53 protein-coding genes and 1 pseudogene (2 of these 54 only partly in view) are annotated in these 57,671 nt (G+C 53.7%); 21 read left to right on the top strand and 33 right to left on the bottom strand.

Annotated features, from left to right (window positions below; translation table 11 throughout):
* On the top strand, window positions 1–379 hold the 3' portion of the coding sequence (gene ttcA, locus INF77_RS13625; RefSeq protein ID WP_028013348.1) for a tRNA 2-thiocytidine(32) synthetase TtcA. It extends 557 nt beyond the left edge of the window; 379 of the gene's 936 nt are visible here — the last part of the coding sequence; its start codon lies off the left edge, out of view; it ends in the stop codon at window positions 377–379.
* Between the two features lie 42 nt (window positions 380–421).
* On the opposite strand, the gene dbpA is transcribed toward ttcA, so the two are convergent.
* From dbpA to INF77_RS13610, 4 genes are all read right to left on the bottom strand, one after another.
* A complete protein-coding gene (gene dbpA, locus INF77_RS13620) occupies window positions 422–1,795 on the bottom strand; it encodes an ATP-dependent RNA helicase DbpA (protein ID WP_193532926.1) in 1,374 nt (457 codons plus the stop codon).
* Between the two features lie 27 nt (window positions 1,796–1,822).
* Window positions 1,823–1,987, bottom strand: coding sequence for a hypothetical protein (locus INF77_RS23250; protein ID WP_305143948.1), 165 nt, complete (start codon window positions 1,985–1,987; stop codon window positions 1,823–1,825).
* Window positions 1,988–2,278: 291 nt separating this feature from the next.
* Complete coding sequence (zntB, locus tag INF77_RS13615; protein WP_028013350.1) at window positions 2,279–3,262, bottom strand: zinc transporter ZntB; 984 nt, start codon at window positions 3,260–3,262, stop codon at window positions 2,279–2,281.
* Window positions 3,263–3,416: 154 nt separating this feature from the next.
* Complete coding sequence (locus INF77_RS13610; protein WP_063437906.1) at window positions 3,417–4,559, bottom strand: methyl-accepting chemotaxis protein; 1,143 nt, start codon at window positions 4,557–4,559, stop codon at window positions 3,417–3,419.
* Between the two features lie 444 nt (window positions 4,560–5,003).
* On the opposite strand from INF77_RS13610, the gene INF77_RS13605 reads away from it, so the two are divergent.
* The 3 genes from INF77_RS13605 to INF77_RS13595 all read left to right on the top strand — a co-directional run bounded on the left by INF77_RS13605 (window position 5,004) and on the right by INF77_RS13595 (window position 8,673).
* A complete protein-coding gene (locus tag INF77_RS13605) occupies window positions 5,004–7,133 on the top strand; it encodes a bifunctional diguanylate cyclase/phosphodiesterase (RefSeq protein WP_088205545.1) in 2,130 nt (709 codons plus the stop codon).
* 92 nt (window positions 7,134–7,225) lie between these two features.
* Window positions 7,226–8,458, top strand: a complete 1,233-nt coding sequence (locus INF77_RS13600; protein WP_126818148.1) for a sensor domain-containing diguanylate cyclase — start codon at window positions 7,226–7,228, stop codon at window positions 8,456–8,458.
* Window positions 8,459–8,532: 74 nt separating this feature from the next.
* Window positions 8,533–8,673, top strand: coding sequence for an Ecr family regulatory small membrane protein (locus INF77_RS13595; protein ID WP_032644880.1), 141 nt, complete (start codon window positions 8,533–8,535; stop codon window positions 8,671–8,673).
* Between the two features lie 190 nt (window positions 8,674–8,863).
* Here INF77_RS13595 and INF77_RS13590 read toward each other — a convergent pair whose 3' ends face one another.
* Window positions 8,864–9,763 carry a LysR family transcriptional regulator gene (locus INF77_RS13590; protein WP_193532927.1) on the bottom strand — a complete coding sequence of 300 codons (900 nt, stop codon included), beginning with the start codon at window positions 9,761–9,763 and terminating at the stop codon, window positions 8,864–8,866.
* A gap of 142 nt (window positions 9,764–9,905) precedes the next feature.
* On the opposite strand from INF77_RS13590, the gene INF77_RS13585 reads away from it, so the two are divergent.
* The gene (locus tag INF77_RS13585) at window positions 9,906–10,769 is read left to right on the top strand and encodes an aromatic alcohol reductase (protein WP_193532928.1); all 864 of its coding nucleotides are present in this window, start codon (window positions 9,906–9,908) and stop codon (window positions 10,767–10,769) included.
* Here the strand turns inward: INF77_RS13585 and tssK are convergent.
* From tssK to INF77_RS13550, 7 genes and pseudogenes are all read right to left on the bottom strand, one after another.
* A pseudogene (tssK, locus tag INF77_RS13580) lies at window positions 10,690–11,685 on the bottom strand (type VI secretion system baseplate subunit TssK); the annotation flags it as partial. The gene INF77_RS13585 and the pseudogene tssK overlap by 80 nt on opposite strands.
* Before the next feature lie 13 nt (window positions 11,686–11,698).
* A complete protein-coding gene (gene tssC / locus INF77_RS13575; protein WP_088205608.1) occupies window positions 11,699–13,234 on the bottom strand; it encodes a type VI secretion system contractile sheath large subunit in 1,536 nt (511 codons plus the stop codon).
* 40 nt (window positions 13,235–13,274) lie between these two features.
* The gene (gene tssB / locus INF77_RS13570) at window positions 13,275–13,766 is read right to left on the bottom strand and encodes a type VI secretion system contractile sheath small subunit (RefSeq protein ID WP_088205570.1); all 492 of its coding nucleotides are present in this window, start codon (window positions 13,764–13,766) and stop codon (window positions 13,275–13,277) included.
* Between the two features lie 452 nt (window positions 13,767–14,218).
* A complete protein-coding gene (locus INF77_RS13565; protein WP_047368677.1) occupies window positions 14,219–14,455 on the bottom strand; it encodes a hypothetical protein in 237 nt (78 codons plus the stop codon).
* Window positions 14,456–15,144: 689 nt separating this feature from the next.
* Window positions 15,145–15,414 carry an AlpA family transcriptional regulator gene (locus INF77_RS13560; protein ID WP_047368678.1) on the bottom strand — a complete coding sequence of 90 codons (270 nt, stop codon included), beginning with the start codon at window positions 15,412–15,414 and terminating at the stop codon, window positions 15,145–15,147.
* Window positions 15,415–15,513: 99 nt separating this feature from the next.
* The gene (locus INF77_RS13555; RefSeq protein ID WP_159087781.1) at window positions 15,514–15,963 is read right to left on the bottom strand and encodes a site-specific integrase; all 450 of its coding nucleotides are present in this window, start codon (window positions 15,961–15,963) and stop codon (window positions 15,514–15,516) included.
* 382 nt (window positions 15,964–16,345) lie between these two features.
* A complete protein-coding gene (locus INF77_RS13550; RefSeq protein ID WP_047368679.1) occupies window positions 16,346–17,962 on the bottom strand; it encodes an ABC transporter substrate-binding protein in 1,617 nt (538 codons plus the stop codon).
* Window positions 17,963–18,147: 185 nt separating this feature from the next.
* Here INF77_RS13550 and mpaA point away from each other — a divergent pair, with 185 nt between their 5' ends.
* Complete coding sequence (gene mpaA / locus INF77_RS13545; RefSeq protein ID WP_028013357.1) at window positions 18,148–18,861, top strand: murein tripeptide amidase MpaA; 714 nt, start codon at window positions 18,148–18,150, stop codon at window positions 18,859–18,861.
* On the opposite strand, the gene ycjG is transcribed toward mpaA, so the two are convergent.
* Window positions 18,852–19,817, bottom strand: a complete 966-nt coding sequence (gene ycjG, locus INF77_RS13540; RefSeq protein ID WP_193532746.1) for an L-Ala-D/L-Glu epimerase — start codon at window positions 19,815–19,817, stop codon at window positions 18,852–18,854. The two genes, mpaA and ycjG, sit on opposite strands and share 10 nt — an antisense overlap.
* 108 nt (window positions 19,818–19,925) lie before the next feature.
* On the opposite strand from ycjG, the gene tpx reads away from it, so the two are divergent.
* Together tpx and INF77_RS13530 are read left to right on the top strand one after the other, a co-directional pair.
* Complete coding sequence (gene tpx / locus INF77_RS13535; protein ID WP_193532747.1) at window positions 19,926–20,432, top strand: thiol peroxidase; 507 nt, start codon at window positions 19,926–19,928, stop codon at window positions 20,430–20,432.
* Window positions 20,433–20,707: 275 nt separating this feature from the next.
* Window positions 20,708–21,916 (top strand): aldose 1-epimerase family protein, encoded by a 1,209-nt coding sequence (locus INF77_RS13530; protein WP_048959060.1) that lies wholly within the window; start codon window positions 20,708–20,710, stop codon window positions 21,914–21,916.
* A 33-nt stretch (window positions 21,917–21,949) separates the two neighbouring features.
* Here the strand turns inward: INF77_RS13530 and tyrR are convergent, their stop codons facing one another.
* The 3 genes from tyrR to INF77_RS13515 form a co-directional block, all read right to left on the bottom strand.
* Window positions 21,950–23,491, bottom strand: a complete 1,542-nt coding sequence (tyrR, locus tag INF77_RS13525; RefSeq protein ID WP_028013361.1) for a transcriptional regulator TyrR — start codon at window positions 23,489–23,491, stop codon at window positions 21,950–21,952.
* Window positions 23,492–23,603: 112 nt separating this feature from the next.
* Window positions 23,604–24,656, bottom strand: a complete 1,053-nt coding sequence (locus tag INF77_RS13520; RefSeq protein ID WP_193067232.1) for a YcjF family protein — start codon at window positions 24,654–24,656, stop codon at window positions 23,604–23,606.
* On the bottom strand, window positions 24,653–26,050 hold the full coding sequence (locus INF77_RS13515; RefSeq protein WP_063437898.1) for a YcjX family protein: 1,398 nt from the start codon (window positions 26,048–26,050) through the stop codon (window positions 24,653–24,655). The genes INF77_RS13520 and INF77_RS13515 overlap by 4 nt, the downstream gene beginning before the upstream one ends.
* Window positions 26,051–26,205: 155 nt before the next feature.
* Between INF77_RS13515 and INF77_RS13510 the strand changes: the two genes are divergently transcribed.
* Window positions 26,206–27,216, top strand: coding sequence for a LacI family DNA-binding transcriptional regulator (locus tag INF77_RS13510; RefSeq protein ID WP_041909694.1), 1,011 nt, complete (start codon window positions 26,206–26,208; stop codon window positions 27,214–27,216).
* A gap of 33 nt (window positions 27,217–27,249) precedes the next feature.
* Here the strand turns inward: INF77_RS13510 and INF77_RS13505 are convergent, their stop codons facing one another.
* The 15 genes from INF77_RS13505 to pspA all read right to left on the bottom strand — a co-directional run bounded on the left by INF77_RS13505 (window position 27,250) and on the right by pspA (window position 41,676).
* Window positions 27,250–28,164 carry an OmpG family monomeric porin gene (locus INF77_RS13505; protein ID WP_028013365.1) on the bottom strand — a complete coding sequence of 305 codons (915 nt, stop codon included), beginning with the start codon at window positions 28,162–28,164 and terminating at the stop codon, window positions 27,250–27,252.
* A gap of 66 nt (window positions 28,165–28,230) precedes the next feature.
* Window positions 28,231–29,313 carry an ABC transporter ATP-binding protein gene (locus INF77_RS13500; RefSeq protein ID WP_041909689.1) on the bottom strand — a complete coding sequence of 361 codons (1,083 nt, stop codon included), beginning with the start codon at window positions 29,311–29,313 and terminating at the stop codon, window positions 28,231–28,233.
* A 13-nt stretch (window positions 29,314–29,326) separates the two neighbouring features.
* On the bottom strand, window positions 29,327–29,992 hold the full coding sequence (pgmB, locus tag INF77_RS13495; RefSeq protein ID WP_045260648.1) for a beta-phosphoglucomutase: 666 nt from the start codon (window positions 29,990–29,992) through the stop codon (window positions 29,327–29,329).
* Complete coding sequence (locus INF77_RS13490) at window positions 29,982–32,261, bottom strand: glycoside hydrolase family 65 protein (protein ID WP_193532748.1); 2,280 nt, start codon at window positions 32,259–32,261, stop codon at window positions 29,982–29,984. The genes pgmB and INF77_RS13490 overlap by 11 nt, the downstream gene beginning before the upstream one ends.
* The gene (locus tag INF77_RS13485) at window positions 32,255–33,313 is read right to left on the bottom strand and encodes a Gfo/Idh/MocA family protein (RefSeq protein WP_193532749.1); all 1,059 of its coding nucleotides are present in this window, start codon (window positions 33,311–33,313) and stop codon (window positions 32,255–32,257) included. Before INF77_RS13485 ends, INF77_RS13490 begins: the two co-directional genes overlap by 7 nt.
* An 11-nt stretch (window positions 33,314–33,324) precedes the next feature.
* Window positions 33,325–34,113, bottom strand: a complete 789-nt coding sequence (locus INF77_RS13480) for a sugar phosphate isomerase/epimerase (protein WP_063437894.1) — start codon at window positions 34,111–34,113, stop codon at window positions 33,325–33,327.
* Window positions 34,114–34,130: 17 nt separating this feature from the next.
* Window positions 34,131–35,183: a zinc-binding alcohol dehydrogenase gene (locus INF77_RS13475; protein ID WP_193532750.1), complete on the bottom strand. Its 1,053-nt coding sequence runs from the start codon at window positions 35,181–35,183 to the stop codon at window positions 34,131–34,133.
* Between the two features lie 29 nt (window positions 35,184–35,212).
* Window positions 35,213–36,055, bottom strand: a complete 843-nt coding sequence (locus tag INF77_RS13470; protein ID WP_028013372.1) for a carbohydrate ABC transporter permease — start codon at window positions 36,053–36,055, stop codon at window positions 35,213–35,215.
* On the bottom strand, window positions 36,042–36,923 hold the full coding sequence (locus INF77_RS13465; protein WP_028013373.1) for a carbohydrate ABC transporter permease: 882 nt from the start codon (window positions 36,921–36,923) through the stop codon (window positions 36,042–36,044). The genes INF77_RS13470 and INF77_RS13465 overlap by 14 nt, the downstream gene beginning before the upstream one ends.
* 22 nt (window positions 36,924–36,945) lie before the next feature.
* Window positions 36,946–38,238 (bottom strand): ABC transporter substrate-binding protein, encoded by a 1,293-nt coding sequence (locus tag INF77_RS13460; RefSeq protein ID WP_047368688.1) that lies wholly within the window; start codon window positions 38,236–38,238, stop codon window positions 36,946–36,948.
* Window positions 38,239–38,251: 13 nt separating this feature from the next.
* Window positions 38,252–39,949: a sugar phosphorylase gene (locus INF77_RS13455; protein ID WP_028013375.1), complete on the bottom strand. Its 1,698-nt coding sequence runs from the start codon at window positions 39,947–39,949 to the stop codon at window positions 38,252–38,254.
* A gap of 184 nt (window positions 39,950–40,133) precedes the next feature.
* Window positions 40,134–40,358: a phage shock protein PspD gene (pspD, locus tag INF77_RS13450; protein ID WP_028013376.1), complete on the bottom strand. Its 225-nt coding sequence runs from the start codon at window positions 40,356–40,358 to the stop codon at window positions 40,134–40,136.
* Window positions 40,359–40,370: 12 nt separating this feature from the next.
* Window positions 40,371–40,730 carry an envelope stress response membrane protein PspC gene (pspC, locus tag INF77_RS13445; RefSeq protein WP_028013377.1) on the bottom strand — a complete coding sequence of 120 codons (360 nt, stop codon included), beginning with the start codon at window positions 40,728–40,730 and terminating at the stop codon, window positions 40,371–40,373.
* Window positions 40,730–40,954: an envelope stress response membrane protein PspB gene (gene pspB / locus INF77_RS13440; RefSeq protein WP_028013378.1), complete on the bottom strand. Its 225-nt coding sequence runs from the start codon at window positions 40,952–40,954 to the stop codon at window positions 40,730–40,732. The genes pspC and pspB overlap by 1 nt, the downstream gene beginning before the upstream one ends.
* A 53-nt stretch (window positions 40,955–41,007) precedes the next feature.
* On the bottom strand, window positions 41,008–41,676 hold the full coding sequence (gene pspA, locus INF77_RS13435) for a phage shock protein PspA (protein WP_028013379.1): 669 nt from the start codon (window positions 41,674–41,676) through the stop codon (window positions 41,008–41,010).
* Between the two features lie 152 nt (window positions 41,677–41,828).
* On the opposite strand from pspA, the gene pspF reads away from it, so the two are divergent.
* The 7 genes from pspF (at window position 41,829) to INF77_RS13400 (ending at window position 49,264) form a co-directional block, all read left to right on the top strand.
* Complete coding sequence (gene pspF, locus INF77_RS13430; protein ID WP_162269366.1) at window positions 41,829–42,821, top strand: phage shock protein operon transcriptional activator; 993 nt, start codon at window positions 41,829–41,831, stop codon at window positions 42,819–42,821.
* 88 nt (window positions 42,822–42,909) lie between these two features.
* On the top strand, window positions 42,910–44,550 hold the full coding sequence (gene sapA / locus INF77_RS13425) for an ABC transporter substrate-binding protein SapA (RefSeq protein ID WP_049138259.1): 1,641 nt from the start codon (window positions 42,910–42,912) through the stop codon (window positions 44,548–44,550).
* Entirely contained in the window at window positions 44,547–45,512 is a 966-nt protein-coding gene (gene sapB / locus INF77_RS13420) for a putrescine export ABC transporter permease SapB (RefSeq protein ID WP_041909670.1), read from the top strand. The genes sapA and sapB overlap by 4 nt, the downstream gene beginning before the upstream one ends.
* Window positions 45,499–46,389 (top strand): putrescine export ABC transporter permease SapC, encoded by an 891-nt coding sequence (gene sapC, locus INF77_RS13415; RefSeq protein WP_028013383.1) that lies wholly within the window; start codon window positions 45,499–45,501, stop codon window positions 46,387–46,389. Before sapB ends, sapC begins: the two co-directional genes overlap by 14 nt.
* A complete protein-coding gene (gene sapD, locus INF77_RS13410) occupies window positions 46,389–47,381 on the top strand; it encodes a putrescine export ABC transporter ATP-binding protein SapD (protein WP_028013384.1) in 993 nt (330 codons plus the stop codon). The genes sapC and sapD overlap by 1 nt, the downstream gene beginning before the upstream one ends.
* A gap of 1 nt (window position 47,382) precedes the next feature.
* Window positions 47,383–48,189, top strand: coding sequence for a putrescine export ABC transporter ATP-binding protein SapF (gene sapF / locus INF77_RS13405; protein WP_028013385.1), 807 nt, complete (start codon window positions 47,383–47,385; stop codon window positions 48,187–48,189).
* A gap of 160 nt (window positions 48,190–48,349) precedes the next feature.
* Window positions 48,350–49,264, top strand: a complete 915-nt coding sequence (locus tag INF77_RS13400; protein WP_063154353.1) for an ATP-grasp fold amidoligase family protein — start codon at window positions 48,350–48,352, stop codon at window positions 49,262–49,264.
* A gap of 14 nt (window positions 49,265–49,278) precedes the next feature.
* Here the strand turns inward: INF77_RS13400 and INF77_RS13395 are convergent, their stop codons facing one another.
* Both INF77_RS13395 and INF77_RS13390 read right to left on the bottom strand, forming a co-directional pair.
* Window positions 49,279–50,343, bottom strand: coding sequence for an ATP-binding protein (locus tag INF77_RS13395; protein ID WP_048956161.1), 1,065 nt, complete (start codon window positions 50,341–50,343; stop codon window positions 49,279–49,281).
* Window positions 50,340–51,044: a response regulator gene (locus INF77_RS13390; protein WP_028013388.1), complete on the bottom strand. Its 705-nt coding sequence runs from the start codon at window positions 51,042–51,044 to the stop codon at window positions 50,340–50,342. The genes INF77_RS13395 and INF77_RS13390 overlap by 4 nt, the downstream gene beginning before the upstream one ends.
* Before the next feature lie 271 nt (window positions 51,045–51,315).
* Here INF77_RS13390 and INF77_RS13385 point away from each other — a divergent pair, with 271 nt between their 5' ends.
* From INF77_RS13385 to INF77_RS13365, 5 genes are all read left to right on the top strand, one after another.
* Entirely contained in the window at window positions 51,316–51,702 is a 387-nt protein-coding gene (locus tag INF77_RS13385; protein ID WP_049001146.1) for a hypothetical protein, read from the top strand.
* Between the two features lie 136 nt (window positions 51,703–51,838).
* Window positions 51,839–54,934, top strand: coding sequence for a multidrug efflux RND transporter permease subunit (locus INF77_RS13380; protein ID WP_193532751.1), 3,096 nt, complete (start codon window positions 51,839–51,841; stop codon window positions 54,932–54,934).
* 270 nt (window positions 54,935–55,204) lie between these two features.
* Window positions 55,205–55,993: an enoyl-ACP reductase FabI gene (gene fabI / locus INF77_RS13375; protein ID WP_003856831.1), complete on the top strand. Its 789-nt coding sequence runs from the start codon at window positions 55,205–55,207 to the stop codon at window positions 55,991–55,993.
* Between the two features lie 154 nt (window positions 55,994–56,147).
* Window positions 56,148–57,134, top strand: a complete 987-nt coding sequence (locus tag INF77_RS13370; RefSeq protein ID WP_193532752.1) for a CMD domain-containing protein — start codon at window positions 56,148–56,150, stop codon at window positions 57,132–57,134.
* Window positions 57,135–57,222: 88 nt separating this feature from the next.
* A protein-coding gene (locus INF77_RS13365; RefSeq protein WP_045260657.1) for an exoribonuclease II crosses the window boundary here: on the top strand, window positions 57,223–57,671 show its start. Its footprint extends 1,486 nt past the window's final position; the window shows 449 of its 1,935 coding nt (coding positions 1–449); the start codon lies at window positions 57,223–57,225; the stop codon falls past the right edge of the window.

The raw sequence follows: 57,671 nt of genomic DNA, 5'->3' as shown, positions 1-57,671 counted from the left end.
CCCTCTTGCCTACTGCCGGGAAAAAGACATTGAGCGTTTTTCTCAGGCGAAAGGGTTCCCGATCATTCCATGCAATCTGTGCGGCTCACAGCCGAACCTGCAGCGTCAGGTGATCGGCGACATGCTGCGCGACTGGGACAAACGTTATCCGGGCCGTATTGAGACCATGTTCAGCGCGATGCAGAACGTGGTTCCTTCCCACCTCGCTGACGTAGAGCTGTTCGACTTCAAAGGTATCAACCACGGCTCGGAGGTGGTGAATGGTGGCGATTTGGCGTTTGACCGGGAAGAGATCCCAATGCAGCCTGCGGGCTGGCAGCCGGAAGACGAGGACAATCAGTTCGAAGAGTTGCGTCTGAACGTGCTTGAAGTGAAATAAGCGATGGGCGTCTCAGAAGGACCTTCTGAGACGCTTTATGCCTTATTTCAGCAGATGTACGCGGCAGGTTTTGCCTTTAATCTTGCCGTTTTGCAGCTGCTTCCACGCCTTATGCGCAACCGCCTGGCGAACCGCCACGTACACGTGTGCCGGATGAACCGCAATTTTCCCGATATCCGCCCCTTCCAGCCCCACATCTCCGGTCAGTGCGCCCAGCACATCCCCCGGTCGCATCTTGGCCTTTTTGCCGCCATCAATGCACAGCGTCGCCATTTCGGCCTCCAGCGGCACGAGCCTGACGTTCCCCGGCGCGTTCACCCAGTTCAGTTTGATCTGCAACATTTCAGAGAGAATATTGGCGCGCTGCGCCTCTTCCGGCGCGCAGAAACTGATGGCCAGCCCGCTGTTTCCGGCGCGAGCAGTGCGACCAATACGGTGGACGTGCACTTCAGGATCCCATGCCAGCTCATAGTTCACCACCAGTTCAAGGGATTTGATATCCAGGCCGCGTGCTGCCACGTCGGTCGCCACCAGCACGCGCGCGCTGCCGTTAGCAAAGCGCACCAGCGTCCGATCGCGATCGCGCTGTTCCAGGTCGCCGTGCAGCGACAGCGCGCTCTGCCCCGCCGCATTCAGGGCATCACAAACCGACTGGCAGTCTTTTTTGGTATTACAGAACACCACGCATGACGCAGGCTGGTGCTGGCTCAGCAGTTTCTGCAGGAGAGGGATTTTTCCCTGCTGCGAGGTTTCAAAGAACTGCTGTTCGATGGCCGGCAGAGCATCGACGCTGTCGATCTCAATGGTGAGCGGATTATTCTGCACGCGACCGCTGATCGCGGCGATGGCTTCAGGCCAGGTCGCAGAGAACAGCAGCGTCTGACGATCGGCCGGCGCGAAGCGGATCACTTCATCAATGGCATCGCTGAAGCCCATATCCAGCATCCTGTCCGCCTCGTCCATCACCAGCGTGCTTAAGGCATCGAGCGAAACGGTGCCTTTTTGCAGGTGATCAAGCAGGCGGCCGGGCGTCGCGACAATAATGTGCGGCGCGTGCTGGAGCGAATCGCGCTGTGCGCCAAACGGCTGCCCACCGCAGAGGGTTAAGATCTTGGTATTGGGCAGGAAACGCGCCAGGCGACGCAGTTCACCCGCGACCTGGTCTGCCAGCTCGCGGGTCGGGCACAGCACCAGTGACTGGGTCTGAAACAGCGACGCGTCAATATGCTGCAGCAGACCAAGACCGAAAGCGGCCGTTTTCCCACTGCCCGTTTTCGCCTGCACGCGCACGTCCCGGCCTTCAAGGATAGCGGGTAGCGCGGCCGCCTGAACAGGCGTCATCGTGAGGTATCCCAACTCGTTGAGGTTGTCGAGTTGGGCGGCAGGCAGAACATTCAGGGTAGAAAAAGCGGTCACAATAATCTCTCGTGGTCATCTTTACGGTCAGATGGCGCGTATCCTCGCAGATCTCGGGGTTCGATGCGACAATTTAATCGGTTCTTCGTCCGGCGGCGGGTCTGGCATCGGCTGCGGACGCGGAATGGGATCGGGCATCGGCACGGGATCGGTGGGAACAGGATCGGACTGACGCGCGTGTTGCAGTAGCAGAGCGAGTAAAATGCTCATCTTTCCCTCCAGGATTTGCTGTCGTCCCTTTTAGGGTAGACGCTGAGAAACAGGAGGCAAAAAAAAGCCGACTATAAAGTCGGCGTCGTACGAATCAATTGTGCTATGCAGTAATTCAAAAAAGGAAGTAAGACAATATGGAGCGCAACGCCCATCGCTTGACGTTGCATTCACCTGCGGGAGTAATATTGCACCTTACGGGGGTGATGTTTATTGACTTCGCTCAATTAAAAGAGCGTTTTAATCCTCGAAAAAGGTGAAAAAATCGTAAATTTACAGCCATTTACTACGATGCAACCACCATGCAACACCACCAATCAAAACAACTAACATGACGCAAAACGCGGTGAAGCCGTACCGATATTCGCCGCCGGGTATACCGCCCAGATTGACGCCAAAAAGCCCTGTCAGAAATGTGCTGGGTAAAAAGACCATCGCCATCAGGGACATCGTGTAGGTTCTTCTCGCCAGCGACTCCTGCATCACCTGCGCGATTTCATCCGCCATCACCGCCGTTCGGGCAATACAAGAATCGATCTCATCCAGACCGCGGCCCAGCCTGTCAGCAATGTCCTGCATCCGGCGGCGCTGATCGTCATTCATCCAGTTGAGTCTTTCACTGGCCAGACGGGCATATACATCCCGTTGTGGTGTCATATACCGACGCATCACGATCAGCTGCTTGCGCAATAGCGCCAGAAAGCCGCGCGGCGGGATCTGCTGATCGAGCAGATTATCTTCCAGGTCGATGATTTTATCGTGCAGCTCTTCAATAAATTCGCTCGCATGATCGGTCAGGGCGTCACAGACGTCCACCAGCCAGCTGCCGCAGTCAACCGGTCCGGTCCCCTCTTTGAGGTCGTTCACGATGTCATCCAGCGCCAGAACCTTACGCTGACGTGTGGAAACAATCAGCCCATCGTCCATATAAACGCGCATCGCAACCAGCTGATCGGGACGTTCATCCGTGCTGCCGTTTATACAGCGCAGGGTGATAAGCGTCCCGTCACCCATCCTGCTTACGCGAGGCCGCAGGCTTTCCCCCGCCAGCGCATCGCGTACGTTGTTAGGCAGCAGCGGAGTCGAGGCCAGCCAGTCAGCGCTGTCCGGGTGGGTATAGTTCAGATGTAGCCAGCAGGGATGCTCTTTATCAATGACATCATCATCTTCCAGCGGTCGGGCGCCGCCGCGACCGTCCAGCACCCACGCAAAAACTGCGTCAGGAACGTTAAGTTCGGATCCTTTAATGCTCTCCACAGCGCCTCCCCTGTTTGGCTCTTTCGATGTCAGTCTAGCTTCCATCAGGGGTTAAGCAACAACTATGTTTCGCATCGCGCTGAAATCGCTCAGGAATTGTACACGCTATATTTTGAGAATAAAAAAGCCTGGCATGCCAGGCTTCAGGAAGCTGTCAATGAGAGTGCTCGGGGAGCTGATGGTACGAAACAGGGCTGGCTACTGGTGACGGGGGGTGCCCCTGGTCCAGCCTGAAATTTCGGGTCCGCGTCTGCAGTTCGATCACCTGATTACGCAGCACATCAGAGGAACCGTTGAGCTCCTCCGCCATCGCTACGTTGCTTTGCGTGACCCGCTCCAGTTCGGACAGCGCCAGCGTGATCTGGGAAATGCCCTTCTCCTGCTCTGCGGTTGAGGTAGAAATTTCGTCCATTAACCGGCTGACGTTGCCGGAGCCGGTCACGATGTCACGCATATTCTTCTCCGCTTCCGACACAACGCTGGCACCCTGGGTGACATTACTGCTGGTAACGTCAATCAGCGTTTTGATGTTTTTCGCCGCCTCAGCGCTGCGGTGAGCCAGGTTTCGGACTTCCTCTGCGACCACGGAGAACCCTTTCCCGTGATCGCCCGCCCGCGCGGCCTCGACGGCCGCGTTAAGCGCCAGAATATTCGTCTGGAATGCAATCCCGTCGATCAGGGAGATAATTTCCGTCATCTGCTGCGCGCACTCGGTAATGGATTGCATATTGCTGGCAACCTGTTCCATCAGATCTCCGCCCTTGCGCGCCTGCAACGTCGCGGCATTCGCCTGCTCGCTCGCCAGCCGGGTATTATCGGCATTGTTTCGGGTACTTGCCGCCATCTGCTCCATGCTTGCCGCAGTTTGCACCAGAGACGCAGACTGCTGCTCTGTTTTCACCGAGAGTTGGGCACTGCGGGAAGAGAGCTGATCCGACAAGGCCATGGCGTTTTGTGATGATGCCCTGATCTCACGCACCAGCGTAGCGATGTTGCTGGAAAGAGTATTAATCCCGGGAATTAATCGCCCCGCGCAGTTATTGCCAAACTCGGGGATAGAGACGCCTAAGTTGCCTGCGGTCACTTCTTCAATACTTTTTTTCACAGTATTGATCGGCGTCACAAGAAACTTCGTCATATAACTCCAGAGCAAAAATAATCCAACGAAATTGACCAGATTAATCGAAACGAAAAGAGGAAGATTGCTGGAAAATAGAGCAACGATACCTGCATTCACTAAAAACAGGCACAGCAGGAACCAGGCAATGAAGGTCCTGACACTAATATTTCTTAGCATGATTTTACCCACAACTTATATTTTGGTCGGCATTTAGATTTATAGCATTCACTTTTGCGTTTGTCCTCACATAATACGCTGGTTTCTCGTTTCGCCGTTACCCACCCTGTATTTAACTTAAGTCAGATAAAAAAGGGGTTTTAGTAGAAATGTCATGCCCTATATACTGTATTGCTGGTCCAAAGCCCCCTGAAGCGATACCATTATCTGCGGTGCATGCACACATATTTAAGACGCTTTGCTACAATCTATCGACTATGTTTAGCAGTACTTAATGCATTAACATAAAGAATATATTTTATATTTCGGGTAAGTTTGACCTTTTATATAAGTGGCTATTTTCCACGATAAATAACTAATATGGTTTGAATGCGCATGTTCGTTGCCAGATAAAGACGTGCCGGCCGGCAAAATCGGTAACCCTCTCAGGCGTGGGATTGCATAATGCTCAATATATCGTGGGACCCTGTGTTGATCGCTGTCTCTTATCTGGTGGCGTTTATCGCCTCCTTTGTGGCCCTGGACAGCGCCGGGAAAATTCCCCTTTCCAGCCGTAAAGCGGCTCTGTTCTGGCGCATTGCCGGCGGGAGCACGCTGGGCATCGGGATCTGGTCAATGCACTTCATCGGTATGCTGTCGATGCAAATGCCGATGATGATGAGCTATGACCTATGGCTAACCCTTGCGTCTCTCGGCGTGGCGATCGTTGCCTCCACGATAGCAATAAATATTGCCGTTACGGGCAAACACCTCTCTCCCTTTCGGCTGTTCTTCGCCACGGTTATCCTCAGCGCTGGCGTGGTCGCTATGCACTATATCGGCATGGCCGCGTTGATGCTGGAAGGAAGCATCCTCTGGGATCGGCGCATTGTGGGTGTGTCCGTGATGATTGCCGTGGTCGCCTCCGGCGTGGCGCTGTGGCTGGCTTTTCGCCTTAGAGATAAGCACAAAGGGGTCTTTGTGACTCGCATTCTCGCCGCGTTAGTCATGGGCGCCGCCATTTGCGCGATGCACTATACGGGCATGAGCGCCGCGCATTTCCATGAGATGGCGCATACGCTCCCCGGCGGGGTCAGCGAGCTGGGGTTATCCATCTGGGTTTCCGTCACCACGCTCGCCCTGCTCGGCATGATGTTAATTATTTCGCTTATCGATTCGCACTGGCGGACCAGCCGGCTGACGGACAATCTGCGCCAACTCAACCGTCAGCTTGAGCTACAGGTTCGCTTTGACGCTCTCACCGGCCTCGCAAACCGTCAGCAGATGGATATCCGAATGCAGGATTGTCTGCACAGCGCCTTGTTGAGTAACAAACAATTTGCCGTGATTTTTCTGAATGTCGATCGCTTCAGACGCGTGAATGATACCTGGGGTCACAGCGTCGGTGATGAGTTATTAATTACCATTGCCCAACGCATCACCTCCCTACTTACCCGTGAGATGACGCTGGCCAGGCTGGGTGGGGATGCCTTTATCCTGCTGGTTCCCGAATGCGACGAAGAAAAGCTCACTACCCTGCTCACGACGCTGCTCGCGGATATGCGCCGTCCGCTATCCCTTTGCGGACATACGCTGAGTACCACCCTCAGCGCGGGTGTAAGCCTTTATCCTCAGGATGGCGAAACGCTGCATGAACTGAAGTTTAAGGCGGATGCCGCCTTACACCACGTTAAGCAAGAAGGTCGTAACGGCTGGGCGTTTTACCGCCCTGAGATGTCAACGGCGGTTCCGGCGCAGCCGGGTTTTCTGCAGGAACTTTATCAGGCGCTGGAAAGCGATCGGTTTGAACTGTGGTATCAGCCAACCTGGCATGCTAAAGATAAGACGATCCACGGTTTTGAGGCTCTTCTGCGCTGGCGGCATCCGGAGCAAGGCGTTTTGCTGCCAGGTCTGTTTTTACCCACTCTGGAACAAACGGGTTTGATTATTCCGGTTGGCAACTGGGCTATTGAAGCCGCGTGTCGGCAGCTTCATTTCTGGACTGAACAAGGTTTCAGCCAGTGGACGTTATCGCTCAATTTATCCCCTATTCAGTTCGAACAGCCGGATATCTTTCACATCGTGTCGTCCATGCTGGATAAATATAATCTGTCGCCCTCAAGGCTGATCCTGGAGGTCACGGAGAGTACCGCGCTAAAAAATCTCGACCGCAGCATCGAGCTGCTCAACGCCTTTAACCATGCGGGGATCACCGTCTCTATTGATGATTTTGGCACGGGCTATTCCAACCTGCTGATGCTGAGCGTTCTTCCGGCAAAAGAGCTTAAAATCGACAAGAGCTTTGTGTCCTCTATGCTGGGAAATGAAAAAAGCCGCAAGCTGGTGGAAACCATTATTAATATTGCCCGCACCATGGAGATGACTGTCGTTGCCGAGGGGATTGAAACGGACGAACAGCAGGCAATACTGACCAGCCTCGGCTGTGACTATCTCCAGGGCTACCTTTTCTCCCGCCCCTTGCCCGCTGAACAAGTTCCGTGGCTGCTGCTACAAAAAAACTCAGACAAACAAATTATACCCATAAGTAAAATTCAAACGGACCCCGAATTTATTTCACAAAAAAATCATGCCTGACGGGATTGACTAGAGTATGTTTCAAGGGAGTACATGCGGGTCAGTTCTGCCATGATTTCCAGGCGTATCGTGCCGATGAACAGGAAAATACTATGTCGCAAAATAGTTTTGATGCGCTTAATGCAATTAAAACGCCCGTGTGGCTCATTTCTCCTGTTTCGGAACAGATTATTTTTGCAAATGTGGCCGCAATACAGCTAACGGGTAATAAAACGCTGAATGACCTGCGTAAAGGTTCCTGTTCTGCAAGTGCGCAAACCGTACTGTCGATGTATGTTCCCGAACTGAAGAACGATCACGATATTGTCGAGATCTGGACAGTTAGCCGGGGCGGGCAGGACGTACCGATAAGCTGTCGCCTCTCCCTCACCCACGTCACGCCGGATGGTGATGTTATCGTTTTCGAAGGAATCTCTTCGCACACCCCCTCAGGCCTGAAGGCCAGCCGTTCCGCAACCTATCAACGCAAAAAACAGGGGTTTTACGCCCGCTTTTTCCTGACCAACAGCGCACCAATGTTGCTAATCGATCCTGCCCGTGACGGGCAAATTGTCGATGCAAACCTGGCCGCGCTCAGCTTTTACGGTTATTCACATGATGAGATGTGCCGGAAGCACACCTGGGAAATTAACACGCTTGGCAGAGGCGTCATGCCCATCATGACGGAGATCGCCGCGCTGCCCGGCGGACATAAGCCGCTTAATTTTATTCACCGCCTTGCCGATGGCACCACCCGCCACGTCCAGACCTACGCGGGGCCCATTGAGATCTACGGCGACAAACTGATGCTGTGCATAATCCATGATATTACTGAGCAAAAGAGGCTTGAGCAGGAGTTGGAAAATGCTGCATTACGTGACTCGATGACGGGGTTACTCAACCGACGTCAGTTTTATAACGTTATCGACCAAACCAACCTGAGCCACCTCTCCGCCCAGCAGCAATTTAGCCTGCTGCTGGTGGATACCGATCATTTTAAAAACATCAATGACCTCTTTGGTCACCTGAAGGGTGATGAGGTGCTCATCGCGCTCTCCCGAACGCTGGAAGCCTGCAGCAGACAAGATGACCTGGTGTTTCGCTGGGGCGGTGAAGAGTTTGTCATCCTGTTGCCGCGTACGTCTCTCGAAACGGCGCTGAAGATTGCCGAATCCGTCCGTGCGGCGGTCGCCCATATTACCCTCCCAGGCTTACCACGCTTTACCGTCAGTATTGGCGTGGCTCGGCATGACCCGGAAGAGAGTATTGACGCGCTGTTTAAACGTGTCGACGATGCGCTCTATCGCGCCAAAAACGATGGGCGTAATAAAGTCCTTGCGGCATGAAACTGGAGTATCGTGAAAAGCCCCGCTACAATGCCCAGCTTAAGTAAATTAACGACGGGTGGGTTGTGGCAACAATGGGAAAGACAGAAATAATACTCACCTTAATTATTTTATTGCTTATTATATTTGGCTTATGGTTTATTTTCAGCGGTGAGATTTGGTTTTTCGTTGAATATCTGGAAAACAGTCTCTACCCCACTTTTGACGCACTGTAGTGCACGTTTAATTTATTGTTTCACCTACCGAATTTGTCAGGTATCTGCATTGCCCTCAGCCACGTAAGATACGCGGCGTTATCCTCCAACAATGTTGATAACGAATCACTAAATCATTTGCTTATTTCGCCCGTTCTCTGACGGGCTTTTTTTATTTCCGGCTATTAAGCAAAATCAGGGTTTTCGCCCGTCAGTCACCATGTTGGTGTAGCACCGCTCTGCTCCAGTCATAAAAGGCGCGTACCGAAGGCGGGAGAAAGCGGTTTTGTGGATAGACAAGCGAAAGCGGTAAATCGAAAGAGAGGTCCTCCATACAGCGAACCAACGCCCCGCTCTTCAGATACGGCTCAGCCAGATAGCTGGCCACGCGAATTAATCCGAGCCCTTGAATTCCAGCCTGGATATAGGCGTCGGTGTCATCGACGATCAGCGTCTCTTTCATGCGGATTGCACAATCGCCGTCATCACGCGTAAAAAACCAGTCAATGGTACGCCCGGTGCGGTGGTTCAGGTAGCCGACTGCGTAATGCTTTTCCAGTTGGTCGAGATTTTCCGGTTTACCACAGGCGGCTATATAGCCCGGAGAAGCCAGAACAACCCATCTGAAGTTCGCCAGAGGGCGCGCGACCAGCGTCGTTGAATCTTCTATCCTCCCGGTGCGGATCACGCAATCATACCCTTCCTGAATAATGTCCTCCACGTTATCGCTGGAACAGAGTATCAGCTCCAGCTCGGGATACTGGTGGAGAAATTCAGGGAGACTGGGAAGAATGCAATGTCGGGCGAGAGACTGCGGCATCCCGACTTTAAAACGGCCTCTTGGCTGCGCGGATCTGCCGGGAAAGGAAGACTCCATTGTCGCAATATCCGTCAGCAGCCGTTTGCTCTCGTCATAGTAACGTCGGCCTTCTGCGGTCACGCTGAGTTTCCGGGTGGTGCGCTGTAAAAGCTGAATGCCCAGGTATGTCTCCAGCTCCTTAACGACCCGCGATACGGTTGAACGCGGTAGCCCCAGCACTTCTGCCGCCCTGGCGAAGCTATGGGTTTCGACCACACAAACATATACCCGCATTGATTCCAGTTTATCCATATTCCCACCGCGCCTGAAAAGATCGATTATCCCATTTTTACGAACAGTCTAACTTATGCTTGTCGTCTTATCGAATGCAGCCATCTGACATAACCTTGCTCAAGTTGAAGTAATCAAACGATTAAACAAAGAGAGGCTCAGTATGAAAGTACGTGATATAACGACAGGCGAAAAAGTATTAGTGCTTGGTGCAGGACAATTGGGCGCTGCCGTGCTGGAGTATCTGGTTCCGGCAGTCACGCAGCGCGACGGCGCTGTCTCCGTTATCGTATCGCCCGGCTCCAGGGACAGCCGGGGTAAGCTTCAGTCCGAAACGCATCAAAAACTGGCTGATGCAGGGGCCAAATTTATCTCTGTCGATGTCGCTGCCAGCACGATTGACGTGTTAAAAAACCACTTCGCGGATTTTGATACTGTTATCAACTGCATGGGGTTTGTCGCTGGCGCGGGAACACAGATAAAGATTACTCGCGCGGTACTGGAGGCTGGCGTTAAACGCTATTTTCCCTGGCAGTTTGGCGTGAATTACGATGTGGTAGGCAAAGGGAGCGGTCAGCCCGTCTGGGACGAGCAGTATGATGTCAGGACGCTTTTGCGGGAACAGAACGCGACGGAATGGGTGATTGTTTCAACCGGCATGTTTACCAGTTTTCTCTTCGAACCGGCATTTGATGTGGTGAATTTATCCGAAAAAACCATTAATGCGCTCGGGGGATGGGAAACACAGGTTACCGTGACATCACCTGCGGATATTGGCCGACTCACCACCGAAATTTATTTGCATCAGCCGCGGATCGTAAATGAAGTGATATTTGTCGCAGGTGAAACAACCTCATACGGAAAACTGGCAGAAACCGTTGAACGTGTGACCGGCCAAACGTTCACTAAAGACGTATTACCCCTCTCTGCGTTACTGGGTGACCGTGTTTCCATGTCTGATCGTCCGGTCGAAGCATGTCCAGCGCGATCACGCGGGACGGCAGACTGGCTTCCAGTAAGCCGGTGATCAGTTCAAACAGTGGCGGAAACGTTTTTTCTGGTTCGGCATGGTTATAGCCGGGAATAGCGTCCAGATCGCTGTCGAGAGAAAATGTCAGCATGCTGCCCGCCAGTCGTGCGAGTTCCGCCCACACCTGCTCCGGATGGCGGGCGGGAAAACGTTCAAATTCCGTCAGCACCCGCGCATGAGAGTTCAGTGCATTGAGTAGCCAGAAAAGAGAGACGTCTGCCACCGCGAAATCGGCCAGACGCTCATTACTCTCGCGGCGCATGGACATCAGACGCTGGCGACGTGAGCGAAGCTGACGGTTCAGTAACACCAGTCTTTCCCGCATCGCCGGGCTTGCAGAGAACAAGGCCATGGGAGGGATAAATGCCGGATCCTGACGCCATTCCTGTCCGTCACGGATCAAACGCGCAACCGGGCAGCACTGCCACGACGCGTTATCCTCGTGTTCAAAACGAATCGCGAGGTTAAAGCGGGCGACCGCGACGGATTCCTCCTCGCTGCCAAACGCATCCTGGACATTCACCCACTCTTCACGGTAGCGGAGCGGCCGGTCGGCTATAGCTGATTCCTGCTGCACGTTATTCAGCCCGGACTGCATGAGCGGCAGGGCAATCACTACCGTAACTGCGTCTGAATGTTGCGCCAGCCCCAGCTCGCGCGGTTCTGGCGGCAGATCGCTGACTGCCGTATCCACCAGCGAGCCATCAGGCAGCCAGAGCCGCAGTTGTGTAATCTGAATCAGGCCCGAACCCAGTAGCCTTTCATCAAATTCAGCCTGCTCAACGCCCCACGCAAACGGCGAGGCGAGAGCCGCAACGCCTGTACTGCGAAAAGATTCCCATTCTGACTGTTGCTGGAACTGCTGAGGAGACAACAGTGCCCCCTCATTCCACAGCGGACGATAAATTTTCATCCCTGCCCCCGCCTTACGCTTTCGCTTTCGGCATCTGGCTGACCAGAGACAGGTTCACGTCCATGCCTTCCACCTGGAAGTGCGGCACCGCAAACAGCTTCACGCGGAAGAAGCCCGGGTTATCTTCGATGTCTTCCACCACGACCTTCGCATCACGCAGCGGGTGGGAAGCCTGCAGCTCGTCGCCCGGATCGGTCATTTCAGTGACCAGACCACGCACCCAGGTGTTGAGTCCCAGCTCCAGCAGACGGCGGTCCTTGGTGGTACCGATATTTTCACGCTGGATCAGCTTCAGGTAGTGCGCAATGCGCGACAGCAGGAATATGTACGGCAGGCGTGCGTTGATGCGGCTGTTGGCGGTGGCATCGGCGGTGTCATACAGGGCCGGTTTCTGGGCGGAGTTCGCCGAGAAGAAGCAGGCGTAGTCGCGGTTTTTGTAGTAAGACAGCGGAATAAAGCCCAGGCTGGCGAATTCAAATTCGCGGGTTTCCGGGATCATCACCTCAGACGGGATTTTCACCTGGTTGCCGGTACCGAGATCGTACAGGTGGATCGGCAGGTCTTTCACCGCCCCGCCCGCCTGCGGGCCACGGATCTGCACGCACCAGCCGTTATTGATGAAGCTTTTCACCATGTTGGAGGCGAAGGAGAACGACGCGCTGGTCCACAGGTATTTCTCGTGGTCCGGCCCTTTCACCTGCTCAACGTAGTTGAAGCTGCGCACCGGCACGGTGTCCGGACCATACGGCAGACGGCCCAGCACGCGCGGCATCACCAGCCCGATATAGCGCGAGTCGTCCGTGTCGCGGAACGATTTCCACTTGATGTACTCGGCGCGGTCGAAGTAGTTACCGATATCTTTAATCGCAGCAACCTCTTCCATAGAGTCTTTCAGGAAGAACGCCGGGCCAACGGAGCCGATAAACGGCATATGCGCGGCGGCGGACACTTTCGAGATATTGCGCAGCAACGCCACGTCCTGCGGGCTGGCGTCAAATTCGTAAGAAGAAATCACCGAGCCAATCGGCTCGCCGCCCGGGGTGTCGTATTCGGCGGTATAGGTGTGCCAGTAGAGGCCGCTCTGGATAAGTTCCGGTGCATCCTCAAAGTCCTGGCGCAGGTCGTCCTTGGAGACATCCAGAATTTCGGTTTTCACGTTCTGGCGGTAGTCGGTGCTGTCCACCAGCTGCTTCAGGCCACGCCAGAGAGATTCAACTTTCTGGAACGCTTCGTGGTGCATTACCGCATCCAGCTGACGGCTAATCTGGAAATCCAGCTCCGCGATATGGTGGTCAATCAGCGTCTTGTCGAGCTTCTCCACGGGCTTGCCGGATTTTCGGATGCAGTCCATAAACACCTGCATCGCTGCCGTCAGGCGCTCGCCTGCCGGGGCATCAGAGAGCGCCGCATCATCCAGAAACGCGTTAATATCACCCAGACTGGAGGCCGGGGTCAGGTTGATTTTTTCAAACAGGGAGGCGTAAACGCCCTCTTTTTCCAGTACGGTGGTCTGCCCCTGAGTGGAGGCGGTTTCGGTATTTACAGACATCAGCATATTCCCGGTTAATCCATTAAATAACGCACGCCGCTTATTTCGGGGCCAGTGCATTCATTTCGTCGCGTAATTCCCGGGACAGCGCCGGGTCTTTAAGAATTTTCTCGAGTTCTTTTCTGAAAGTGGCGTTATCAAGGAGATTAGATTTGAGATCGCGTAATAAATTACGCATCGCCAGCATGGCGCGGAGCTGAGGGATCTGGCGGGCAACTTGCTCAGGTTCGAAGTCTTTAATATCGGAGAAGCTCAGTTTCACATTTTCTTCGAAACCATCCCCCGCGAGGGTATTCTCAACATTCAGATTTACTTCCGGGTTAAATTCCGAAAGTACACTGTTGAAGTTGTTTTTATTGACGTTAATTTTTTTTCTTTCAGATAATGGGCGGGTCTCTTTGCCATTACTGAAATCACCGACGGTGAGGAGTTTAAGCGGCAGTTCGACTTTCTTCTGCGAGCCTCCTGTATGCAGGCTTAATTTAAGGTTTATGCGTGCCTTAGGCACCTCGTTCTGGAACGTATCGGCCATAGCGGTCCCTTCCCCTGAGGAGTGTTTGCTGGAAATAACGGCGTTTCTTTACAAAGCCGATGATAGAATAAAACACCACTTAAGATCAATAAATTAGTGTAAATATCCTATATCGGATTTTTTTAAGCATTTTTAACCAAAACAAGACAACAAACGACACTACACACCAACCAATAACACGACACACTAACTATTTATTTACAAAAATGCGGAATAAATATCTACCGCTGCTGAAAACAGCAGTTTTATATCTGAATGCATTCATTTTATTGATATATATTAATACGTGACCACAGGGGTAGAAAGTCTTACATTAATATCTTTACCATTCATGTCATGAATTTTCTCATCAGACGCAGGCTAATCCGAATAATCATCGCACATCAAGGACCCCGTGAGTAATAGCTCACCCAGAGTCAAAGTTTTCGGAACAGGGATACAGGCTTGCACAGTTAATGTACTGAGCTATTGCCTTCTTTTACTGGTGGGTTCCCTGCACCATTTTTCCTCAAGCCGACAACCAGCGTCAGTTCATTTATATCTATATCCATCAGATTACTACCTTTGTGTTCCATCAATATCGCCATCGAAAAAGCTAACGCTAGCATGTATTCTTCTTCGGTAAGCCCAACATCCTCAGCGATTTTTTCTATTGTATTGACCATACCCTCAACAACATGAGTTCTCATTTTCTATACCTTGAATAATTATTTAATGTAATGGAAATAAGTTCGTAATCCCTGCTAAAGGTACCGTAACAAAGAGACCCGCGATACATCAAGCTGATCGACACTGACAGTACTAGTTTTTAGGATTTATTCATGAAAATTATTTTTTCACACTATAATAAATTTCCGTTGTATATATAAGATTATTTGTGCAATCGTGAATAAGCTTTGTTTTCATTTGAGGCACTGTTGTGAAGATAAACTATCCAGTTAGATAGTCGACAGAAAAAGGATAGTAAGTTCTCCCGAACTTAATTGCTGGATACCATTCATCAGTTTCCTGCAGGTTCGCTTACGGGGTATTGGTACTATGATCGGCATCGCTCAGTCCAGTTGGTGATTTGTGATGTTTGGCGATTGATCGGACGCAAAAATCGGACTGAGTTACCTTAAAGTGATCTACTATTCGACGCAGCTATTTAGTGCAACTTCGCACCACTGTGGCCGCACTTTTCAATCAATGAGCTATCTCATCCGACTCATCTTAACCCAACATGTAAAAACATTCACACATCACCAACAATGCCAATATTTGCTCATAAAGCAAACGGGATAGAGCGCCAGTTTTGCTCCTCCCGTGCTAACATTTCGTATCGTCTTATCTAATCAATAGGCTGATCCGTCAGGCGTAAACATCACTGCACGTTGATTTAAACAGTACGTTTTGCTGCAAACTTTTGCCTGTGTATCTCCCATGTTTTTTCCAGACCTTTCATCATACCCTCATCACGTGCAATTAAGTCGGGGTTCTGCTGACGCGCGTCCAGCCAGGCTTCCACCTCATCCCGGTTCCAGGCTACAACCCGTGGCGTCAGTGAGAAACGTTTAGGGAAATCGCCTTCTTTTTCCAGCTTATCAATGGCATAAAAAGACAGAGGCACTAACTTTATCAATTCTTCTTTTCTGAGTGCTGCACGCATGATTATCTCCAGAAGTTGGTTATCTGTTGCCAAATTCTGTTAGATCAGGCTCACTGTTTTAAGCAACAATAAGCTTTTACCGGCGGTCGGATTCCTGACTCATTTAAATTTCTCAATATACCTGTCGACCATATCCGCCCAGTCCTGCAACATTGATGCTCGTTGTTCTGCGTATTCCGCCTTGTTATACACCGCCCGAACGCCTCGCTTCTCATGCGCCAGACATTTTTCGATCCAGTCATAGTTATACCCTGCTTCGTGCAAAAGCGTGCTGGCTGTCCGGCGCAAGTCATGGACAGAGAAGGACTCAAACTCCACGCCTTCTTCCGCTAATTGCTTTAACCCCGAACGAATAGCGGCATTAAGCGCAGCGTCGTAAAGTGGGAGTTTTGGGCTAAAACGGCCTGGATGAAGGTACTCAGAATGCGCATACACACTATTCAGCGCAACCAGAATGTCCTTTGCCTGCCGGGAGAGATAAATCCAATGTGGTCGCGACATTTTCATGACAGAGGGCGGGAGCGTAAGCGTCCGCTCCTCCCAGTCCACCAACTACCAACGAGCCAGACGAAACTCCCGCTTTCGCAGTAACGTCAAAAGGTCAAATTTAACTGACATCTGAATCGTCTGCGCAACTCCGGTACGGGCCAGCGCGTTAAAGAACACGCCGATCTCCCGTTCGCTTAATGCCCGTTCCTTTGGTTTAAACGTGGCAATCGACTTTGCCTTTACCGTCGATAAAACACCTGGCTGACGGTATTATGCGGAATTTACCGCAACCGTTTTTCGTTGAATACGTCAGCAATACCGTCAGAAAAGTCATGCTTTCTGCTGTGGCGGGAGATGGTCAGAAGGATAAACTGGCGCTGTAAGCCGCGCCAGCTCGGGGTTTAGCGATGGTTGCCTGGCGTTAGCAGGAGGTCAGTACGCATCAGTGCTTTTCAATATATATCGTCCGGCTATATGCCACGTCTTCCGGGTTATTGATGGGGTAGCCCTTCACCCAGGGCTTAATCAGGCGACCGTTAGTGTACTGATAAATTGGCGCGATGGGCGCCTTCTCCATAAGGATTTTCTCCGCCATGTTGTAGTCCGCATTGCGCGCCTTCGCGGTGGTTTCCAGCGTCGCCTGCTGGACGATCTTATCGTAGGCAGGGTCATTAAAGCGGGAGATGTTGCCGCTGTGAGTGGAGGTCAACAATGACAGGAACGTTGATGGCTCGTTGTAATCGCCCACCCATGAGGCGCGGATCACATCAAAGTTACCGGTGTTACGGCTATCAATGTAGGTTTTCCACTCCTGGTTTTGCAGTTTGACATCCACACCAAGATTTTTCTTCCACATGGAGGCCACCGCAATCGCGATTTTCTGGTGGTTTTCCGAAGTGTTATACAGCAGGTTCAGCTTCAGCGGGCGCTGAGGACCGTATCCTGCAGCCTGCAGCAAGGTTTTGGCCTGGGCGTTCAGCTCCTGCTGCGACATCTGCTCAAACGGCGAGGCGTCCGGAGTGAACCCTGCCGTCACGTCTGGGGTGAAGTGCCAGGCGGGCTTTTCCCCCGTCCCTAACACCTTTTCTGCCATGATACGACGGTCGATGCTCATACTCAGCGCCAGACGAACCCGTGCATCCGCCGTCGGGCCTTTTTGGGTGTTAAAGGCATAGTAATACGTTCCCAACTGAGGCGGCGTATAAACCTGCCCCGGAATGTCCTTCATGAGCTTCTGATACATGTTTTTTGGGAACGATTCGGTAATATCAATATCCCCTGCCAGGTAGCGTTTGGTCGCCGACGATTCCTGATTAATCGGCACGAAGGTCACCTTCTGCAGTACCGTTTTGGCATTGTCCCAGTAGTGCGTATTGGGCACCACAACCAGTTTTTCATTCACCACGCGGTCCTTCAGAACGTAAGCCCCGTTCCCCACCAGCGCGCCCGGTCGCGTCCACTCTTTACCGCTTTCGACGTTAGCTTTTTGTACTGGATAAAAAGCAAAGTTTGCCGTCAGGTTGCTGAACCACGGCAGCGGTTTGTCCAGCTGAACGCGTAACGTTCTGGCGTCCACCGCCGTCACACCCAGCGTATCGGGCGCGGCTTTGCCGTCAATAATGGCCTGCGCGTTATTAATTCCCGCCAGCGCGGCAAACCAGGCAAACGGAGAGGTGGTTTTCGGGTCAACCAGACGCTGCCAGCTGTAGACAAAATCCTGGGCGGTGACAGGGGAGCCGTCGGACCATTTCGCGTCATCGCGTAAGGTAAACATCCAGACGCGGTTATCGTTGCTCTGCCAGCGTGTCGCCACGCCCGGCGTCAGCTCCCCTTTCTCATTCTGATTAACCAGGCCTTCAAAGAGATCTCGAATCACCTGAATCTCTGGCAACCCCACGGCTTTCGCCGGGTCCAGCGAAGCCGGCTCGTCTTTAATATGCCTGACCAGCTCCTGCTTTTGCGCCAGCGCAGTGCCCTGCGGCACGTCAGCTGCGAAAGAAAGTGAAGAGAGCCCGCACAGGCACAGTGCGGCAAAAAGACGCGAAACAGGATGCTTCATAAGATCCCCTTTAATGAATTCAGGTATTAAGCAGATGCGTAATTATTTGTTTCGACAAAGAGAAATGCAAATAACTTACGCCTGAATAGTGATTTAAGGCAATTCTTAGCCATTACGGAAACTATTTGATTAACAGCGGGTTTTGCACAACACTGCCAGTAGTGACTTCTTTATCAGGATTTCGTATGGCAACCACCCGACCGAGAGCGGAACGCGGCGCCTTTCCGCCGGGCGCTGAGCAATATGGCCGCTCCTTTTTAGGCGCATCGCTGATCTGGTTCCCCGCCCCCGACGCAGACCGCGAAAGCGGCTTGATTCTTGCCGGCACGCACGGGGATGAAAACTCCTCCATCGTGACGCTTTCATGTGCGCTGCGGACGCTGACGCCGTCATTACGGCGTCATCACGTGATTCTGGCGGTTAACCCGGACGGCTGCCAGCTGGGTCTTCGCGCCAATGCGCGAGGCGTTGACTTAAACCGTAATTTTCCATCAGCAAACTGGCGCGCCGGGGAAACGGTGTATCGCTGGAACAGCTCCGCCGAGGAGCGTGATGTGGTTCTGCTAACGGGTGATAAGCCGGGCTCAGAGCCGGAAACCCAGGCGCTGTGCCAGCTTATCCATAAGATCCATCCCGCGTGGGTGGTCTCCTTCCACGATCCGCTGGCCTGTATTGAAGATCCGCGTCACTCCGAGCTTGGCGCGTGGCTGGCAGACGCTTTCGCCCTGCCGCTCGTGACCAGCGTGGGCTATGAAACGCCAGGCTCGTTCGGTAGCTGGTGCGCCGATTTGAGCCTGCCCTGCATAACCGCTGAATTCCCGCCGATCTCCTCCGACGAGGCCAGCGAAAAATACTTAAAAGCCATGGTGGATCTTTTACGCTGGCAGCCTCAGAGATGAAGCACGCCGCTGGTAAAATGGAGCGCGGGAGAGACGTCAACCGCCAGCCACGTCGGGCCGTCCAGATCGGCGAAACAGACCTGATTGACAAGCGGTAGCGCCGCGCCGATTGCCCGGGATGTACAGAGCATACAGCCCAGCATCAGTGAAAAACCTTGCGCCCGGGCTTCTGCCGCCAGGGCCAGCGCCTCTGTCAGCCCGCCGGTCTTGTCGAGCTTAATATTAATCATCTCGTAGCGGCCCTGCAGCTCGCTCAAGCTCGCGCGGGTATGACAGCTTTCATCCGCACAAACGGGCAACGGATGGATAAAGTTCTTCAGCGCCGCGTCATCTTTTGCTGGCAGAGGCTGCTCCAGCATGGCCACCCCCAGGTCGGCCAGCAGCTGACAGCGGGCGGCCAGCCCTTCTGGATGCCATGATTCATTGGCATCAACAATCAGCGTGGCTGAGGGTACCGCCGCGCGAATGGCGACCATCCGCTCGCTAATCAGACGATCGTCGAGCTTCACCTTCAGCAGCCGGGCCCCGGCGTCATAAAGCGCTTTGGCGCTGGCGGCCATCTGTTCCGGCTCGCCAATCACTACCGTTTGCGCGGTAGCGACCGACTCCGGCAGCGCCACGCCCAGCAATGCTGTCAGGGGTTGCTGCTGTTTCGCCGCCTCGAGACTCCAGAGCGCACTATCAATGGCGTTACGTGCGGCCCCGGCGGGCAAACGATGCTGTAATGCCTCGCGCGTGAGTCCGGTTTGCAGGTCTGGCACCAGCGTCATGATATGCGCCATCACTGACGCGAGGCTTTCACCATAGCGCGGGTAAGGCGTACACTCCCCTACGCCTTTAAAACCGTCCTCTTCGATTTCAACGACCACCACGCTGGCTTCGCTTCGGCTGCCGCGGGAGATCACAAACGGGGTATGCAATGGCCAGGCTTCTTCATAGACCTTAACGCTTCTCATCACTGACTCCTTGCAGCCCGGAAAGGCGAAAAAATTTGGTTTGCCGTGTTATCCGCGGATGGCATACACTAGCCCCGACGTTAACTATATGTAAACAGGAAGATATCTATGTCACAACTCGTTCATTTCCAGGGCAACCCGGTTGCTGTTGCAGGTTCCATTCCGCAGGCTGGCAGCAAAGCGCAGGCTTTTACTCTGGTGGCTAAAGATCTGTCTGACGTCACACTGGCTCAGTTTGCGGGCAACCGCAAAGTGCTGAACATTTTCCCGAGCATTGATACCGGTGTTTGCGCCGCATCCGTGCGTAAGTTCAACCAGCTGGCAACTGAAATGGACAACACCGTTGTGCTGTGCATTTCTGCTGACCTGCCGTTCGCCCAGTCTCGCTTCTGCGGCGCTGAAGGCCTGAGCAACGTTATCACCCTCTCCACCCTGCGCAGCCCGGATTTCCTCGAAAACTACGGCGTCAGCATCGCCGAAGGCCCTCTGAAAGGCCTGGCAGCACGCGCGGTACTGGTTCTTGATGAAAACGACACTGTCGTCTTCAGCGAACTGGTTAATGAAATCACTACCGAGCCGGATTACACCGCCGCGCTGGAAAAGCTGAAAGCATAATCATTACTTAGCATTCTATACCGCTTTTTCAAAACCTCGCTATGGCGGGGTTTTTTATTAACTACTCGCTGAATCGTTAAAGCAACAATGAGCTTGCGTCACAAAATTAACGCAATTAAGTTTCTGGAATTCAGCAAAATAGCGATCACACCCGCATATTGATCGTTAAACAACCCTGAATTTACCCTCAGTGAGGCGCATCACATTTCCCTTATCGCCAAAACATTAGATTTGCTTACGAAGTTAAATAATCGTTTCAGCAAAAAGGGATAAATATGAAAATAAAACTGGCTTTAACGCTCCTTTCGGTACTGGTTTCGGGCCATGCCGCAGCAAAAACCTGGGTGCTGACAAGCGCTGAAAGCAGCGTGGAAAAAGGAAACTGGAAGATATCCAGCGATGAGCTGAAAATCAACGATCGAACGTTCAGCATTGAGCAAAAAGTGTTGCACGGCGGCAAGCAGGAAGGTAGTAAAGTGATCGTTATTAGCAGTAAAAACGGCCTGACCATCACCTTAAGCCCGACGCGCGGGATGAACCTTCTGCACGTGGAGGGCTTTGGCACCAGGCTGGGCTGGAACTCCCCCGTTAAAGAGGTCGTTAACCCGGCGTATATTAATCTGGAAAGCCGAAACGGACTTGGCTGGCTGGAAGGTTTCAACGAGATGATGGTCCGCTGTGGCTACGAATGGACGGGGCACCCGGTCACCGCTGACGGCCAGATTTACACCCTGCATGGCAAGGCGGGGAATACACCGGCATCCCAGGTGGAGGTAGAAATTGCGGATGCTGCCCCGCATGAAATTCGTATTCGCGGTCTCATCAAAGAAAGCACCTTTAAAAAAGCGGATCTGCAAACCATGACCGAACTGCGTTACGTTCCAGGAACCAACCAGTTCAGCCTGCATGACGTTCTGACGAACCATGCCGATTACCCTCATGACTATCAGATTATCTACCACAGCAACTTCGGGGCGCCTGTCCTCGAAGAAGGCGCGCGCTTCCTTGCCCCGGCGGCAAGCGTGAGCCCGTTCAATGATTACGCGAAAGCGGGCGTTAACGACTGGCAAACCTACGCCGGGCCGACAAAAGGCTTTGATGAGATGGTCTTTAACATCAAACCGCTTGCGGACAGCAACCATGAAACCCTCGCGGCGGTGGTGAATAAAGCCGGTGACAAAGGCGCGTCAATTCAGTTTGATACCCGCCAGCTGCCCGTGCTGACCCTGTGGAAAAATACCGATACGCCAAAACAGGGCTATGTCACGGGGATTGAGCCAGGCACCAGCTACGCCTACCCCGTCACCATTGAACGCGAGCAGAAGCGGGTTAAGCAACTGCAACCAGGCGCCAGCGCTCAATTTGACCTGACCTATACCCTGCTACACAGCGCGCAGCAGGTGAAGGACGTCGAAAGCAGGATTGCGTCGATTCAGGGCGAGACAAAAACAGAGATCGTGACCACGCCGCTGGCGAAGGAATAAGCATTAAAAAAGCCTCTTTACAGAGGCTTTTTGTTATTCGTCACCTTTCTTATGATTCAATCCATACTCACGTAGCTTATTCGCAATCGCGGTATGCGAGACGCCAAGCCGTTTTGCCAGTTTGCGGGTGCTGGGGTAGCTGCGGTACAGCTGCGTCAGCACGGAGCGCTCGAAGCGGCTGGTGATATCATCCAGCGAGCCTTCCATCGCTTCTTCGCCTACCGATACCGTCCCGGCGTCGTAATCCGGCAACAGAATGTCCTGAGGGCGCAGTTCATACCCTTCCAGCTGGGTCAGCGCGCGATAAACGGCGTTTTTAAGCTGACGAATGTTGCCCGGCCAGCCGTAGCGCATTAACACCGTGCCGAGATCTGCAGACAGTTTCGGACGTGGAACACCCTGCTCGTCGGCAAAGCGGGCCACAAACAGTTCCGTTAGCGGCATGATGTCCTGCGGACAATCGCGCAGCGGTGGAATGTTCAGCGTCAGGACGTTGAGGCGGTAATAGAGATCTTCGCGGAAAATCCCCTTTTGCACCAGTTCCACCAGGTTCTTCTGGGTGGCGCAAATGACGCGCACGTCCACATGCACTTCGTGATCCTCACCGACGCGGCGGAAGGTGCCGTCGTTCAGGAAACGCAGCAGTTTAGCCTGCATACGCGGCGACATTTCGCCGATCTCGTCCAGCAGCACGGAGCCGCCGTTGGCCTGCTCGAAGAACCCTTTCTTGCCTTCCGGTGCGTGTCCAAACAGCTCGCTTTCGACGGCATCTTCTGGAATTGAAGCGCAGTTAAGCGCCAGATACGGTTTTGCCGCACGCGGGCTTGCCAGGTGCACGGCGTGCGCCAGCAGATCTTTCCCGGTACCGGTATCGCCGGTAATCAGCAGCGGCGCGGTAAGGCTGGCAAGCTTGCGCGCCTGGTCAACCACGTGGCGCATTTTCGGGCTGACGGCAATAATCTGGCTGAATGCGCCAACGTCCTGGCTGGAGAGGTTTTGCAGCTGGCGCCCCATGCGTAGCGTCGAGCGCAGCATGATCACCGCCCCGGTCAATACGCGACTATTTCCTTCTCCTTTCAGATAGACAGGTGTGATCTCCATCAGGAAATTCTGCCCGTTAATGACCACATGCTCGCTGTGCGTATTCTGCGGGTTGCTGTCCAGCCAGCGCTGGAAGTTAAAACCGGGGATCAGCTGCGCGGCGTGGTGGCTGCTGAGCTTCTCCTGGCTCTGCGCGAAAAGCTGGCAGCTCGCGTGGTTAACGCGCTCGACTTTACTTTTCAGATCCAAAGAGAGGAACGGCTCGGGCATCGCTTCAAGCAGCGCGCTCAGGGCGAGGTGCTCACGTTCGGAGGGCATCCAGGGGATGGTGCGTACATCCGTAACGCCAGCGATACGGCGGATTTCCGCCATCAGGCTGCTGAAGGTGTTAAATTCAATTTCGGCAAAATTGAGGTAAATTCGCCCGACAGGATCGATCTCAATGCCACGTAAATCAATGCTACGTAAAACAAGAAGATCGAGTAATTCGCGGGTAAGACCGAGACGGTCTTCACAGAAGACTTCAAGACGCATGGGAAATTCACCGTTTTAAGCCAATAACGTTAAAATGATATGTCAGAACTCGGTGAACCGGAAGATGGCTGTCAACAAATATTGACAGCCAGCACGATTAGTGAACAAAGCCTTAAGGAGACGGTTTTTTATTGAGCGTTTCTTTCAGCTGACCGATGAGTTCACGCCTGAAATCCCCCAGCCGCGGCTTATCGCCATCAATCCACGGCAGCGGACGGCACACCTCCATCGCTTTGATACCCAAACGCGCCGTCAGCAAGCCCGCGCCAATGCCCTGAGCTGCACGGGCTGAAAGACGCGCCGCCAGATCCTGCGACATCCAGTCCATTCCCACTTCGCGCACCAGCTCGCTCGCGCCCGCAAACGCGATATTGAGCAGGACCAGTTTGAACAGCCTGAGCCGGCTGTAGTAACCCAGCTCTATGCCGTAAAGGTTCGCGATACGGTTGATGAGGCGCAGGTTACGCCAGGCGATAAAGGCCATATCCACCAGCGCCAGCGGGCTGACGGCAATCATCAGCGTGGATTCCGCCGCCGAGCGGCTAATCTCACGCCGCGCCTGGGCATCCAGCACCGGCTGAACCATATGGGAATAGAGCGTGACTACCTCCCGGTCGTTCTGGGTTTCATGGATGGCGGCGTACCAGCGCTGGAGCGCCGGATGCGACTGATCGATACCGGCCTGGCTGGCCAGTTTTTCACAGAAGGCACGGCCTTTGCCGGTGCCGTGGCTGTGGAGGAGATCCCGCGCTTCATCGCGCTCGTGCGCGCGCTGTCGCAAACGCCAGAGGCGGCGCCACTCGGTGGCAACCGACCCGACGCCCGCCCCCACGATGAGCGCGCCCGCGGCACATCCTCCCAGCGCAACCCAGTCCTGGGTTTGCCAGGCGTTCATCGCCCACTGGACGCCCTGCCCGACCACGCTGACGCCAAACAGCGCCAGACCGGCGGTGACCATCTTGCGCCACAGGCTGCGTTTAGGACGCAGAGCGGCTTCCACGGCCGCCTCCGCCGGACCTTCCTCGACGGCGGGATCGTCCGGCAGCGCCGGGGCAAAGTTCTCCGCCTGCGCGCCGCTGAACGTCTGCGCCGTTTTAAAGGCGTCCTGACGCTCGGGCTCAAGCGTTCCGGTAAAGTCTATGCGCGGTTTTAAGGGTTCCGTCATCGCAGTTTATCTCCAATCAAAAACTCCAGCGCCGCATCCAGACGGATGTGCGGTAACGGCCGATCGACGCTCATGGTCTGAGGGCGGAAGGCTTCAAACTGGAAGCCCTGGCTCTGCCAGAAGGCCTGGCCCGGCAGCCGCGCGGGGACTTCGCCGGGATAGACGGTAAGCGGCTCGCCGTCACTGAGTCGATTCCCGCGTAATGCTGGTATTTTCTCGCCGTTAAGGTCAATCAGGCCGCTTTGGGTCGCCTGCACCGATGCGAGCCCAAGACAATCCATACTGATGCCTTCAAACGCGGCGTTTTGCCAGGCGTCCTGCACCAGCTGCTGCAGCAGAGAAACCATGTTGGCGTGCTGATCGACCGTAACGTGATCGGCTTTTGTGGCCGCAAACAGCAGCTTGTCGATCACCGGTGAGAACAGACGACGAAACAGCGTCCGCTGCCCGTAGTGGAAACTCTGCATCAGCTGCGTCAGCGCGAGGCGCATATCGTTAAATGCCTGCGGCCCGCTGTTGAGCGGCTGCAGGCAATCCACCAGCACAATCTGGCGGTCGAAACGTAAAAAGTGGTTTTTATAAAAACCTTTGACCACCTTTTCGCAGTAGTAATTGTAACGCTCGCGCAGCATGCCGGCATTCGTGTGTTTGTCGGCCTGTGCCAGCTTCGACTCGCCTGCGCCGTCCACATCCGGCCACGGGAAGAACTGCAGCGCGGGCGCGCCTGCTAAATCACCCGGCAAGACAAAACGGCCCGGCTGGATGAAGTGCAGCCCTTCCTGTTTGCACAGATGCAGATAGTCCGTCCAGGCTTCAGCAATGGTCGCCAGACGGTTTTCGTCCGCAGGTGCCAGCGGATCAAGGCCCTCGCACAGCTGTCGCCATTTCGTTGACCACTCTGCGCGTTGCCCTTGCAACAAGCCCGTCATCTGGCGGGACCAGCTGAGGTAGTCCTGCGCCAGCATCGGCAGGTCGAGCAGCCATTCGCCGGGATAATCGACGATTTCCAGATACAGGGTTGAGGTATCCTTAAAGTGACGTATCAGCGATTCATTAGAACGAAAGCGCAGCGCAAGGCGAATTTCACTGACGCCTCGCGTTGGCGTCGGCCACGCGGGCGGATCGCCGTAAAGCTGCGCCAGCCCTTCGTCGTAGGTAAAACGCGGTATGCCAAAATCACGCTGAGGGACGCGCTTAACGCCCAGCAGACGCTCCTCGCGCACGGCGCTGAGCAACGGCAGTCGCGCGCCGGCGTGCAGGTTCAGCAACTGGTTTACCATCGCGGTGATGAACGCCGTCTTACCGCTGCGGCTCAGGCCGGTAACGGCCAGACGCAGATGTCGATCAACGCCGCGGTTCACCAGTGAATTGAGTTCGTTCTTAAATCGCTTCATCGCCATCCTTCATTGCCCGGAAGCCAGGAATGTATGGCTTCAGAATACAATAAATGGGGGCAGATCGTTGATTATCAATTCTTATTTATTGCTATTGCCGTTTTCTCTCCAGTAAGATGAACGACATTGCTGTCAGTCCGGAGTGAGTAAGGTGTATGTCACCCACCATCTATGATATCGCACGGGTTGCGGGCGTATCGAAATCAACCGTTTCCCGCGTTCTGAATAAACAAACGAATATTTCCCCTGAAGCGCGAGACAAAGTGCTTAAGGCGATAGACGAATTAAATTATCAGCCCAACAAACTGGCCCGCGCCCTGACCTCTTCTGGCTTTGATGCCATTATGGTTATTTCGACCCGCTCGACAAAAACTACTGCCGGTAACCCTTTTTTCTCCGATGTTCTTCACGCCATTACGGCAAAAGCGGAAGAGGAAGGGTTTGACGTTATTTTACAAACCTCGAAAAGCAGTGAGGACGATCTGCAGAAGTGCGTGGGAAAAATAAAGCAGAAGATGATCAAAGGGATCATCATGCTGAGTTCACCCGCAAACGAATCTTTTTTCACCACGCTGGACGAATACGGTGTGCCCGTGGTGGTTATTGGAAAAGTAGAAGGTAAGTTCCAGAATATTTATTCTGTTGATACGGACAATTTTCACGACAGCGCTATTCTGGTCGATTCGTTTATTAAACATGGGCGAACAAAAATTGCCTGTCTGCATGCCCCGCTCGATTATCACGTTTCTATCGATCGCCTTGCGGGTTATAAATCCAGCCTTGAGAAGCAGGGTATCGCCATAAACCCGGACTGGGTCATTGATGGCGGATATACCCATGAAAGCGCGCTACAGGCAGCCTGCAAATTACTCTCGTCTGACAACCCGCCCAATGCCGTTTTTGCTACTGACAGTATGAAATTGTTGGGTCTTTATCGTGCTGCGGATGAGTTAAATCTGATGGTTCCCGAGCAGGTTGTTATGGCAGGCTACAGCGATCCGATGCTGTCTCTCGTTTTAACCCCTGCGCCAGGCGGGTTTGATATTCCGACGAGAAAGCTCGGCGAAGAGAGCTGCAACGTGTTGTTTAAGCGTATTGCGGGTAAACCTGCGCCGCATAAGATTTTGGTTGATACGCATTTTTCGGATGCGGCGTCCTTGCGCTAATAACCAGGGGCAATCGCCCCTGGTAAATCATGATCAGAACGCGTAGTTCACGCCGACACCCGCGTAGTGGAAGCGATCGCTCTCACCTTCGTCATGGTTTTCCCATTCGTAGGCATATTCCAGCGTCATGGATAAACCGTTGTTAAAATCATAGGCGTACAGCATACCCAGACGGTTGAAATCATGTCCTTCACGCGTCGGATCGTCCTGCCAGTCCCAGTTTGACCAGCGATCGAGTCCCAGACGGGTATATGGCGTTAACGTCGTCTGGCCTAACGAAATCGGCAGGTAGGCACGAATTTCCTGGGTAGAAAACTCGCCGTTATTACGTGAGCTGTCCATATTGAAGCCGCGCTCTAAATAATAATTTACTTTCGCAGAGAACGTTTCGTTGATGGTCCAGGTAAAACCGGTTTCGGTCTCGACGCGGCTGTCAGAATAACCGGTTTTATCGAGATCGTTGGCAAACTGATACATGGCAAACCAGCCGCCAAAGCGCCAGTCGTCGGTTAATTTAATATCCCAGTCAGGCTGAACTTTATAGCGCTGCATATTAGCGCTGCCGTCTTTGGCGCCGTGTTCATCTTTAAAGTGATAACCATAATTGCGGAAGCCACCGGTCAGACCGAACGTAAAATCATCGGTGCCGATAAAGCGATAGCGCAATTCAAATTCCGGGCGATCGAAATAGGTGCCACGCGTCATGCTGCTATAATCAACCGGCCCTTCCTGATACATTGCCAGAGAGATTGTCCAGGCATCCCATGTTGCATTAAACCATACGGAGGGTTCATATAATCCATCTTTATCGTCGCTCTGACCTTCGACGTTTTCAATTTCATACATGGCACCGATATTAAACGCCCACTGCTTTGCGGGTTCTGTTGCTTGCGCACAGCTAACCCCTGCGCACAGAACGAGCGCAGCACTTCTTAGTAGAGTACTCATTAAATATTCCCTTTATAATTAACAAACAAAAAAACCGGAAATTTGCATTTCCGGCAAACACCTTTCTTATCTAATAGCCGCTTCGGTATCGGCGTCGAAGAAATGGCACTTATTCATATCGAACTGAATTCCGATAGTATCTCCGGCTACGTAGTCATTGGCCGCGCCTGCGCGGACAACCAGTTCATGTCCGCCCACGGTGGCATAAAGCATAAATTCGGCACCGGTAAGCTCAGCGACGCTGACTTTCGCCGCGATATCTTCTCCGCTGCTCTGCAGGGTAAGAATGTCTTCCGGACGGATCCCGAAGACGACCGCTTTACGCTGGTAACCTTGCGCATTCAACTCGGCTAGCTTGTCCTCAGGGATCTCCAGACGCAGCGTTTCCGTTACGAAATAGCGATCGTCGATAGCGCCACGAATGAAGTTCATTGCCGGTGAGCCGATGAACCCTGCGACAAACATATTGGCCGGCTCGTTGTATACCTGCTTCGGCGCACCCACCTGCTGAATGATGCCGTCTTTCAGGATCACGATGCGAGTCGCCATCGTCATGGCTTCCGTCTGGTCGTGCGTAACATAGATCATGGTGGTGTTAAGCTTCTGGTGAAGCTTGCTGATTTCGGCACGCATCTGCACGCGAAGCTTGGCATCGAGGTTGGATAACGGCTCATCCATCAGGAAGACGCCCGCTTCGCGCACGATCGCCCTGCCCAGCGCCACACGCTGGCGCTGACCACCCGATAAAGCGCCAGGTTTACGCTTCAGGTATTCGCGTAACCCTAAAATCTGCGCCGCCCAGTTCACGCGTTCTTCAATCACCGCGGGCGCTATTTTTTGCATTTTCAGGCCAAACGCCATGTTGTCGTAGACCGTCATATGCGGATAAAGCGCATAGTTCTGGAATACCATCGCGATATCACGTGATTTGGCAGGCACGTCATTCATGCACACGCCGTCGATAATCAGTTCACCCGCGCTGATCTCCTCAAGACCGGCAATCATTCGCAGCGTCGTGGATTTACCGCAGCCCGAGGGACCGACGAAAACAATAAACTCTTTGTCTTCAATTTCGAGGTTGAAATCCTTAACCACATGGACCTGGTTATCATAGATTTTCTGAATATGTTTCAGAGAAAGTTGAGCCATAATTTATTCCTTATCAATACGCCCGGGACGCCCAGAATTCTGTCAGGCATTTCCAGGTCAGTTCCCGCGTTGAATGAAGTTGTAATCCCGCATGGTTAAGGCCAGGCCCAATCCCGACCGACAGCATTCCTGCGGCGTTGATTGCTTCAACACCCGCAGCGGCATCTTCAATGCCAATCGCCTCTGCAGGACGCACGTTCAGCCCCGCACAGGCCGCAAGGAAGATCTCCGGGTCCGGCTTTGAACGGCAAATGCGGGAAGCATCAGCGCAAAAATCGAAGGCCTGATGAATGCCCAGCGCGTGCAAAATCCCTGGGGCATTGAGCGATACGGATGCCAGCCCAATCTTGACCTTCGCGGCACGGATCTCCGCCAGCACGTCGCGGATCCCCGGTAGAAGAGAATCCTGCGTCAGTGATGCCAGCGACTGGACGTAAAGCGCATTTTTTTTCGTCGCAAGCGCCAGGCACTGCTCCTCGCTAAACATCCCCTCTTTTCCGCCGTGCTTCAGAATGCGCTGGAGGGAATCCATGCGGCTTATCCCCTTGAGCTGTTCGTTAAACACTTCGTCGAAGGTAATGCCAATTTCCTCCGCCACGGCACGCCAGGCCAGAAAGTGGAGATGCGCGGTATCGGTGATCACACCGTCCAAATCGAATACAACAGCCTTAAGCGTCATGGCGCCCCTCCGTGGTAGCGGTCCCAGATGCGGATACAGAAAAGTCCTTATAGGTGCAAACTTTTCGCTCCGATACATGCATCGTTTTGCCCCACAGCGTCAGCGTGGCAGGCGCCGTGGTTTCAATGGTTAACACCTCGTTCTCATACGTGAAGTGCATTGCTGCGTTCCGCCACCGCAGCGGGAAAGCGAGTTTCTGCCAGTGAGCAGGCAGTTTTGGCGCGAGATGCAGTTCCCCTTCAATGATTTGCAGGCCAGCAAATCCCTGAATTGCGCCAGACCAGATCGCACCGGTTGCCGCAGCATGAATGCCCTCATCGCTGCTGTGCGGATCCTCGCCCAAATCAATGGCGATGCCATCGCGCCAGAAGGCATAGGCCCCCTGCGTGTCACCGCAGCGCGCGAGCACAATCCCGTGAATGGCCTTGCTCAGGGACGAATCATGGATCGTGCGTGGCTCATAGAACGCCAGATTGGCGGCGCATTGCTGTGGCGTAAACCGTTCTGGCAGCAGGTAGTTAAGCATCACCACATCGGCCTGCTTAAGGATCTGCATCTCGTTCACTTCCGCGCGGGAATAATCGAGCAGAATCGTCTGTTTACCCGCTTTGGCTTTGTAGCGGCTCAGATCGATGGCAGGTTTTGCCATGAAGGTATCATCCTGCGGGATCACACCGTCTGCATCGGCCTCCGGTAGCCATAAGCGCGCCAGGAACTGCGCGGCATTCTCCGTAAAACGCTCATCCTCACGCCCAAACATCGCCATAAACTGGCGCGCGCAGGCAACGTTGTGCCAGGCCAGATAGTTGGTGTAAGCGTTGTTGTTCACGTGCTCGGTGTATTCGTCCGGTCCGATCACATCATGGATTTCCAGACGACCATTGACGTCCGTTGCGCGTCCCATCCAGAACAAAGCCGTTTCCATCAGCAGCGTCAGGCCTTCGTTACGCATAAAGGCGTCATCATGCGTCGCCTGCCAGTACGCAACGACGGCCCAGGCAATATCAGCCACGATGTGATGCTCAGCAAGTGCGGAAGCCACCTTCTGGCGTACCCCGGTGCGGATGTTGATTGCCGCGAACTCCGGCGTCTCTTCCTCTCCGCTTGCGGCGCTTTCCCATGGGAACAACGCGCCCGGCCAGCCGTTACGACGGGCTTTTTCCCGTGCGCCAGCCAGATTAAGCCAGCGATAGCGCAGCAGGCTGCGGGCAACCTGCGGGCGGGTAAATAGATGGAAAGGCAGCAGGAAAATTTCGGTATCCCAGAAGACGTGGCCCTTGTAACCCTCCCCCGTCAGCCCTTTCGCGGCGATACTGCTTCGCTCATCATGGGCAGGTGTCATGGTGGTCAGATGCCAGACGGCGTAATCCAGCGCCATCTGATCCTGTTGCTCTGCGGAAGTCACTTCCACCCGGGCATCACGCCAGACCTCTTTCCAGGCATACGCTGAGCTTTCAAGCAATGCGTCGTAACCTCTTGCGGCAGAAACTTTGAGATCGGCCAGCGCGTTGCGCGCAAAAGACTCCTGTGACAGCGCTTTATCGCTGCGATGCGTCACCCAGACGATCTTTTCAAGCGTGACAGTGTCACCCTGAGCAATGGTCAGTGAATGATGTACGCTGAGACGCCGATTTTTGGCGGTGAAACAGCTGTCACTTTTCGAGGAGAGTTGGCAAAACGCCGAAACAACAACCTCCGACGCCCGGTCCTGCGTTTCATACACCCCCTGCATATAGTGTTGATCAAAGACCCTGACCGAGATTTCATCCAGATGCTGTCTGCCGCTGTTCGTTTGCGTCGCATCAATGCCGGTTTTCAGCACGGCCTGCGCGGAGGCATCAAGGGGGGTGATTGCGAGCTGCATAGCCACTAATGGCAACTGATCCAGCGACACAAAACGACGACTCTCCAGCCGATAGCGCTTGCCGTCGGGCGAACGCCAGACAACGTTACGATGCAGTTCGCCGTTAGCGAAGGCCAGCTCGCGCTGCCACTCAAGAATTTCCCCAGCCAGGAGGGTGAAATTGACGCCGTCCAGCTCTACATCAATACCGGTGATTTCCGGCAGATTGACCAGCTCGGTGGTCTCGTTGCGCCCCGCGCGATGATACAGCCCAGCGAGATACATGCCTCTGGTCTGCTGGGTGTACTCTTCTTCATGCGCGGCGCGAATGCCCATGTAGCCATTGCCGCATGCCATGATGGAGGCGTATTTATTCAGGCTGTGTGGACAAAAGCCCGGATCGGTTAATACAGAGACGTTCAGCATAGTGTTACGCTTTCCCCTGTTTCTGCGGATTCATAAAGCGCGCCAACAAGCTGCTGAATTACCAGTCCCTGTTCTGCATCGGCAATCATCACGGGCTCTCCCAGCACGTGACGTACAAAGGCATTCATGCTGCGCAGATGGCGCTGATCGTCCGCCTCTTCGCGCTGGGTAAGGGTTTCTAAAACACCGGCTTCGTCGTTGTAGATGTGCGCCGGGAACAGCGTTGCACCCGCCTTTTCACCGCAGAAAGAGACGTTCATGATTGACTGCTCGCGAATGTTAAGCGCAAAGGAGGTGTCCAGACGCAAAATGCCGCCGTTGCAGAATTCAATCGTGCCAAATAGCGCATCTTCCACGGTAAATTGCGCAGGATCCCACTCGCCAAACTGACCGGTGCTTTTACGGTTTCCCAGCCTCTGGAAGCTGTGCGCAGTCACCCGTTTTACCGCCGGGAAACCCAGGACATACATTGCGGCGTCGAGCATATGAATGCCGATATCAATAAGCGGTCCACCGCCCTGTAGCGATTTGTTGGTAAAAACGCCCCACCCCGGCACACCACAACGACGCAGCGCCTGCGCTGAGGTAAAGTAAACCTCACCGAGCGTTCCGTTCATTACCGCATCGCGCAGGAGTTGGGTATCCAGGGCAAAGCGATGGTGAAAATCATAGGCCAGGACTTTTCCTGCCTTGCGCGCCGCGATGCGCATCTCATCAGCCTGCTGCGGCGTCATCGCCGGGGGCTTTTCACACATCACATGGCAACCCGCCTCGAGCGCCGCCATCACATGTTCAAAATGGAACCGGTTGGGCGAACAGACGCTCACCACATCCGGTTTTACTGCCTGCAACATCTCGTGAGCGTCCTGCCATGCCGATGGAATAGCATAACGTTCCGCGAACGCCTGTGCCTGCTCAAGGCGGCTGTCCATGACAGCCACCATTTGAACATCACTGCGCGTGGCGTAATACGAGGCATGCACTTTGTCCGCGACCTGCCCGGCGCCAATAATGGCGACGCGCAGAGGCGAAGGTGTAGAAGCACTCATCACGCTCGCCATCCTTAGCATTCACGCAAATAAGTGAGAGAGTCCTGATAAGCCTTAGCCGGATCCTCGGCGCGAACACGGCATTCATACACCACGTATCCCTGATAGTTATCGGTACGCAGCTGATCGAACAGGCTGGCGAAATCGAGGCTGCCGCTGCCCGGCTGATAGCGGTGGTTATCTGCAATGTGAACATGACCCAGCAGATCGCGGTTCTGATGCAGCGCGTCCGTCAGTGAGTCTTCTTCAATGTTCATGTGATAGAAATCACCGATGATCTGCACGTGCTTCAGGCCGTTCTCTTCGATATAACGACGCGCGTCTGCCAGGGTGTTGATCATATGATCCTGGTAGCGGTTCAGCGGCTCCAGGTAGACGGTGGTGCCGGTGCGCGCGGCCACCTCATCCAGCCAGCGCAGCGAGGCGCTTACGGCTTTGCGGTCACCGTCCAGGCTACGTGGAGAGGTCATTGGCGGCAGACGGAAGGTAAACATGCCCCAGGCCGCAGGCACGATAATGCCCTTTCCGCCCACTTCTGCCAGCGCTTCCAGAATGCGTTCGATCTGCTGTAATCCGTTCAGACGGCGTTCTTCGATGAAATCACCGATCCAGCCATCGTACCCGCCACATGCAGTCGTCACCGGCAGGCCCGTGGCTTTGATTGCGGCTTTCACTTCGTCGAGATTTTCCACCAGCAGACGGCCGTCAATTTCGTAGCCATCAAAACCCATCGCTTTGATGTACTCGAATTTTTCCATGATGTTGGTCGGGAAAAAGGCCTGGTTTTGTGTTGCGATCTTCATGATTTGCTGTCCTTAGCTTAAAAAGTGACGCCCATTTTGATACTGAGTTCCGGATGCTGATCGACATACTTCATATAGCTTTCCGGGCTGGTGGTGAAGGTCACGACCGGGTCGATCAGATCTTCACAGTTCAGATAACCGTTAATCAGCAATTCCCAGCAGGTCTCTTCGATACGCTTGCGGCTCCAGCGCGGATAGTCCGGGTTCGGTTCACTGCAGGCGCGGGAGAAGACAATCTTAGCGTTGTTAAAGTGTGCTTCGCGGCCCAGGTTGAAGCCTGCCGCAAACGGTTTGGCGAAGGCCACGTAGGAGATGGTGCCGCCGTAGGCGAGCCCGCGCAGCGCGGACTGCAGCGCATCCGCAAAGCCGCTGGTTTCTATGATCACGTCCGCGCCCTGCTTGCCGGTCAGCTTTTTAATTTCCAGACCGACATCGGTACCGATTGGATTCAGGCAGTGGTCCGCGCCGTGACGGCGAGCGATCTCACAGCGGTGTTCAATCGGATCAACGCCGATAACCACTGACGCACCGGCTTTTTTCGCCAGCTGAATCGCAATCTGTCCGATGGCTCCCAGACCGACCACGACAACAAAGTCACCCACACGGACGTTGGCATCTCGCACGCCACTCATGGCGAACTGCGCCGGATCGTAGCAAACGGCATTCTTCCAGGACGCGCCCTGCGGCATTTTACGCAGCTTATAGTTGTTTACCGCGTTAACGATGACCGTCTCCTGCAGCGGGCCGTAGCAGCAGACGCTGTCGCCGATCTGGTATTCCGTTACGTCTGCACCGCATTCAATAATGTCGCCAACGATCATGTTGCCCAGCTGGAACTTACCGAATTCGATACCGCGCGCAGCACCCTCTTCACGCGGCGTGAACATCTGCCACTCTGCGTTGAACTCTTCATCAATAAACGGGCTTGCCGCGCGGAAATCCACGACTTCCGTTCCGTGCTTCGGGGCGCCAAAGCGGGCGCGAATTTTCACTTCATGTGTTTCCACAGCACGGTCTTCATACTCCACCAGCGCCGCTACGCGTGGCGCTGTCGCAACTAACTTCTTCATAACTTGCTCCTGATAAAAAATTGGCCGCCTTAGCCCTTGACGCCACCGGCGGTCAAACCACTTTTAATAAAACGTTCAGAGAGTGCGTACATGATGACCACCGGAAGCGCCGTCACCAGCGATGCCGCCATCATGCGACCCCAGATATAATCTGGCGTACTAAAGAGCGTGTTCAGCCCGACCGGCAGGGTAAAGTTGCTGGCGCTGGACAGGAAAATGGAGGCAAACAGGTAGTCGTTCCATGCCACCATGAAGCAGTAAACAAACACCGACACGAGACCGGAAATGGCCAGCGGCACGGTAATGCGGAAGATGATTTGCAGGCGGTTCAGACCATCCATCATCGCGGCCTCTTCTATTTCGTCCGGAATGGTGTCGAAATAGCTGCGCAGCATGAATACCGCCGTAGGCAACGTCTGGGTCACCATGGTGATGATCAGCGCCAGTTCAGTGTCGTAAATGCCGAGCGCGGTGATGATTTTGAACAGCGGCACCACCAGCAGAATCCCGGAGAACATATAGACGGTGTAGAAGCTCGCGTTGATCGTCGCGCGTCCTTTAAAACGTAGCTTGGACAAGGCGTAAGCGCCCAGCGTGCCGAGAAACACCGCAATTACCGATGACGTCAGCGACACCACCATGCTGTTGCGGAAGTAATCCACGAACGGGAAAATTAGCGGGTTAAAGATGTCAACGTAATGCTGAAGCGTCCACGCCTGCGGCAAAATAGTCGGATTCAGCGATATGGCCTCTTTCGCGCTCTTGAATGACGTCATCAGCATCACGAAGAACGGGAACAGCGTGATAATCAGAAATACCGCCAGCCCCAGATAGAAACCAATACGGCCCAGTATGCGTTTATTTGTTGCCATTGAGGTTTACCCTTTTTCTGGTCAGCAGAATGACGGCGAAGATGATCACAAACAGCACAACAGAAATGGCGGCTGCTTTGCCCAGATCGTTGAATGCAAAGGCAGTTTTATAGAGATACACGCCCAGAATATCGACCTTCGTGGTCAGCAGATAAACATCCGCAAACATGTAGAACATCCAGATGGTTCGCAGCGTCACCACCGTTGCCAGTACAGGCATGATGGCGGGCAACGTGACGATACGGAAACGCTGCCAGGCGTTGGCTCCGTCCATCTCTGCCGCTTCATACAGCGATTTATCAATGGTCTGCAAAATTGCCAGGAATGAGATAAAGGCATACGGGAAGTAGCGCCAGATGGCGAACAGCACCACCAGCACGAAGCTGCTGCCAGGGTTGTCGAACCAGAGCGGCGCCTGGTCATACAGATGCAGCAGATCGACGCCCAGATAGTTCACAATGCCGTAGCCGTTGTTGAACATGTATTTCCAGGCAAATACCAGGGAAATAGAGGGTGTCACGTAGGATAAAATCACCAGCGAACGCGCCGTCTTCCGGAGACGAAACTCACGGTTAAAGAAGATGGCGACGGCAAGACCCAGCCCGGTGCTGCCGAGCACGACCAGCGCCGTATACCAGAACGTCATCCACAGCGAGTGCCAGAACGCAGCATCCCCCAGAATGCGGATGTAGTTATCCAGGCCAACAAACACCGCATCAATACGCGGGTTAAGCGGCAGACGTAAGAAACTGATTTCAATATTGGAAATCATTGGCCAGGCCACCAGGCCCCCCAGCAAAATCAGGCTGGGGGCCAACAGCAGCATGGCGAAAGGCATATCTGAACGACCAGAAAACAACGTCTTCATAATTTCCTTCCGCAGAGCGCTCCTATCGTTGTGAAATCAGGTCAGTCAGTCGCGTCTGGCTCTTGCTAAGCGTTGCGCTGAGATCTTGTTTACCCACGGTGACGTTATGCACCATGGAGCTGATAATGCCGGACCCTGTCACATCGCCCATGCGCGTGAAGTTTTTGTCGCCGACAGCACCAAACACCTGTACGTTCGGGAATTGGGCGATCAGTTCATAAGGCAGTTGCCCAAACGCTTTAATCACCTCGTTGTTTTTCCAGGTATCCGTTCCTACGACCAGCGTGTTCACCGGCAGCGCCGCGCCCGGCGACATCATGACCCAGTCGGTTGCGTTTTGAGCCTGCTCCATCCACGTCACAAACTTTTCAGCCGCTTGCGTTTCTTCTTCGGTTTGTCCGCTGGTGATCGTCAACGAGGTGACCATGCCATAAACGGCAGAGGACTTTTCTGTCGGGACAACGAAGCCAAGGTTGGCAGGGTTACCATCCTGGAATACCGCTGGCAGGATGTAGGTGGAATAGACGGCCATCGGTGCAGAACCGTTCATGAAGGCATCTTTGATCTCCATGACGTCGTTCGAGCCCGGCATGGTGGTCGCGGCCAGCGCTTTATAGAACGCCAGTGCTTTCGCCATTTCAGGGGTGTCAATTTCAACGTTTCCGTTGGCATCAAAAACGTTCGCGCCGCCGGAAAGCGCAAACTGGGAGAACGCCTGCTCGGTCATGACGCTTTCCGCGGTGGGCAGCGCAATACCGTAATGTTTGTTGGCCGGGTCGTTAAGCTTCTGGCTGGCTTTAAGCAGCTGTTCCCAGTTATGCGGTTCCTGAATACCCGCAGCGGCAAGCACATCTTTGTGATACCAGACGCCGGACAGCCAGGCGCTCATCGGCACCCCTGTCCAGGCTGTGCCGTCTTCAGTACGCACAACGCGCAGGATCCCGTCATAGAAGGTCTTTTCGCCTACCGCTTCAATGGCTTCACCGATAGCCTTGCGATCCAGCAGTTGTTCCTTATCCATGACTTTCGCGTAATCATGGCTGACTTCAATCACTTCAGGCAGCGCGCCCGTTCTGGCGAGCGTAATCACTTTGGTGTTGTAGGCATCTTCTTCCACCGGCACCTGCTTCACCGTAATGCCGGGGTTTTCTTTCTCGAATTTTTCGATCAGTTTCGTAATAACCGCCTGGCGCTCCTGCTCTACTGACGAGTGCATGAACTCAATGGTCACAGCAGACGCTTTATCATCTTTACAGCCTGATAACAGGGCGCACGAAACCAGTGCTGATAACAGCACAATTTTGGGCATTTTCATTTTAGGGTCCTTTTTAGTTTTCTTTAATCCACATAACCTGCCATGGATTGAGGGTCAGCTCTTTACCGCTAACAGCTTGTCCTGATAGTAATTCCATACCAGTAAGCGTGTCCCCATAAACGGTATGAACGTTATTACTAAAATTAAACAGGGCTGTAATTCTCTCACCGTTTTCAGCCACGCGAACAATTTTAAGAATTTGTTCATCCAGTGATTCAAAAAATGCCTGGGCATCAGGGTGAAACGCACTTTCCCCACGACGAATCGCAATAAACTCGCTTAAACGGGAATAAATTTTATGACGAATGCTATTTTTATTATTAAGTTCGAGATCAACCTGACCGGCGGTATATTTCTTGCGGTTTATCGCGCGATTATAGCCGAGGCGCTCGACCCCTTCATAATCGTTACGGGAGCCAAGAATACTTTGAATATACACGGCAGGTACACCCGGGAAACTTAACAGCACCGCATGCGCCAGAATAAAGCGCGCAATGCGTTCATCATCTGAACTGTTTTGCGCGCTTAACGCGTCAAGATAGGTCACATTGATTTCGTAAGGGCTTCTCGTTCCGTCAGGATTATTTTTCCAGTTGACCAGCGCCCCTTCCTGCTGAAGTTTCTCAACCAGTGCGAGGATTTCAGACTCCGGCAGAATGCCGCGCAGTGGGTTCAGACCGATACCGTCATGAGACGCCAGGAAATTGAACCAGGTCGTTTTTGTTGAAGGCAGCGCCAGCGATCCCGCCCACTGACAGAGAGCGTTAACATCCTGACGGTGCACTGCATGCAGCACCAGCGGCGGCAAGGAGAACTGGTAGACCATCTGAGCTTCATTTTCACCGTCACCGAAATAAGAGATATTGTCCTTATGCGGAACGTTCGTCTCAGTAATGATTACGGTACCCGGCGCCACGGCCTCGGTAATAGCACGGAAAAGCTGGATAAGGCAGTGAGTCTGTTCCAGATGGATACAGCTTGTTCCAGGGATCTTCCACATAAATCCGACGGCGTCCAGACGGATATAACGCGCCCCTTCCGCCAGGTAATGGAGCAGCACATCAACCATCGCAATCAGCACCTGAGGCGAGGCGAAGTTGAGATCGATCTGGTCATCGCTGAAGGTGGTCCAAAGATGACGCACGCTGCCATCATGCAGCGTAAACGGCGTCAGCAACGGTAATGCGCGAGGACGCGTCACCGCAGATAAATCAGTTTCAGGATCGACAGCAATAAAGAAATCTTCGTAGCCAGGTTTCTGCGCAAGATAATTAGCAAACCATTCACTTTTTGCTGACATATGGTTGCAGACGAAATCAAACATTAAGCTGGCAGACTGTTTTAAATCAGCAACGTCTTGCCAGGTCCCGGTTTCAGGCGCAACGTTGTGGTAATCAATAACGGAAAATCCGTCATCAGAGGACCACGGATAAAAAGGTAAAAGGTGGACATGGGAAAACGTGCGAGCAAGCCACTCATTATAAAAGCGGGTAAATACCGGCAACGCTTTCTCCCCTTTCGCGGAGAACTGATCGGCGTAGGTGATCAGAACAACGTCTTTTTCATCCCAGCCTGATTTACGCTTTTCTGTAATATCAACAGCAGCTTGTTCAAGCTTTGTTAATAACACTTTAAAATGTGCTTCAGAAAATGATTCACCGTAAATATGATTGATAAGTTTTTTAATTTTTGCGTTCACATTATTTTCCATGGTAGCGGTCCCACGAAGGGCAATCTACTCCCCTGAAAAATATCTGTCAACGAACCGGGAGGCTGAAAAACGCAATTACAAAGCAGCTCTGTGCAGTAATGTGAGCTGCCGCAAAGAAAGTGAGGGAAAGGGATGAAATGTCGTTAGCCCTTCCGGGGAGAGAAAGGGCTAACGCGAGCGTGAATTATCGGGATAAGTAACGGCGTGACAGCCGCTTTGCCGCTTTTTGCAACAGAGGTTCAAGCGCCACGGCCAGCAACATTCTGACCGGCTTGCGGGCAACAGATTTGATCGCCCAGCCCGCCACACCTGCCGGGCCGTAACGTAACGCCGTCATCAGAACCAGTTTACCTGCGATTTTCAGGCCGGGTTTTACCTTCTGACCGGCCTGTTGCCAGTTTTTCTTCATGTATATTCTCTCTTAAAGCTGACGAAAACGACTTCTCAGCGTAAAGGTATCGGATGTGACATAGCGTTCCATTTCACGTAACCGCTTCTCCCCTTCAGCCAGCCGATCGTCAACCGCATTGAGAAGATCGTTACTGGTAGGCGCGCCTTCCGCAGCCAGTTCGCCTTCCGGCATCGGGTCAAGTACAAACGACAGCACGATGTAGGCCACGAAAGTGATAAACGCCAGGCCGAAAAATATCGACAGCACCGTGACCACACGAACCAGCTTTACCGGAACGTCGAGATAATGGGCCAGCCCGGCGCAAACGCCGCGCACCATGCCCTGCTGTGGAATTCGCCACAATTTTTTGTTCAGATTCAGTCCTGACATTAACGGTCCCTCCAGTTAGGATGTTCTGCATCCAGGATTGCTTCCAGCGCCTGAATGCGATCGCGCATCTTGTTAGCCTGGTCGGTAAGCTGCGCAAGACGTTGTTGTTCACTCTGGGATAAATCGTTCCCTGAAGAACGGTTGCTGTAGTGCAGCCATAGCCAAATCGGCAAAACAAACAGCACGAAAATCGTCAGGGGGATGGCCAGGAAAAGCGCGCTCATGTGTACTCCTTGTCGTCGGATGCTTAGCGGCACGCTCAGGTGCCGCAACATTATTATTGGTTATCTTGCTTCATTTTGGCTTTCAATGCCGCCAGCTGCTCGCTGATTTCATCGTCCGCTTTCAGATCGGCAAACTGTTGATCCAGCGACTTTTGCTTACCGATGCCGTGGCTCTCTGCTTCCGCTTCCATCTGGTCGATACGACGCTCGAATGACTCAAAACGCGCCATGGCCTCATCCAGCTTGCCACTGTCCAGCTGACGACGCACGTCGCGGGAAGAGCTTGCCGCCTGATGACGCAGGGTCAGCGCCTGCTGACGCGCGCGGGTTTCGCTCAGTTTATTTTCGAGCTCACCAATCTCTTTTTTCATGCGGGTGAGCGTGTCTTCCACCAGCGTGACTTCATGCTCCAGCGTAGCGATCATGTCCGCCAGCTTCTGCTTTTCAATTAACGCTGCGCGAGCAAGATCTTCTTTATCTTTGCGCAGGGCGAGTTCCGCCTTTTCCTGCCATTCATTGAGCTGAGCGGTGGCCTGCTCAATACGGCGCGTTAACTGTTTTTTCTCAGCCAGCGCACGGGCGGAGGTAGAACGCACTTCAACCAGCGTGTCTTCCATCTCCTGAATCATCAGGCGCACCAGCTTCTGCGGATCTTCTGCTTTCTCCAGCAGTGAGTTGATGTTGGCGTTCACGATGTCGGCAAAACGAGAAAAAATACCCATAATCAAATCCTCATAGTTCTGTTATCGGGCTATGCCCTGCTGTACTGATAATACAATTTCCGTGCCAGTTTTTTTATCTTATTGATTTTACACGATGTGATTGATTTTTATTCATCACAGAACTATGCTGACCTGGTGAATATCGCTAAGGAGTGGTTAATTTCATCATGGCTCAATACAAAGATAACTTACTCGGCGAAGCCAACAGCTTTCTTGAGGTGCTGGAACAGGTTTCTCGCCTTGCGCCGCTCAACAAACCGGTGCTGATTATCGGCGAGCGCGGCACGGGTAAGGAACTGATTGCCAACCGTCTGCACTATTTATCCGGACGCTGGGACGGCCCCTTCATTTCTCTAAACTGTGCGGCGCTGAATGAAAACCTGCTCGACACCGAGCTGTTCGGCCACGAGGCGGGCGCGTTTACCGGCGCTCAGAAGCGCCATCCGGGACGTTTTGAGCGCGCCGACGGCGGCACCCTGTTCCTTGATGAACTCGCCACCGCGCCGATGCTGGTGCAGGAAAAGCTGCTACGCGTGATTGAGTATGGTGAACTGGAGCGCGTCGGCGGCAGCCAGCCGCTGCAGGTTAACGTGCGCCTGGTCTGCGCCACCAACGCCAATCTGCCGGATATGGTCGCGGAGGAGAAATTCCGTGCCGATCTGCTTGACCGCCTGGCCTTTGACGTCGTTCAGCTTCCGCCCCTGCGCGACAGGAGAAGCGACATCATGCTGCTTGCTCAACAATTTGCAATTCAGATGTGCCGCGAGCTCGGTCTACCTCTTTTCCCCGGCTTCAGCGATCATGCGCGGGAGACGCTTCTGGCCTACCGCTGGCCGGGAAATATCCGCGAACTGAAGAACGTTGTGGAGCGTTCTGTTTACCGCCACGGCAGCAGCGAAACGGAGCTGGACAATATCATTATCGATCCTTTTCAGCGCAATGCGCCGCCGGTTTCCTCCCCATCATCATCAGGCGATACTCCCGCGCTGCCCCTTGATTTGCGCCAGTTCCAGCACGAGCAGGAGCAACAGCTGCTGGAGCAAAGCCTGAAGGCGGCGAAATATAACCAGAAACGCGCGGCCGAACTCCTGGGCCTGACCTACCATCAGTTACGGGCATTGCTTAAAAAACATCAAATGCGCTGACAATATCGGCACTTACCCGCAGACATTTTTACGAAGCAGGCGTAAGTGCGATACACTTTGCAGATCGAACCTAAAAACCTTAAAAATTATGCGTCTGGTTTTATCGTCCTTTTTTGCACTCGGTCTGTTCAGCGGCCTGGCGTTTGCTGCGCCCGGGCAGTCTACGCAGCCTGACATTCGTGACAGCGGCTTCGTCTATTGCGTAAGTGGCCAGGTGGACACCTTCAACCCGCAAAAAGCGGGCAGCGGCCTGATTGTGGATACGCTCGCCGCGCAGCTTTACGACCGTCTGCTTGATGTCGACCCGTACACCTATCGCCTGGTGCCTGAACTTGCGGAAAGCTGGGAAGTCCTGGATAACGGTGCAACCTACCGTTTTCGCCTGCGCGATGATGTCGCGTTTCAGCGTACGCCGTGGTTTACCCCTACGCGCAAGCTGAACGCGGATGACGTGGTCTTCACCTTCCAGCGTATCTTTAACCGTAACCACCCGTGGCATAACGTTAACGGGGATAATTTCCCCTATTTCGACAGCCTGCAGTTTGCCGACACCGTTAAAAGCGTGCGCAAGCTGGACAGCCGGACGGTTGAATTTACGCTGACGCGCCCGGATGCCTCCTTCCTCTGGCACCTGGCGACCCACTATGCGTCCGTTATGTCCGCCGAATACGCGGCGAAGCTGACGAAAAAAGATCGTCAGGAGCTGCTCGACCGCCAGCCGGTCGGTACCGGTCCATTCCAGTTGGCCGAATACCGCGCGGGGCAATATATTCGCCTGCAGCGCCACGAACATTTCTGGCGCGGTACGCCGCTGATGCCGCAGGTGGTGGTCGATCTCGGGTCTGGCGGAACGGGACGGCTCTCGAAACTGCTCACCGGGGAATGCGACGTGCTCGCCTGGCCCGCTGCCAGCCAGCTCACCATTTTGCGCGACGATCCGCGTCTGCGTCTGACGTTACGCCCGGGGATGAACATCGCTTATCTGGCCTTTAACACCGATAAGCCGCCGCTTAACAACCCTGCCGTACGTCACGCTCTGGCGCTGGCGATCAACAACCAGCGTCTGATGCAGTCGATCTACTACGGCACGGCGGAAACCGCCGCCTCAATTTTACCGCGCGCCTCGTGGGCCTACGACGGTGAGGCTAAAATTACGGAATACAATCCGGCAAAAGCGCGTGAACAACTGAAAGTGCTGGGCGCGGAAAACCTGACGCTCCAGCTTTGGGTGCCCACCAGCTCCCAGGCGTGGAACCCGAGCCCGCTGAAAACCGCTGAACTGCTGCAGGCGGATATGGCGCAAGTGGGCGTCAAGGTGATCATCGTACCGGTTGAGGGCCGTTTCCAGGAGGCGCGCCTGATGGATATGAATCACGACCTCACCCTGACAGGCTGGGCTACCGACAGTAACGATCCGGACAGCTTCTTCCGGCCGCTGCTGAGCTGTGCTGCGATAAATTCGCAGACCAACTACGCCCACTGGTGTAACCGGGAGTTCGACGCCGTGCTGCAAAAAGCGCTCTCTTCCCAACAGCTGGCCTCGCGCATTGACGCTTACGATGAAGCGCAAAAGATACTCGCTCAGGAACTGCCGGTGCTTCCGCTGGCCTCTTCCCTGCGCCTTCAGGCCTACCGCTATGATATTAAAGGCCTGGTGCTGAGCCCGTTCGGCAACGCCTCGTTCGCCGGCGTATCGCGTGAAAAAGAACAAGAGGTGAAAAAACCATGATTATTTTTACCTTGCGTCGGCTCCTTTTACTGCTGGTGACGCTCTTTTTCCTGAACTTTGTCGGCTTCAGCCTGAGCTATTTCACGCCGCATGCCCCGCTACAGGGCTCATCGCTGTGGGATGCCTGGCTGTTCTGGTTTAACGGTCTGCTGCACTGGGATTTCGGCGTGTCGAGCATCAACGGGCAGCTTATCTCCGAGCAGCTGAAAGAGGTATTCCCGGCCACGATGGAGCTGTGCATTCTGGCCTTCGGCTTTGCCCTGATGGTAGGTATTCCCGTGGGCATGCTGGCCGGGATCTACCGCAACAAATGGCAGGATAAGTTTATCAGCGCCCTTGCCCTGCTCGGCTTCTCTATCCCGGTATTCTGGCTGGCGCTGCTGCTGACGCTGTTCTTCTCGCTGACGATGGGTTGGCTACCAGTCTCTGGCCGTTTTGACCTGCTCTATACGGTTAAAACGGTAACGGGTTTTGCCATCATTGACGCCTGGCTGTCCGATTCCGTCTGGCGCCATGAGATGATCGTCAGCGCCCTGCGTCATATGGTACTGCCGGTGCTGACGCTGGCGGTTGCGCCGACAACCGAGGTGATCCGCCTGATGCGCCTGAGCACCATCGAGGTGTTTGAGCAGAACTATGTCAAAGCTGCCGCCACGCGCGGATTGTCGCGCCTGACCATACTGCGCCGCAACGTCCTGCACAACGCTCTGCCGCCGGTAATTCCGCGCCTGGGGCTGCAGTTTTCCACCATGCTTACGCTGGCCATGATCACCGAGATGGTCTTTAGCTGGCCCGGGCTGGGACGCTGGCTGATTAACGCCATCCGTCAGCAGGATTATGCTGCTATCTCAGCGGGTGTGATGGTGATTGGTTCGCTGGTCATTATTGTTAACGTGTTGTCCGATATTTTGGGTGCGATGGCTAACCCATTGAAGCATAAGGAATGGTATGCCTTACGATAACGTTTACAGTGAAAAGCGCACGCCCGGTGCGCTGCGTACCGTGTGGCGAAAGTTCTATGGTGACACCACGGCAATGATCGGCCTTTATGGCTGCGCCGGTCTGGTATTGCTTTGCCTCTTTGGTTCGTGGTTTGCGCCTTATGGCATCGATCAGCAGTTCCTTGGCTATCAGCTGCTACCGCCTTCCTGGTCACGCTACGGCGAAGTCTCATTCTTCCTCGGCACTGACGATCTCGGACGCGACGTATTGAGCCGTCTGTTAAGCGGGGCTGCCCCGACGGTGGGCGGCGCGTTTGTCGTGACGCTCGCGGCGACGCTCTGTGGACTGGCTCTCGGTATTTTCGCGGGCTCCACGCACGGCCTGCGCTCGGCGGTGCTGAACCACATTCTGGACACGCTGCTGTCGATTCCGTCTCTGCTGCTGGCAATCATTGTGGTTGCCTTTGCCGGTCCGCATCTGTCGCATGCCATGTTCGCCGTCTGGCTGGCTATCCTCCCCCGCATCGTGCGCTCGGTTTACAGCATGGTGCATGACGAGCTGGAAAAAGAGTATGTCGTTGCGGCCCGTCTGGACGGCGCGACGACCTTCAATATTTTGTGGTTTGCCGTTCTGCCAAACATCGCCGCCGGGCTGGTCACCGAGATCACCCGTGCGCTGTCGATGGCGATCCTGGACATCGCTGCGCTCGGGTTCCTCGACCTCGGCGCGCAGCTGCCGTCCCCTGAATGGGGTGCGATGCTCGGTGACGCGCTGGAATTGATCTACGTGGCGCCGTGGACGGTTATGCTGCCGGGGGCGGCGATTATGGTAAGCGTGTTGCTGATCAACCTGCTGGGCGATGGTATTCGCCGTGCAATTAACGCGGGGGTGCAATAATGCCGCTTCTTGATATTCGCAACCTCACCATTGAATTCAAAACCGGTGAAGGCTGGGTTAAAGCTGTCGATCGCATCAGCATTACTCTCGCCGAGGGCGAGATTCGCGGGCTGGTGGGTGAATCTGGTTCGGGAAAAAGCCTGATCGCCAAAGCGATCTGCGGCGTGGCGAAAGACAACTGGCGCGTGACCGCCGACCGCATGCGGTTCGACGATATAGACCTGCTGCGCCTCTCTCCGCGCGAGCGTCGCAAGCTGGTCGGCCATAACGTCTCGATGATTTTCCAGGAGCCACAGTCCTGCCTCGATCCGTCCGAGCGCGTAGGCAAACAGCTGATGCAGAATATTCCCGGCTGGACCTATAAAGGCCGCTGGTGGCAGCGTTTCGGCTGGCGCAAGCGCCGCGCCATTGAGCTATTACACCGCGTCGGGATCAAAGACCATAAAGACGCGATGCGCAGCTTCCCGTATGAGCTGACCGACGGTGAATGCCAGAAGGTGATGATTGCCATCGCCCTGGCTAATCAGCCGCGTTTACTGATTGCGGATGAACCCACCAACGCGATGGAGCCGACCACCCAGGCACAAATTTTCCGCCTGCTGTCGCGCCTGAACCAGAACAATAACACCACCATTTTGCTGATCAGCCATGACCTGCAAATGCTCAGCAAATGGGCGGATAAAATTGACGTGATGTACTGCGGGCAAACGGTCGAAACTGCCCCGAGTGAGGAGCTGATCGCCGCGCCGCACCATCCATATACGCAGGCGCTTATCCGCGCCATTCCTGATTTTGGCAGCGCCATGCCGCACAAGAGCCGTCTGAATACCCTGCCCGGAGCGATTCCGCTGCTGGAATCGTTGCCGATAGGCTGTCGTCTGGGGCCGCGTTGTCCGTATGCTCAGCGTAAATGTATCGAAACGCCGCGCCTGACCGGCGCCAAAAATCATCTTTACGCCTGTCATTTCCCGCTGAACATGGAGAGAGAGTGAAATGGTCGAAACCTTGCTGGAAGTCCGCAATCTGAGTAAGACCTTTCGCTATCGCACGGGGCTGTTTCATCGTCAGACTGTCGAAGCGGTTAAGCCGCTGAGTTTTACCCTGCGTGAAAAACAGACGCTGGCGATCATCGGCGAAAACGGCTCCGGCAAATCCACGCTGGCGAAAATGCTTGCCGGCATGGTCGAGCCCACTGCTGGAGAAGTGTTGATTGACGATCATCCTCTGCAGTTTGGCGATTACTCTTTTCGCAGCCAGCGCATCCGCATGATCTTCCAGGATCCGTCTACCTCGCTTAATCCACGCCAGCGCATTTCGCAGATCCTTGATTTCCCTCTGCGTCTGAATACCGAACTGGAGCCAGAGGCGCGCCGCAAGCGTATCTTCGAAACGCTGCGTATGGTTGGGCTGTTACCGGATCACGAAAGCTACTACCCGCATATGCTGGCCCCCGGTCAGAAACAGCGTCTGGGTCTGGCCCGCGCGTTGATTCTGCGCCCGAAAGTGATCGTTGCAGACGAAGCGCTTGCCTCGCTGGATATGTCGATGCGTTCGCAGCTGATTAACCTAATGCTCGAATTACAGGAAAAGCAGGGTATCTCCTACATCTACGTCACCCAGCATCTGGGGATGATGAAGCACATCAGCGATCAGGTAATGGTCATGCACCAGGGGGAAGTCGTCGAGCGCGGCAGCACGGCGGATGTGATGGCCTCCCCGCTTCATGAGCTGACGAAAAGGCTGATTGCCGGGCATTTCGGTGAAGCATTGACCGCCGATGCGTGGAGAAAAGACCGTTAAGCGCGGCGGTAAACACGGATTGCTCCGCTCAAATAAGGATTAAATAGCCTGCGTGCGCTATTTAATCCTTTTATTTTTATCTCCATCCCTGCTCCATATTTTAAGCAATATCCATCAATAGTTCTTCTCCAGAATACCGGGACATTACGGAGGAGAAGAAATGAACACCACCACATATGTTCTAAAATATACGGAGTATCTCATTAGAAAATGCCGTTCATATTTCATGACGGACCTCAATTTTCACACTGCAAAACTCAAAAAGACATCAGGCATAACCCCTGACATTAAATCACCCACTACGTTGAGTGAAAAAATATGTCATCGCCTGGTCTATGACCATAATAATCTCTACACAATGCTTGCCGATAAACTCGCCGTCCGCGAATACGTTGCGTCCAGAACAACGCGAGTAAAAGCGGTGCCTTTGATTGGGGTATACCGCAGGTTTTCGCATATCGATTTTTCAACACTGCCCGATCAATTCGTCCTTAAGTGCAATCATGACAGTGGAAGCACAATAATCTGTACAAACAAAAACCAGTTCAATTACCGGCAGGCCCGAAAAAAGCTCACTCTCGCCTTAAAGAAGAATTTGTATTACACCACGCGCGAGTGGCAGTACAAAAATATTACACCCGTTATACTGTGTGAGCCCTATGTCGATCTTTTCAATAATGCGGACAGGAACAGCACGCCGGAAATGCTGAGAATTCACTGTTTTCACGGCGTCGCACACTATGTTGAGGCCGATTTTACAGATGACCGCGGCAGAGAATTTATCAACGTTTACGACCGACACTGGAATTTACAACCCTTCCAGATGGAATATCCTAATACGCCGGTCGCGCCGGGCGAGCCGAAATTGTTCCGTGAGGCTCTGCTGGCCGCTCAGGAGCTGGCGAAGGGCCTTGACTACTGCCGCGTTGACCTCATGTTGAAAAGCGATGAAATTTACTTCAGTGAAATAACCTTAAGCCCAAAACGGGGCAAACTGCGAATTACCCCTCTGGAATGGGATACAAAGTTAGGCGATATATGGCAGTTGCCGCTATCGGCGGGCAGGCCAGGCTGACCTGCCGCCAGGGCTCAGGCATCGGGCCAGGTCAGTTTGAACAGGGAGTGGTTTTGCTTCGATAGGGTATACGTTACATCGCCACCATGAGCCAGCATGATGGCTTTTACCACCGATAAGCCTAAACCACATCCTTCGGGATTCACATCTCTGGCACCTTTATCCCGCTGGAAAGGTTGAAATAAGAAATCATGAAATTCCCTGGGGATGCCCGGCCCGCCATCCTCAATAAGGATATAATTGCCTTTATCAGAGACGCCATTTTTTACGATGAGTTTTCGCGAAGTTGAATAATGTAATGCGTTGTCAAACAGAACGGCCAGACACTGATTGATGCGCAACGGATCGAACACGCATCGCTGTTCCCTCAACTCTGTTTTAATCACAAACTGATTGTGCTTGAACTCGGGCATGAAAGTATCAAGCGCATCCTGGATTGTGCCTTTGAGGTCCGTTCTGGATTTATACAGCGTATAACCCGCCCCGCCGTCAGAGCTGATCACCCGAAGATCTTCAATCAAACGGGTTAACCCCTCAGTCTGCTTGAGAAGATTATTAAAAAGCAGCGGATCCGGCTCAAAAACGCCGTCAACCAGCCCCTGAAGCCGCCCGCGTAAAATCGTGACCGGGGTTCTCAGCTCATGGGCAATGGCGGCGTTCCAGGATTTCCTCTGAATATCCAGCGTCTGGAGTTTTTCCGCCATTTCATTGAAATCCGTGACCAGATGATTGACCTCTCCCAGACGGGAGCTGGCGCAATAAGCACGGGCATCCAGCTGGCCCTGAGAAATTTTTCTCAGGCTGGACGCTACCGCGTTTAACGGGGTGAGTATTCGTGAAGAAAGTTTTATCGTTAAAAATATCGCGATTATCAGACTGATTGTTGTCGCGGTCCCGATCCACACCCAGTCCCACATCGTCATTTGCTCGTCATCGCCCTCAACGGCACCGCCGGGGAGGTGATCGAGAATAAAAGAGTAAAAAAACCAGGAGCCCAGTACCGCAATGGCAATGATCATAAACGTCAGCAGCAGCATATACGTTAAGATCTGCCGACTCAGGACAGAATCTCTGTTCATTTTTTCTCCCCGAGTCGATAGCCCATCCCCCTGATGCTCTCAGGAACGCCATAAAGGCCTGCAAGCTCCAGCTTTTTACGCAGCTTGCTCATATGGCTGTCTACCGTTCTGTCGAGCGTATCGCCTTCCGGCAGACACGCGTTAAGTAACTCTTCCCGGGAACAGACCTTGCGCGGGTATCTCACCAGGTAAGTAAGAAGTTTAAATTCCGTCGTCGTTAATACTGGGGAGACTACCTCTTCGCCCACGGTGACCTCAACGTAGAAATCGTCCGGGTAGACCGTAATAAAAGGCGTCCTGAGAGGCACGGCACCCGCCTGCTGAAGAGCGGGTCTGGTTCTGCGCAGCACGGCTTCAACCCGCGCGACCACTTCGGAAGGGTTGAAAGGTTTGATGACGTAATCATCCGCGCCAAGCCTAAGCCCCATCAGCTTATCCACGTCCTGATCGAGTGCGGACACCATAATGACGGGCACAGAACTTTCCTGACGGAGCGTCGTGAGTACGCTCCAGCCATCGCATACGGGCAGATGGATATCCAGCAATATAAGATCCGGTTTATGGAGCCGATTAAGCGCTATCGCCTGCTCGCCCTGCCGGGCTCTCAGCGTTTTCATCCCAGAACGCTCTAAGTAACTCATCAGTATATCGGCAATTTCGTTTTCATCTTCAACAACAAGGATTAGAGTATTTTTGTTCATTTTATCTCCGCGGGTGAAATCCCTTTGAGCACGCTATCAGATATCTTTAGCACAATAAGACACAGGCTCCGGGAAAAAGTGCCGTGGCCGCGAAAATTTCCTGAATTAATTTAAGTGCCAGGCAATTTCTCCATACAGCCTACACATTCAGTCAATAAAGACTCGACAATGTCAGTCCACAATAGTTATTCGGAGTTAAACCGTCTTTCGTTTAACGTGGTAAATACCCCTGTCGCTTAAAGGCTTTCTGAATTTGGCTGAGATAATGAGCATGGAACTTTCGAAATACTTCTCTCCTAAAAAAATCGGCATATTTTCTCTCTTCCTGCTGCTATCGTGGGGATTACTTTATACCTGGCTGGTATTGATGCATAAAATGGATGAGAAAGTCGCCGCAACGCTACTCTCTTCCCCCATTATCTATGGCTGCATCGCCTTGTCGGTTGTCTCTCTGATAATACAAAACAAAGCAGGCGCGTTCACTGAATTACTTCTCATCGCCTTCTGGCTGATGGTGATTTTTGTTTATCTCATTATTACGTTCACTGTGCTGCTGAACGCTACGCCAGATTTTAACGATTTGGTGTTTTACTATGAGTGTTATTTAATTCTCTTTTTTGGCGGTTCACCGTTGTACCTCATCGTGAGAATGATTTAAACAACCGTGTTGTTTCGCTCCACACTCTCTCCATAAACCGCCCATGTCCGCTAAACAGGCGAGTTGTAGACTCTCTATCACACCATCTTGAACAAAATAACTCACTGAAATAGTCACGTATCTGGAAGTTAAATTAATGCCTCATTTCTTTATTGAACGTCCCATTTTCGCCTGGGTCGTGGCGCTTTTTATCGTCCTGGCGGGTGTATTGTCTATCCCCCGGCTGCCGGTTGCGCAGTATCCGGCGGTGGCACCGCCTGGGATTATTATTTCTGTCACCTACCCGGGCGCCAGCCCCGATATTATGAATACGTCGGTGGTGTCGTTACTTGAGCGCGAAATATCTGGCGTCGATAATTTGCTTTACTTCGAATCATCCAGTGACACAACCGGTTCTGCGTCTATTACCGTGACGTTTAAGCCCGGCACGGACATCAAGCTGGCGCAGATGGACCTTCAGAACCAGATTAAAATTGTGGAGCCGCGTTTGCCACAGGCGGTCAGGCAAAATGGCATCAACGTCGAGGCGGCCAATTCCGGTTTTTTAATGATGGTGGGGCTGAAGTCCGCAACCGGTAAATTTGAGGAAGCCGATTTAAGCGATTACTTTGCCCGGCATGTCAGCGACGAGCTTCGCCGCGTACCTGGAGTAGGGAAAATTCAGCTGTTTGGTGGCGAAAAAGCGCTGCGCATCTGGCTGGACCCGATGAAGCTTCATAGCTACGGACTTTCGGTGAGCGATGTGCTTACCGCCGTTGGCCAGCAAAATGCCCTGGTTTCGCCCGGCAAAACGGGAGATGAACCGGCATCTGAAGGGCAAGGCGTAACGTATCCGATCACCGTGAAGGGGCAACTCACTTCCGTAGAGGCTTTCAGGAATATTACTCTGAAATCAGAGGCGTCCGGCGCAAGGCTGAAGCTATCCGACGTCGCGCGCATTGAGTCCGGCCTGCAAAGCTACGCTTTCGGTATCCGCGAAAATGGGGTTCCCGCAACGGCTGCGGCAGTCCAGCTATCGCCTGGCGCCAATGCGATGAGCACGGCTGCAGGCGTACGCGCACGCATCGACGAACTTTCTCAGGTGTTGCCGGAAGGAATGACGTTTACGGTTCCCTTCGATACCGCGCCTTTTGTGAAGCTCTCCATCATGAAGGTGGTGCAGACATTTGTGGAAGCGATGGTTCTGGTCTTCCTCGTAATGCTGCTGTTTCTGCATAAGATACGCTGTACGCTTATCCCGGCGATTGTTGCCCCCGTCGCACTGCTTGGCACCTTCACGGTGATGCTATTGAGTGGATACTCCATCAATATTCTGACCATGTTCGGCATGGTTCTGGCGATAGGGATTATCGTAGATGACGCTATTGTGGTCGTGGAGAACGTTGAGCGCCTGATGGAAGAAAAACAACTCTCTCCGCGCGACGCGACCCGGGAGGCCATGAAAGAAATCACGCCGGCAATTATCGGGATCACGCTGGTGCTTACCGCCGTCTTTATTCCCATGGGTTTCGCCGAAGGATCCGTCGGGATTATTTATCGACAATTTTGTATTTCCATGGCGGTATCCATACTGTTGTCGGCATTTCTTGCCCTCACGCTTACCCCCGCGCTATGCGCAACGCTACTTAAGCCTCACAGCGCAGCAAAGCACGTTGGTGGCAGGTTCGCGGCAGGGTTTAACGCCCGCTTTCGTACCCTCACGACGTGGTACGAATCCTGGCTGGGCGCGGTGCTGAGACGTACCGGGCGAATGCTGCTGTTGTATGTTGCGCTATGTGCTGCCCTATGTTTGGGGCTTTCTTCGCTGCCCTCGTCCTTTCTTCCGGATGAAGATCAGGGCTATTTTATGTCCTCAATTCAGCTGCCTTCCGATGCCACAATGCAGCGCACCCTGAGAGTGGTTAAAAAATTTGAAGAGGAAATTGCGGCCCGGCCGGATATTGAAAGCAACATTATGATTCTGGGATTTGGGTTTTCAGGCTCGGGACCGAATTCGGCCATGGCCTTCACCACGCTGAAGGACTGGAAAGATCGGCAGGGTACGACCGCACAGAATGAAGCCGACCATATACAGGCCAGCATGGCTAACGTCTCTGATGCCGTCACGATGAGCCTTCTCCCGCCGGCCATTTCGGATATGGGCACCTCCTCAGGCTTCACCTGGTACGTGCAGGACAGAGCGGGACTGGGCTACGAGGCGTTAAAGAGAGCGGCCGATGCGCTGGTTGTGAAAGCTAATCAATGTCCTGAACTGAGTGACGTGTATATAGACGGTCTGCCGGAAGGAACAAGCCTGGCCCTTCAGATTGACCGGGAAAAAGCGGAAGCGCTGGGCGTCTCATTTGATGAAATCAACCAGACGCTCTCGGTCACCATGGGGTCGAACTACGTTAATGACTACACGAACAAGGGCCGTGTTCAGCAGGTCATTATTCAGGCCGACGCCCCTTACCGCATGCAGCCTGAGCAGATCCTGAAATTATCGGTAAAAAACCGTATGGGGCAGATGGTGCCAGTATCTACGTTTGCGACGCTTTCCTGGAACGTTGCGCCGCAGCAGTTGACGCGTTATCAGGGATATTCTGCTATCCGCATTACCGGCAGTGCGGCCCCGGGCAAATCCAGCGGCACTGCAATGAAAGCCATGGAGACGTTGTCACGGGATTTACCGCAGGGGATGGCCGGCGAGTGGGCCGGTAGCTCATTGCAGGAGAGAAAATCCGAATCTCAGCTCCCGGGTCTGATCGTTCTGTCGATACTGGTCGTGTTCATGGTGCTCGCCGCCCTGTATGAGAGCTGGTCAATTCCCTTTGCGGTCATGCTGGTCGTTCCCCTGGGGCTTATCGGTGCGGTGGTTGCCGTCTCCGTTGCGGGCATGACGAATGATGTTTTCTTTAAGGTCGGTCTTATCACCCTGATAGGCCTGTCCGCCAAGAACGCCATTCTGATTGTCGAGTTTGCAAGGCAGCTCCACCGGGAAGGACAACCCCTGATGGCGGCTACGATACAGGCCGCAAGCCAGCGTCTGCGCCCTATTCTGATGACATCGTTAGCCTTTACGTTAGGCGTGGTGCCATTGATGCTGGCGCGTGGCGCGAGTGACAGCACGCAGCACGCTATCGGCACCGGGGTGTTTGGCGGCATGATCAGCGGCACGCTTCTCGCGATCTTTTTCGTCCCGGTATTCTTTATTGTCGTTGCGCGTTTCGTTGAAAACACCAGGAAAGTGTGAATACCGCTGATGGATCGCGGAACCTTGCTGGTTGGATGAGGCGAAGCTGCTGCCGGGTGATATACTGGACGAATGCTGAAATTTTGAGCCCCCGCCAGCCCGCGCCTCACCTTTTGGGGCATTCCTCTTCGGAGATCGACGAGAAATATCGTGACACAAGGGGCCGTGAGTGGGCTATAATTTCGAGCTAATTTCGAATGATTTTGAAATACTGCCTGTAACGCTATGAATTACAAGGCAAAATAAGCAATGAATATAAGGATTAAAGCTATGGGTTTTCTTTCCGGTAAGCGCATTCTGGTGACTGGCGTTGCCAGCAAACTGTCCATCGCATACGGCATCGCACAGGCAATGCATCGCGAAGGCGCTGAGCTGGCGTTCACCTACCAGAACGACAAGCTGAAAGGCCGTGTTGAAGAGTTTGCCGCGCAGCTGGGTTCCAGCATTGTTCTGGAATGTGACGTTGCACAAGACGAAAGCATCGACGGCATGTTTGCTGAACTGGCAAAAGCATGGCCGAAATTCGACGGTTTCGTTCACTCCATCGGCTTCGCTCCTGGCGACCAGCTGGACGGCGACTACGTGAACGCGGTAACCCGTGATGGCTTTAAAATCGCGCACGACATCAGCTCCTACAGCTTCGTTGCAATGGCGAAATCTTGCCGCGCAATGCTGAACCCGGGCGCAGCGCTGCTGACCCTGTCCTACCTGGGCGCAGAGCGTGCTATCCCTAACTACAACGTTATGGGTCTGGCGAAAGCATCTCTGGAAGCCAACGTGCGCTACATGGCGAACGCAATGGGTCCAGAAGGCGTGCGCGTTAACGCCATCTCTGCTGGCCCTATTCGCACCCTGGCGGCGTCTGGCATCAAAGATTTCCGTAAAATGCTGGCACACTGCGAAGCGGTTACCCCGATTCGTCGTACCGTTACCATTGAAGATGTGGGTAACTCTGCTGCATTCCTGTGCTCTGACCTTTCCGCAGGTATCTCCGGCGAAGTGGTTCACGTTGACGGCGGCTTCAACATCGCTGCAATGAACGAGCTGGAAATTAAATAAGCTGTGGCTCTCTTCCCGCACGGGAAGAGAGCTTTCCCCCTCCGCACTCCCCTTCGTTATTCCGTTCTGCTATTTGTTATCACCTAACAATATTTTTCCCTTTATCTGCCTTACGCCAAGATATTGATCGCCATTTTGAGATCAAGGAACGCCCATGGAACAACGCCGTTTTTCCGGCAAAGGCCACTGGTATCACGAAACCCAGTCTAACCACGCGCAGCCGGAAGTGCTGCCCCTGGTGCCCGAAGCCGCTAACGTCGACGATCGTTTTTTGCTCGATTTAGCCCTGCCAGATGAGATTGTCGCCGCCTGTACCGGCTGGCTCGCTCCTGCCAGATCCTTATGTCACCAGCTGTTCCCGCTCTCACTTCCCGTAAACCGCCTGCGAACGCTTAGCGCCTACGATCGGTTAAGTACCGCGCTGACGGTGGCGCAGGCCTGCGGCGTTCAGCGGCTGTGCAACCACTACGCCGCCCTCCTTGCCCCGCTGCCGGGCCCTGACTCCTCCCGCGAAAGTAACCGACGGCTGGCGCAAATCACGCAGTACGCCCGCCAGCTCGCCAGCTCACCTGACGTCATTGATGATAAGGCGCGAAACCAGCTTGATGAGGTAGGTCTGTCTATCTATGACGTTGTGGTAATTAACCAGATAATCGGCTTTATCGGTTTTCAGGCGCGCGTGGTCGCCGTCTTTCAGGCACTGCTCGGCCATCCCGTCCGCTGGCTGCCGGGCCATCATATTCAGCCGCACACCCTGCCAACGTCCTCCGACGCGTGGATCTCGCTTCTGCCCGTGGTCGAGCTTCGCTATGCCAGTGCACATCAGCTTGAGTCCCTCTCCCGCTGGCAGGCAGAGCCCACGCTTGAGGCGCTGACGCCGGTCCTGTGCCATGAACCGACCTTGCTCGATCTGATGGGGGAGATCCTGATAAACAGCCGGGAAACGGTTTCGCTGCCTCCTCCGGCGCTTTCGGCAGCAGCCGAATTGCTGACACGCTCGCCGGACCGCTTCAGCGCTGCACAATTTACCCCGCTCACGGAAGAAGGACTTACTGCCGTTCAGGCGATCAACCTGCTCAGCCGATGTGCGCTGGAGGGCTGGCTCAATCGACTAAAAGTCGCGTCCGGCAAAGCGGAATAACCACACTCTTTCCCCAAAGAGCGCTTGCTGTAGCAGTGAGAATCGCGTAAAACTGTCAGCCGCTCAATGGCTACGAAAATAGAACATTATGTTTCAGGACAACCCGCTGCTAGCGCAGCTTAAACAGCAACTGCATTCCCAGACGCCGCGTGCAGAAGGGGTCGTGAAAGCCACGGAAAAGGGCTTTGGCTTCCTTGAAGTTGACGCGCAGAAAAGCTACTTCATTCCGCCACCGCAGATGAAGAAAGTGATGCATGGCGATCGCGTCATGGCCGTCATCCATACCGAGAAGGAACGTGAATCCGCCGAGCCGGAAGAACTGATCGAGCCGTTCCTGACCCGCTTTGTGGGCAAAGTGCAGAGAAAGGACGATCGTCTTTCTGTCGTGCCGGATCACCCCCTGCTGAAAGATGCCATTCCCTGCCGCGCCGCCCGCGGCGTTGAGCATGATTTTAAAGAAGGTGACTGGGCCGTGGCAGAAATGCGCCGTCATCCTCTGAAAGGCGACCGCGGTTTCTATGCTGAACTGACCCAGTT

The organism is Enterobacter cloacae complex sp. P1B (assembly GCF_014982345.1).
GTDB classification, from domain to species: Bacteria; Pseudomonadota; Gammaproteobacteria; order Enterobacterales; family Enterobacteriaceae; genus Enterobacter; species Enterobacter bugandensis.
The sequence above is the reverse complement of the archived record's forward strand: the minus strand, read 5'-3'. Positions and strand labels throughout refer to the sequence as shown.

Bases quoted from the DNA above. Each gene is read 5' to 3' on its own strand.
- INF77_RS13395 (WP_048956161.1), bottom strand. From the start codon at position 50,343: ATGAACAGAGATTCTGTCCTGAGTCGGCAGATCTTAACGTATATGCTG.
- INF77_RS13605 (WP_088205545.1), top strand. From the start codon at position 5,004: ATGCTCAATATATCGTGGGACCCTGTGTTGATCGCTGTCTCTTATCTG.
- sapA (WP_049138259.1), top strand. From the start codon at position 42,910: ATGCGTCTGGTTTTATCGTCCTTTTTTGCACTCGGTCTGTTCAGCGGC.
- INF77_RS13380 (WP_193532751.1), top strand. From the start codon at position 51,839: ATGCCTCATTTCTTTATTGAACGTCCCATTTTCGCCTGGGTCGTGGCG.
- tssC (WP_088205608.1), bottom strand. From the start codon at position 13,234: ATGTCTGTAAATACCGAAACCGCCTCCACTCAGGGGCAGACCACCGTA.
- INF77_RS13565 (WP_047368677.1), bottom strand. From the start codon at position 14,455: ATGAGAACTCATGTTGTTGAGGGTATGGTCAATACAATAGAAAAAATC.
- INF77_RS13560 (WP_047368678.1), bottom strand. From the start codon at position 15,414: ATGCGTGCAGCACTCAGAAAAGAAGAATTGATAAAGTTAGTGCCTCTG.
- INF77_RS13465 (WP_028013373.1), bottom strand. From the start codon at position 36,923: ATGAAGACGTTGTTTTCTGGTCGTTCAGATATGCCTTTCGCCATGCTG.
- sapF (WP_028013385.1), top strand. From the start codon at position 47,383: ATGGTCGAAACCTTGCTGGAAGTCCGCAATCTGAGTAAGACCTTTCGC.
- INF77_RS13400 (WP_063154353.1), top strand. From the start codon at position 48,350: ATGAACACCACCACATATGTTCTAAAATATACGGAGTATCTCATTAGA.
- mpaA (WP_028013357.1), top strand. From the start codon at position 18,148: ATGGCAACCACCCGACCGAGAGCGGAACGCGGCGCCTTTCCGCCGGGC.
- tpx (WP_193532747.1), top strand. From the start codon at position 19,926: ATGTCACAACTCGTTCATTTCCAGGGCAACCCGGTTGCTGTTGCAGGT.
- INF77_RS13515 (WP_063437898.1), bottom strand. From the start codon at position 26,050: ATGAAGCGATTTAAGAACGAACTCAATTCACTGGTGAACCGCGGCGTT.
- pspB (WP_028013378.1), bottom strand. From the start codon at position 40,954: ATGAGCGCGCTTTTCCTGGCCATCCCCCTGACGATTTTCGTGCTGTTT.
- pspD (WP_028013376.1), bottom strand. From the start codon at position 40,358: ATGAAGAAAAACTGGCAACAGGCCGGTCAGAAGGTAAAACCCGGCCTG.
- sapB (WP_041909670.1), top strand. From the start codon at position 44,547: ATGATTATTTTTACCTTGCGTCGGCTCCTTTTACTGCTGGTGACGCTC.
- INF77_RS13480 (WP_063437894.1), bottom strand. From the start codon at position 34,113: ATGAAGATCGCAACACAAAACCAGGCCTTTTTCCCGACCAACATCATG.
- INF77_RS13520 (WP_193067232.1), bottom strand. From the start codon at position 24,656: ATGACGGAACCCTTAAAACCGCGCATAGACTTTACCGGAACGCTTGAG.
- INF77_RS13475 (WP_193532750.1), bottom strand. From the start codon at position 35,183: ATGAAGAAGTTAGTTGCGACAGCGCCACGCGTAGCGGCGCTGGTGGAG.
- INF77_RS13500 (WP_041909689.1), bottom strand. From the start codon at position 29,313: ATGGCTCAACTTTCTCTGAAACATATTCAGAAAATCTATGATAACCAG.
- INF77_RS13530 (WP_048959060.1), top strand. From the start codon at position 20,708: ATGAAAATAAAACTGGCTTTAACGCTCCTTTCGGTACTGGTTTCGGGC.
- pspC (WP_028013377.1), bottom strand. From the start codon at position 40,730: ATGTCAGGACTGAATCTGAACAAAAAATTGTGGCGAATTCCACAGCAG.
- pgmB (WP_045260648.1), bottom strand. From the start codon at position 29,992: ATGACGCTTAAGGCTGTTGTATTCGATTTGGACGGTGTGATCACCGAT.
- INF77_RS13590 (WP_193532927.1), bottom strand. From the start codon at position 9,763: ATGGATAAACTGGAATCAATGCGGGTATATGTTTGTGTGGTCGAAACC.
- INF77_RS13385 (WP_049001146.1), top strand. From the start codon at position 51,316: ATGGAACTTTCGAAATACTTCTCTCCTAAAAAAATCGGCATATTTTCT.
- INF77_RS13470 (WP_028013372.1), bottom strand. From the start codon at position 36,055: ATGGCAACAAATAAACGCATACTGGGCCGTATTGGTTTCTATCTGGGG.
- fabI (WP_003856831.1), top strand. From the start codon at position 55,205: ATGGGTTTTCTTTCCGGTAAGCGCATTCTGGTGACTGGCGTTGCCAGC.
- sapC (WP_028013383.1), top strand. From the start codon at position 45,499: ATGCCTTACGATAACGTTTACAGTGAAAAGCGCACGCCCGGTGCGCTG.
- INF77_RS13505 (WP_028013365.1), bottom strand. From the start codon at position 28,164: ATGAGTACTCTACTAAGAAGTGCTGCGCTCGTTCTGTGCGCAGGGGTT.
- sapD (WP_028013384.1), top strand. From the start codon at position 46,389: ATGCCGCTTCTTGATATTCGCAACCTCACCATTGAATTCAAAACCGGT.
- INF77_RS13370 (WP_193532752.1), top strand. From the start codon at position 56,148: ATGGAACAACGCCGTTTTTCCGGCAAAGGCCACTGGTATCACGAAACC.
- INF77_RS13550 (WP_047368679.1), bottom strand. From the start codon at position 17,962: ATGAAGCATCCTGTTTCGCGTCTTTTTGCCGCACTGTGCCTGTGCGGG.
- INF77_RS13595 (WP_032644880.1), top strand. From the start codon at position 8,533: ATGGGAAAGACAGAAATAATACTCACCTTAATTATTTTATTGCTTATT.
- tyrR (WP_028013361.1), bottom strand. From the start codon at position 23,491: ATGCGTCTTGAAGTCTTCTGTGAAGACCGTCTCGGTCTTACCCGCGAA.
- pspA (WP_028013379.1), bottom strand. From the start codon at position 41,676: ATGGGTATTTTTTCTCGTTTTGCCGACATCGTGAACGCCAACATCAAC.
- INF77_RS13490 (WP_193532748.1), bottom strand. From the start codon at position 32,261: ATGCTGAACGTCTCTGTATTAACCGATCCGGGCTTTTGTCCACACAGC.
- INF77_RS13600 (WP_126818148.1), top strand. From the start codon at position 7,226: ATGTCGCAAAATAGTTTTGATGCGCTTAATGCAATTAAAACGCCCGTG.
- INF77_RS13510 (WP_041909694.1), top strand. From the start codon at position 26,206: ATGTCACCCACCATCTATGATATCGCACGGGTTGCGGGCGTATCGAAA.
- ycjG (WP_193532746.1), bottom strand. From the start codon at position 19,817: ATGAGAAGCGTTAAGGTCTATGAAGAAGCCTGGCCATTGCATACCCCG.
- INF77_RS13460 (WP_047368688.1), bottom strand. From the start codon at position 38,238: ATGAAAATGCCCAAAATTGTGCTGTTATCAGCACTGGTTTCGTGCGCC.
- INF77_RS13585 (WP_193532928.1), top strand. From the start codon at position 9,906: ATGAAAGTACGTGATATAACGACAGGCGAAAAAGTATTAGTGCTTGGT.
- INF77_RS13390 (WP_028013388.1), bottom strand. From the start codon at position 51,044: ATGAACAAAAATACTCTAATCCTTGTTGTTGAAGATGAAAACGAAATT.
- INF77_RS13455 (WP_028013375.1), bottom strand. From the start codon at position 39,949: ATGGAAAATAATGTGAACGCAAAAATTAAAAAACTTATCAATCATATT.
- tssB (WP_088205570.1), bottom strand. From the start codon at position 13,766: ATGGCCGATACGTTCCAGAACGAGGTGCCTAAGGCACGCATAAACCTT.
- INF77_RS13610 (WP_063437906.1), bottom strand. From the start codon at position 4,559: ATGCTAAGAAATATTAGTGTCAGGACCTTCATTGCCTGGTTCCTGCTG.